The 57,671-nt window shown below is 28.1% G+C and carries 46 protein-coding genes, 1 pseudogene, 1 riboswitch and 1 other annotated feature (1 of these 49 only partly in view); of the genes and pseudogenes, 6 read left to right on the forward strand and 41 right to left on the reverse strand.

What is annotated here, in order from left to right; genetic code table 11:
- The 31 genes and pseudogenes from HCG76_RS06215 to thiD form a co-directional block, all read right to left on the reverse strand.
- On the reverse strand, nt 1–1,857 hold the 5' portion of the coding sequence (locus tag HCG76_RS06215) for a glycoside hydrolase family 3 C-terminal domain-containing protein (protein ID WP_221699401.1). The gene continues 270 nt to the left of window position 1, outside the view; only the first 1,857 of its 2,127 coding nucleotides appear in the window; its start codon is at nt 1,855–1,857; its stop codon lies off the left edge, out of view.
- Between the two features lie 55 nt (nt 1,858–1,912).
- A complete protein-coding gene (locus HCG76_RS06220) occupies nt 1,913–2,260 on the reverse strand; it encodes a PfkB family carbohydrate kinase (RefSeq protein ID WP_221699400.1) in 348 nt (115 codons plus the stop codon).
- Between the two features lie 144 nt (nt 2,261–2,404).
- Nucleotides 2,405–3,892, reverse strand: a complete 1,488-nt coding sequence (locus HCG76_RS06225) for an L-fucose/L-arabinose isomerase family protein (protein WP_221699399.1) — start codon at nt 3,890–3,892, stop codon at nt 2,405–2,407.
- A 101-nt stretch (nt 3,893–3,993) separates the two neighbouring features.
- Nucleotides 3,994–4,617, reverse strand: a complete 624-nt coding sequence (locus tag HCG76_RS06230; protein WP_221699398.1) for a DUF4867 family protein — start codon at nt 4,615–4,617, stop codon at nt 3,994–3,996.
- A 242-nt stretch (nt 4,618–4,859) separates the two neighbouring features.
- Nucleotides 4,860–6,845 carry a transketolase gene (gene tkt / locus HCG76_RS06235; RefSeq protein WP_221699397.1) on the reverse strand — a complete coding sequence of 662 codons (1,986 nt, stop codon included), beginning with the start codon at nt 6,843–6,845 and terminating at the stop codon, nt 4,860–4,862.
- Nucleotides 6,846–6,937: 92 nt separating this feature from the next.
- Complete coding sequence (gene fsa / locus HCG76_RS06240; protein ID WP_221699396.1) at nt 6,938–7,585, reverse strand: fructose-6-phosphate aldolase; 648 nt, start codon at nt 7,583–7,585, stop codon at nt 6,938–6,940.
- Between the two features lie 122 nt (nt 7,586–7,707).
- Entirely contained in the window at nt 7,708–8,850 is a 1,143-nt protein-coding gene (locus HCG76_RS06245) for an ROK family transcriptional regulator (protein WP_221699395.1), read from the reverse strand.
- A 37-nt stretch (nt 8,851–8,887) separates the two neighbouring features.
- Nucleotides 8,888–10,390 (reverse strand): xylulokinase, encoded by a 1,503-nt coding sequence (gene xylB, locus HCG76_RS06250; protein WP_221699394.1) that lies wholly within the window; start codon nt 10,388–10,390, stop codon nt 8,888–8,890.
- 221 nt (nt 10,391–10,611) lie between these two features.
- Nucleotides 10,612–11,274, reverse strand: coding sequence for a hypothetical protein (locus HCG76_RS18995; RefSeq protein WP_260458043.1), 663 nt, complete (start codon nt 11,272–11,274; stop codon nt 10,612–10,614).
- Between the two features lie 168 nt (nt 11,275–11,442).
- The gene (locus HCG76_RS19000; protein ID WP_260458042.1) at nt 11,443–11,802 is read right to left on the reverse strand and encodes a pentapeptide repeat-containing protein; all 360 of its coding nucleotides are present in this window, start codon (nt 11,800–11,802) and stop codon (nt 11,443–11,445) included.
- Nucleotides 11,803–11,945: 143 nt separating this feature from the next.
- Nucleotides 11,946–13,526, reverse strand: coding sequence for a response regulator transcription factor (locus HCG76_RS06260; protein WP_221699393.1), 1,581 nt, complete (start codon nt 13,524–13,526; stop codon nt 11,946–11,948).
- On the reverse strand, nt 13,527–15,281 hold the full coding sequence (locus tag HCG76_RS06265) for a sensor histidine kinase (protein WP_221699392.1): 1,755 nt from the start codon (nt 15,279–15,281) through the stop codon (nt 13,527–13,529).
- 83 nt (nt 15,282–15,364) lie between these two features.
- Complete coding sequence (locus HCG76_RS06270; RefSeq protein ID WP_221699391.1) at nt 15,365–16,909, reverse strand: glycoside hydrolase family 43 protein; 1,545 nt, start codon at nt 16,907–16,909, stop codon at nt 15,365–15,367.
- Nucleotides 16,910–17,008: 99 nt separating this feature from the next.
- Nucleotides 17,009–18,130, reverse strand: a complete 1,122-nt coding sequence (locus HCG76_RS06275) for a glycosyl hydrolase family 8 (RefSeq protein WP_221699443.1) — start codon at nt 18,128–18,130, stop codon at nt 17,009–17,011.
- Nucleotides 18,130–19,023 carry a carbohydrate ABC transporter permease gene (locus HCG76_RS06280; RefSeq protein WP_260458041.1) on the reverse strand — a complete coding sequence of 298 codons (894 nt, stop codon included), beginning with the start codon at nt 19,021–19,023 and terminating at the stop codon, nt 18,130–18,132. Before HCG76_RS06280 ends, HCG76_RS06275 begins: the two co-directional genes overlap by 1 nt.
- A gap of 18 nt (nt 19,024–19,041) precedes the next feature.
- Nucleotides 19,042–20,019, reverse strand: coding sequence for an ABC transporter permease (locus tag HCG76_RS06285; RefSeq protein ID WP_221699389.1), 978 nt, complete (start codon nt 20,017–20,019; stop codon nt 19,042–19,044).
- An 84-nt stretch (nt 20,020–20,103) separates the two neighbouring features.
- Entirely contained in the window at nt 20,104–21,786 is a 1,683-nt protein-coding gene (locus HCG76_RS06290) for an extracellular solute-binding protein (protein WP_221699388.1), read from the reverse strand.
- A gap of 222 nt (nt 21,787–22,008) precedes the next feature.
- Nucleotides 22,009–23,664: a sugar ABC transporter substrate-binding protein gene (locus tag HCG76_RS06295; RefSeq protein WP_221699387.1), complete on the reverse strand. Its 1,656-nt coding sequence runs from the start codon at nt 23,662–23,664 to the stop codon at nt 22,009–22,011.
- Between the two features lie 40 nt (nt 23,665–23,704).
- On the reverse strand, nt 23,705–27,370 hold the full coding sequence (locus HCG76_RS06300) for an endo-1,4-beta-xylanase (RefSeq protein ID WP_221699386.1): 3,666 nt from the start codon (nt 27,368–27,370) through the stop codon (nt 23,705–23,707).
- Between the two features lie 203 nt (nt 27,371–27,573).
- Nucleotides 27,574–28,392, reverse strand: coding sequence for an alpha/beta hydrolase (locus HCG76_RS06305; RefSeq protein ID WP_221699385.1), 819 nt, complete (start codon nt 28,390–28,392; stop codon nt 27,574–27,576).
- 73 nt (nt 28,393–28,465) lie between these two features.
- A complete protein-coding gene (locus tag HCG76_RS06310) occupies nt 28,466–30,004 on the reverse strand; it encodes a glycoside hydrolase family 43 protein (RefSeq protein ID WP_311776383.1) in 1,539 nt (512 codons plus the stop codon).
- A 39-nt stretch (nt 30,005–30,043) separates the two neighbouring features.
- Nucleotides 30,044–31,915 carry a sialate O-acetylesterase gene (locus HCG76_RS06315; RefSeq protein ID WP_221699384.1) on the reverse strand — a complete coding sequence of 624 codons (1,872 nt, stop codon included), beginning with the start codon at nt 31,913–31,915 and terminating at the stop codon, nt 30,044–30,046.
- A gap of 257 nt (nt 31,916–32,172) precedes the next feature.
- Nucleotides 32,173–35,664, reverse strand: coding sequence for an AAA family ATPase (locus HCG76_RS06320; protein ID WP_221699383.1), 3,492 nt, complete (start codon nt 35,662–35,664; stop codon nt 32,173–32,175).
- The gene (locus tag HCG76_RS06325; protein ID WP_221699382.1) at nt 35,651–36,874 is read right to left on the reverse strand and encodes an exonuclease SbcCD subunit D; all 1,224 of its coding nucleotides are present in this window, start codon (nt 36,872–36,874) and stop codon (nt 35,651–35,653) included. The genes HCG76_RS06320 and HCG76_RS06325 overlap by 14 nt, the downstream gene beginning before the upstream one ends.
- A 166-nt stretch (nt 36,875–37,040) precedes the next feature.
- On the reverse strand, nt 37,041–37,232 hold the full coding sequence (locus HCG76_RS06330; RefSeq protein ID WP_221699381.1) for a hypothetical protein: 192 nt from the start codon (nt 37,230–37,232) through the stop codon (nt 37,041–37,043).
- Between the two features lie 192 nt (nt 37,233–37,424).
- Nucleotides 37,425–37,928, reverse strand: coding sequence for an energy coupling factor transporter S component ThiW (gene thiW / locus HCG76_RS06335; RefSeq protein ID WP_221699380.1), 504 nt, complete (start codon nt 37,926–37,928; stop codon nt 37,425–37,427).
- 12 nt (nt 37,929–37,940) lie between these two features.
- A complete protein-coding gene (gene thiE / locus HCG76_RS06340) occupies nt 37,941–38,561 on the reverse strand; it encodes a thiamine phosphate synthase (RefSeq protein ID WP_221699379.1) in 621 nt (206 codons plus the stop codon).
- A gap of 11 nt (nt 38,562–38,572) precedes the next feature.
- Nucleotides 38,573–38,866, reverse strand: a pseudogene (locus HCG76_RS06345) (energy-coupled thiamine transporter ThiT); the annotation flags it as partial.
- A 43-nt stretch (nt 38,867–38,909) separates the two neighbouring features.
- Entirely contained in the window at nt 38,910–39,563 is a 654-nt protein-coding gene (gene tenA, locus HCG76_RS06350; RefSeq protein WP_221699377.1) for a thiaminase II, read from the reverse strand.
- Between the two features lies 1 nt (nt 39,564).
- Complete coding sequence (gene thiM, locus HCG76_RS06355; protein ID WP_221699376.1) at nt 39,565–40,374, reverse strand: hydroxyethylthiazole kinase; 810 nt, start codon at nt 40,372–40,374, stop codon at nt 39,565–39,567.
- A 126-nt stretch (nt 40,375–40,500) separates the two neighbouring features.
- On the reverse strand, nt 40,501–41,298 hold the full coding sequence (thiD, locus tag HCG76_RS06360; protein ID WP_221699375.1) for a bifunctional hydroxymethylpyrimidine kinase/phosphomethylpyrimidine kinase: 798 nt from the start codon (nt 41,296–41,298) through the stop codon (nt 40,501–40,503).
- A 156-nt stretch (nt 41,299–41,454) separates the two neighbouring features.
- Nucleotides 41,455–41,554: riboswitch (TPP riboswitch) on the reverse strand.
- A gap of 160 nt (nt 41,555–41,714) precedes the next feature.
- Here thiD and HCG76_RS06365 point away from each other — a divergent pair.
- Nucleotides 41,715–42,443, forward strand: coding sequence for an HAD family hydrolase (locus tag HCG76_RS06365; protein ID WP_221699374.1), 729 nt, complete (start codon nt 41,715–41,717; stop codon nt 42,441–42,443).
- 66 nt (nt 42,444–42,509) lie between these two features.
- Here HCG76_RS06365 and HCG76_RS06370 read toward each other — a convergent pair whose 3' ends face one another.
- Nucleotides 42,510–43,469, reverse strand: a complete 960-nt coding sequence (locus tag HCG76_RS06370; protein ID WP_221699373.1) for a DUF2232 domain-containing protein — start codon at nt 43,467–43,469, stop codon at nt 42,510–42,512.
- Nucleotides 43,470–43,814: 345 nt separating this feature from the next.
- On the opposite strand from HCG76_RS06370, the gene HCG76_RS06375 reads away from it, so the two are divergent.
- Both HCG76_RS06375 and HCG76_RS06380 read left to right on the forward strand, forming a co-directional pair.
- Nucleotides 43,815–44,564 carry a 3'-5' exonuclease gene (locus tag HCG76_RS06375; protein WP_221699372.1) on the forward strand — a complete coding sequence of 250 codons (750 nt, stop codon included), beginning with the start codon at nt 43,815–43,817 and terminating at the stop codon, nt 44,562–44,564.
- A 248-nt stretch (nt 44,565–44,812) separates the two neighbouring features.
- Nucleotides 44,813–45,532: an NERD domain-containing protein gene (locus tag HCG76_RS06380; RefSeq protein ID WP_260458048.1), complete on the forward strand. Its 720-nt coding sequence runs from the start codon at nt 44,813–44,815 to the stop codon at nt 45,530–45,532.
- A gap of 68 nt (nt 45,533–45,600) precedes the next feature.
- Here the strand turns inward: HCG76_RS06380 and HCG76_RS06385 are convergent, their stop codons facing one another.
- From HCG76_RS06385 to HCG76_RS06395, 3 genes are all read right to left on the reverse strand, one after another.
- A complete protein-coding gene (locus HCG76_RS06385) occupies nt 45,601–45,753 on the reverse strand; it encodes a hypothetical protein (protein ID WP_221699370.1) in 153 nt (50 codons plus the stop codon).
- A 23-nt stretch (nt 45,754–45,776) separates the two neighbouring features.
- A complete protein-coding gene (locus HCG76_RS06390) occupies nt 45,777–47,549 on the reverse strand; it encodes a M3 family oligoendopeptidase (RefSeq protein WP_221699369.1) in 1,773 nt (590 codons plus the stop codon).
- Between the two features lie 136 nt (nt 47,550–47,685).
- Nucleotides 47,686–48,393, reverse strand: a complete 708-nt coding sequence (locus tag HCG76_RS06395; RefSeq protein ID WP_221699368.1) for a hypothetical protein — start codon at nt 48,391–48,393, stop codon at nt 47,686–47,688.
- A gap of 220 nt (nt 48,394–48,613) precedes the next feature.
- Nucleotides 48,614–48,891: a binding site (T-box leader), on the forward strand.
- Nucleotides 48,892–48,936: 45 nt separating this feature from the next.
- On the opposite strand from HCG76_RS06395, the gene asnA reads away from it, so the two are divergent.
- From asnA to speE, 3 genes are all read left to right on the forward strand, one after another.
- On the forward strand, nt 48,937–49,962 hold the full coding sequence (asnA, locus tag HCG76_RS06400; RefSeq protein WP_221699367.1) for an aspartate--ammonia ligase: 1,026 nt from the start codon (nt 48,937–48,939) through the stop codon (nt 49,960–49,962).
- Nucleotides 49,963–50,270: 308 nt separating this feature from the next.
- A complete protein-coding gene (gene speD, locus HCG76_RS06405; RefSeq protein WP_311776384.1) occupies nt 50,271–50,684 on the forward strand; it encodes an adenosylmethionine decarboxylase in 414 nt (137 codons plus the stop codon).
- Nucleotides 50,685–50,694: 10 nt separating this feature from the next.
- Nucleotides 50,695–51,537 carry a polyamine aminopropyltransferase gene (speE, locus tag HCG76_RS06410; RefSeq protein ID WP_221699442.1) on the forward strand — a complete coding sequence of 281 codons (843 nt, stop codon included), beginning with the start codon at nt 50,695–50,697 and terminating at the stop codon, nt 51,535–51,537.
- 125 nt (nt 51,538–51,662) lie between these two features.
- On the opposite strand, the gene mnmA is transcribed toward speE, so the two are convergent.
- The 6 genes from mnmA to HCG76_RS06440 all read right to left on the reverse strand — a co-directional run bounded on the left by mnmA (nt 51,663) and on the right by HCG76_RS06440 (nt 57,603).
- The gene (mnmA, locus tag HCG76_RS06415; RefSeq protein WP_370778079.1) at nt 51,663–52,748 is read right to left on the reverse strand and encodes a tRNA 2-thiouridine(34) synthase MnmA; all 1,086 of its coding nucleotides are present in this window, start codon (nt 52,746–52,748) and stop codon (nt 51,663–51,665) included.
- 20 nt (nt 52,749–52,768) lie between these two features.
- Entirely contained in the window at nt 52,769–53,212 is a 444-nt protein-coding gene (gene nifU / locus HCG76_RS06420; protein ID WP_221699364.1) for a Fe-S cluster assembly scaffold protein NifU, read from the reverse strand.
- A gap of 2 nt (nt 53,213–53,214) precedes the next feature.
- Nucleotides 53,215–54,399: a cysteine desulfurase NifS gene (gene nifS, locus HCG76_RS06425; protein ID WP_221699363.1), complete on the reverse strand. Its 1,185-nt coding sequence runs from the start codon at nt 54,397–54,399 to the stop codon at nt 53,215–53,217.
- A 3-nt stretch (nt 54,400–54,402) separates the two neighbouring features.
- On the reverse strand, nt 54,403–54,852 hold the full coding sequence (locus HCG76_RS06430) for an RrF2 family transcriptional regulator (protein WP_195988608.1): 450 nt from the start codon (nt 54,850–54,852) through the stop codon (nt 54,403–54,405).
- A 178-nt stretch (nt 54,853–55,030) separates the two neighbouring features.
- Nucleotides 55,031–56,305, reverse strand: coding sequence for an L-cysteine desulfidase family protein (locus HCG76_RS06435; RefSeq protein WP_221699362.1), 1,275 nt, complete (start codon nt 56,303–56,305; stop codon nt 55,031–55,033).
- Between the two features lie 32 nt (nt 56,306–56,337).
- Nucleotides 56,338–57,603: a replication-associated recombination protein A gene (locus HCG76_RS06440; RefSeq protein WP_221699361.1), complete on the reverse strand. Its 1,266-nt coding sequence runs from the start codon at nt 57,601–57,603 to the stop codon at nt 56,338–56,340.
- Nucleotides 57,604–57,671: the final 68 nt, after the last annotated feature.

Genomic DNA, 57,671 nt, shown 5'->3' on the forward strand with positions numbered 1-57,671 from the left:
TTCTTCAATATCATAATTCCCTGTATTTTTAATATCAATCTCTATATTAATATTATATTTATCTTGATTATTTTTTACTTTTAAACTACTTAGTTCTACATTTGAATATGTTAATCCATACCCAAAAGAATATAAACTTTCATCCTTCATATATCTATAAGTTCTATTTTCCATTGAGTAATCTTCAAAATCTGGTAAATTTTTAGTATCCTTATAAAATGTAACTGGAAGCTTTCCACTTGGTGATACTTTTCCAAATAATATTTCTGATACTGCTTGCCCTCCATGACTTCCTGGATACCAAGCATTTAAAATTGCTGCACATCTATCATCTACATTATTAAAAGTTAATGCACTTCCTGTCCCTAAAACTACAATAACTGGTGTTCCTGTAGCAATTATACTTTCTAGTAATTCTTGTTGCTTTCCAGGTAAATTTAAATCACTCTTATCTCCAGCAGCTTCACTATTCCCAGTATCACCTTGTTCCCCCTCAATAGTTGAATCTAACCCTAAACACATTATTGCTACATCAGCTTTTTTAGCTACAGAAATAGCTTCTGATAATCTATCATTAGGTAATGATAATCCACCAACCTTTTCCTTATATAAATGGCATCCTTCAGAGTAATAAACCCTAATATCTTCACCTACTTCAGCATGTATACCTTCTAAGATAGTAGTGTACTTTGATGCTGTACCATGATAATTACCATTGAGCATTATTTTACTATCTGCATTAGGCCCAATAACTGCAATAGATTTAAGTTTTGATTTATCTAAAGGTAATATACCATTATTCTTTAATAAAACCATAGATTTTCTTGCAGCTTCTAATGATAATTGATTATTTTCTTTTGAATCATTTGACTCATAAGGTATTTCATCATATTCACAATCATCATCAAACATACCAAGCCTTATTCTAGTTGCCATTAATCTCTCAGCTGCTATAGTTATATCCTCTTCAGTTACTAACCCTTCTTTATAAGCTAACATCATTTGTAAATAAACATTACCACAGTTTAAATCACATCCATTTTTTATTGCAAGTGCTGCTGATTGCGTTGCAGTACTAGTTACTTTATGATTCATATGAAAATCTACAATTGCCCAACAATCTGAAACAACATGTCCTTTAAAACCCCATTTTCCTCTTAAAATATCAACTAATAATGTTTTACTTCCACAGCAAGGCTCTCCATTAGTTCTATTATATGCTCCCATTACAGACTCTACATCTGCTTCCTTTATGCATGCTTCAAATGCTGGTAAATATGTTTCATATAAATCTTTATTATTAGTAACAGCATTAAATTCATGCCTTACACCTTCTGGCCCACTATGCACTGCAAAATGCTTTGCGCATGCAGCAGTTTTTAGATATTTACCATCGCCCTGTAACCCTTTAACAAAAGCAACTCCTAATCTTGATGTTAAATATGGATCCTCCCCATATGTTTCTTGACCTCTTCCCCATCTTGGATCTCTAAATATATTTACATTTGGCGACCAAAGAGTTATTCCTTTATAAATATCTCTATCATCATTTTTTGAAAACTCATTATACTTTGCACGAGCTTCAGTTGAAACGACATCTGCAACCTTTTCTAAGAACTCATCATCAAATATTGCTGCAAGTCCAATTGCCTGTGGAAAAACAGTTGCTGTGCCAGCTCTTGCAACTCCATGTAACCCCTCATTCCACCAATTATATCTAGGAATATTTAACCTTTCATTAGCTGGTGCATTATATGTTAATTGTTCTGCTTTTTCTAATAATGTCATTTTTCCAACTATTTCTTTTGCTCTTTCCAAAGCCTCTTCATGTGTAATTTTCACTTTTCTATTTATCATACTTATTCTCCTTACCTTTATCAAATATACCTTAATTATTTATTTATATAAAATATTAACGATTTATTAATCCATCATTTTTACTTTTCATAATATTTGTTACATCTATTTCAGATGCTATATTAAAATCACCTTTAATAGTATGTTTTATAGCTGATGCTGCAACCGCAAACTCTAAAGAATTTTCTAAACAATACTTTCTCAATATTCCATGCAAAAATCCCGCTGCAAAAGAATCACCACTTCCAACCCTATCTATAATATGAATATTATACTTATTACTTCTATAAAATTTATCTTTATTACAAACTATAGCAGAATATATATTATCTGAAGCACCATTACATTCCCTTTTACTAGTAATTAAATATTTGAATTTATATTTATTTAATACTCTTCTCATGTTCTCTTCACTAATACATATGTCATAACTACCATTAATAAAATCACTTTTTCCATCTGAATAGCCTAAAACCTTTGCTGCATCCCTTGCATTTCCGATATAATAGAGTTTTCTATTATATAGGTTGTTTCTAATTATAAAATATTATTTAAATGGATTTTCAGTCTTATAAAGCATTCCTTTTGGTTGGTTAAACCCAACTTCTTTAACTCCTAAATAGTTAAATACATTTGTTATAGCTTTTCCAAAGTGTCCAAATGCAACTGCTCCATGGTGTGGATATCTTCCTTCTATTAATACATGTCTATAGAATCTTCCCATTTCTGGAATAGCAAATATACCAATTGATCCAAATGATCTTGTTGCGACTGGTAATACTTCACCTTCTGCAACATATGCAGTTAATTCAGCATCTGCATTACTTTGTAATCTAAAGAATGTGATTTCACCTGGAGCGATATCTCCTTCTAAAGTACCTCTAGTTATATTTGGTTCTTGATTTGGCTCTAAAGCTCTAGCCATAATCATTTGATTCTTCATATTTTTAAATGATAACTTACATGCTGGAGTATTTCCACAATGGAATCCCATAAATGTATCTTTTAGTGTATAATTGAATTTATCTTTTATTTCTTCTTCATACATATCTCTTGGTACGCTATTGTTAATATCTAATAATGTAACAGCATCTTTACTTACACAAGTTCCAATATATTCACTTAATGCTCCGTAAATATCAACTTCACATGATACTGGAATTCCTCTTGATACTAATCTACTATTTACATAGCATGGTACAAATCCAAATTGAGTTTGGAATGATGGCCAGCACTTGTTAGCGAATACAACATATTCTCTAGATCCTTTATGAGCTTCCATCCAGTCTAATAATGTTAATTCATATTGAGCTAATTTAGGTAAGATACCTGGCATTTTATTACCTTCTCCAAGTTCTTTTTCCATATCAGCTATAACTTCAGGAATTCTTGGATCATTTGCATGTTCATTAAATGCTGCAAATAAATCTAATTCTGAGTTTTCTTCTATTTCAACACCTAAGTTATATAATTGTTTAATTGGTGCATTACATGCTAAGAAGTCTTGTGGTCTTGGTCCAAAAGATATAACCTTTAAGTTTTGTAACCCTAAAAGTGTAGTAGCAACCGGTTCAAATTCCTTAATCATTTCTGCAACTTCTTCATAAGTTCCTACTGGATATTCTGGAATATATGCTTTAATGTTTCTTAACGCTAAGTTATAACTAGCATTAAGCATTCCACAGTAAGCATCTCCTCTTCCTCCAACTAAGTTGTTTCCTGTTTCTTCAGCTGCAGCTACAAACATAACTGGTCCACCAAATTCTTTAGCAAGTAAAGTTTCTGCTGTTTCTGGTCCAAAGTTTCCAAGATAAACTACTAAAGCATTTACTCCTGCTTCTTTAACTTGAGCTAAAGCTTGTCTCATATGAACTTCACTTTCAACAGTTGTTGGACATTCATATATATCTCCATAAGTTTCTTTATAAGCTTTTACTACAGCTTGTCTACGTCCTGTAGATAACTCCATTGGGAAACAGTCTCTACTAACTGCAACAATTCCTAATTTTACGTCTGGTATATTTTTGAAATTCATAATAATTCTCCTCAACTTTCCTTTTATTTTTTCTAATAATTTATTTTTAATTTTTATTACTTAACTTTTTACTTATATCAAAAGCATATTAATTTCTTAATTTACTTTATTGAAATATTTTCACCCTTAAGACCAATAAATGCTCCTTGTTCTTCAAGATCTGTTTCTGGATGTCCTATAAGCCATTTATTTTTTGCAAATAATAATGCATCTTCACCTTGTTTTTCTATATTTACTTCCAATGCTGTATTAGTATTTTTATGTAGTATTACTACACATTTAAATCCATTATTATTAGCATTGCATGGTGCATAATGTAATGTAGTTCCATAAACTTCTATTGCTGTTCCTGCTGGTACAAAAATAGCCTCAATTTTTGAAGTATCATAAGAGTAATCGTCTTCAATATCTTGTTCCAAACCTAATAATAAAATTAAATCAGTAACAGCTATATTAATTTCACTAGTTCTATGATACTCAACTGCATTTAGCATATAATTATTGCCATTGCAATAACCTATTTGAATATCAAGGCCTCCAAATTCTCTATTTTTAAATTCTTTAGCCACATCTAAATTTTCTAATTCTTTTATAGAAGGTTCATATATTACCCCTTCTGGTAATGGTGTTGCTTCCATTTTATTTAAAAGCTCTTTAACATCATAATTCTTAAGTACTCTACCATACTTTTTAAACTCTATATCATTGACATTTTTTATAACCACTCAATTCATCTCCTTAATATATAAGTACAAGCTCCTTTATCTTTCTAAAATTAAACAGCAATTAATTTTAATGCTAAGTGTAAATTGAATTTAACAACTTTAGTGTGTTCGTAAAGAAGAAAATTTTAATAAGAAATACCATGTCCAATTAAAATCCTTATGTGTTCTCTTTGGTTTCTAAATCAAATATTTAGAATTTCATGACAAGAAGCTTGTATTTAATAAATTAATAGCTATATTAATTAGCTAAATAATTTCATTGTTTCATTAACAACATTTTCAACTGTAAATCCAAACTGTTCAAATAAAGTTGCTGCATTTCCTGATGCACCAAATGTATCTAGCGAAACTACTTTTCCATCTAATCCCACATATTGATACCAACCAAATGAAGTTAATGCTTCAACTGCAACTCTCTTTCTAACACTATTTGGAAGTACGCTTTCTTTATAAGCTTCATCTTGAGCATTAAATATTTCAAATGATGGAATACTTACTACTCTTGCATCTATACCTTTAACTGCTAATTCATCTGCTGCCTTAAATATAAGTTCAACTTCTGATCCTGAAGCCATTAATATTACATCTGGAGTTTCTTTCTTAGAATCTTTAAGAATGTATCCTCCTTTTAATGCTCTCTTTGCACATCCATCATATAGTGGTAACTTTTGCCTAGTTAATACTAATGAAGTTGGAGTTGTACCATTAGTTACTGCATAATACCAAGCTGCTGCAGTTTCTTTTGAATCTGCTGGTCTAAATACAGTCATATTTGGCATACTTCTAAGTGCTGCTAATTGCTCTATTGGTTGATGAGTTGGACCATCTTCCCCTACTCCAATACTATCATGAGTTAATACATAAGCTATTGGTAAATTCATTAATGAAGATAATCTCATTGCCCCTTTCATGTAATCACTAAATACAAAGAATGTTGCACAGAATACCTTTAATCCTCCATGAGCATACATACCATTTGCTATAGCAGCCATTGCATGTTCTCTTACTCCAAAGTGAAGGTTTCTTCCACTTCTATCTTCTGCTGAAAAATCACCTTTTCCAGACATATAAGTTTTATTAGAAGGAGCTAAATCAGCTGATCCTCCAATAAAGTTTGGAATCAATTCTGCTAATCTATTTATCATAATTCCTGAAGATTCTCTTGTAGCCATTTCTTTATCAAAACTCCAAAAATCTTCATTATTTAATAAAGCCTCACTATCGATTTCTCCTGACATCCACTTAGAATATTCTGCTGCTAATTCAGGATATTCATTTTGATATGCTTCAAATAAACTATTCCAAAAATTTTCTTTTTCTACTCCTGCATTAATGTAATTATCCATGTTAGAATATACTTCTGCTGGAACGTATAACTCTTCTTGCTTCCATCCTAAGTTTTCCTTCATTGCTTTTACATTTTCAGCTCCTAAAGGTTCTCCGTGTGCAGATGCTTTTCCTTGCTTTGCAGGACATCCAAATCCAATTTGATTTTTAACTATTATCATTGATGGCTTTGTAGTCTCGCTCTTAGCTTCTTCAATTGCTTTTTCAATTGCTTCAATATCATTTCCATCATTTACTTTAATTACTTGCCAGTTATATGCTTCATATCTTTTTGCTACATCTTCTCTAAATGCTATATCAGTATCCCCTTCAATAGATATATTATTTGAATCATATAAAACTATAAGCTTTCCTAACCCTAAAGTTCCTGCTAATGAAGAAGCTTCTCCTGAAATTCCTTCCATTAAACATCCATCACCAACTATAGAGTAAGTATAGTGATTAACTACTTCATATCCTGGTTTATTAAACTTTTCTGCTAAATGGCTTTCTGCAATTGCCATACCAACTGCATTACATATACCTTGTCCTAAAGGTCCAGTTGTTATCTCAACACCTTTAGTATGACCATATTCAGGATGTCCTGGTGTTAAACTTCCTACTTGTCTAAAATTCTTAATATCTTCAACAGTTATTCCATATCCAAATAAATGTAATAAAGAATACTCAAGCATTGATCCATGACCTGCTGATAATATAAATCTATCTCTGTTATCCCAATTAGGATTCTTTCCATTATGATTCATTTTACTCCATAATGTATATGCCATAGTTGCTGCTCCAAGTGGTAATCCCGGATGACCTGATTTTGATTTTTCTATTGCATCTGCTGAAAGTACTCTTATTGCATTTATACTTAATTTATCTAGTTCTCTACTCATCTTTAACCCCTTTTGATTATTTAAATTTATTTCTAATTTACTGTACCTAAAGGTTACAGCAAACTAGAAACTTATTTTATTTCTTATTTATACTATTTACCAAAAGCTGAAGCCCAATCTGCCTTAAACTTTTCAAGACCTGCATCTGTTAATGGATGCTTAACCATTTGCATTACTAAAGCATGTGGTACTGTTGCAATATGTGCACCTGCTCTAGCTGCTTCTATAACATGAATTGGATGTCTTACACTTGCAGCTATTATTTCTGTTGTTATTCCATGAACATCAAATATTTCAGCAATTGTTCTAACAAGTTCCATACCATCCATAGATATATCATCTACTCTTCCTAAAAACGGACTAACATAAGTTGCCCCTGCATTTGCTGCTAATAATGCTTGGTTAGCAGAGAATATTAATGTAACATTTGTCTTAATCCCTTCACTAGCCAATACTTTAACAGCCTTAAGACCTTCAACTGTCATTGGAATTTTAACTATCATATTTGGATGAATAGCAGCAATTTCTCTACCTTCTTTTATCATTCCTGCTGCATCTTCACTTACAACCTCACCACTAATAGGTCCATCTACTATTTCTGTTATTTCTTTTATAACTTCATTAAAGTCTCTACCTTCCTTAGCTATTAATGATGGGTTTGTAGTTACTCCACAAATAACTCCCATTTCATTAGCTTCTTTAATATGCTCTACATTTGCAGTATCTAAAAATAACTTCATTTTAAACTCCCCTTTATATTATAAATATTATTTAACAACTTTTTAAAATTAGTTTTAAAAGTTTTTTTATAAAAAGGCAGTTATAATTTCTGCCCTTTTAATTGTAGATTTTAGTTACTATATTAATTCAAAAACTCTTCTAATGGAACCATTGCTGCGCCTAAAAGATATGATTCTTTAAATTCTGTAACATCTATCTTACAATTTTCTTCATTTGTAAATAAATTGTCTTTATATACAACACTTCTTAAGAAGTCTATATTTTCTTTTAATAAACTATTTATATCTCCACCTAAAACTACACTTCTTGGATCTAATAGCATTGTTAAATTAGCTATTCCTATACCAAGCATTTTACAATACTTCTCCAAAACATCTTTTGTAGTTTTATTTCCCTTTTCAAATACTTCTATAAACTCTTCTATATCATCTACTTTTTTGCTACTCAAATTATTGAATTCTTCTAATAATGCATTAGTTGAAGTATATGATTCTAAACAACCATTAGAACCACACTTGCACTTCTTGCCCTCAATAGCAATTTTAATATGCCCCATTTCTCCTGCTGCATTATTACTTCCTCTATAAATCTTTCCATCTATTATTATTCCTAATCCTAATCCCTCAGTTATAGAAACATATAAAAGATTATTTAAAACATCCTTCTTATTTAGAAATTCATAATATGCTGAAAGATTAGCTTCATTATCTATATATATATGAGTATTAAATTCCTCAAAGTTTTCCTTTAAATTATAATTTTCTGCTCCTAATAGATAACAATTTTTTATTATTCCTTCTTCTGAATCTACTGTACCAGGAATTGAAATACCAATTCCTAATAATCTATCAATAGAAATATCATTTCGACTTAATATTTCTTTAATATTCTCTTTAGCAATAGCTACTATATTTTCAAATCCTTCATTATTATGTCTTATCCTAACAGCTTCTATAACTTCTTTTTTTAAATTTATTATAGATAATTTCACATGACGAGGGGTTAACGCTATTCCTAAAGCAAATCTACAGTTTTCATTGATTTTTAATGCCATTGCTTTTCTTCCACCAGTAGATTCTAAAGACCTAACATCACTAACAATCCCCTCTTTTTTAAGTTCTGTTATATTAGTTGAAACTGTAGTAATACTTATATCTAAACTTCTTGAAATATCTAATTTAGTTATTTCATTTTTTTCTAATAATAACTTAATTATTTTTTTTCTATTTGTTTCTTTAATTTTGCTATGATTTACTTCTATCAAATATGTCTTCCCCTCTCGAATGTCACCATCCAAGAACTTAAATATCTTTTAATCTTGGATAAAGTGAATTATATACTTTATATATCTTATCATAAAGGGCAATATTATCACAATTTGGATTTACAACATCTTGACCTTTTATAATTTTTTCACATGCCTCTTCAACAGATTCATATATTCCAACACCTACACCTGCTAATATAGCAACTCCCAATGCTGGTCCCTCTGATGCTTTTATTGTGCTTAATTTATAATTAAATATATCTGCTAAAATTTGTCTCCAAACTTCACTTTCTGCTCCACCACCACTAACTCTTACATCAGTAATTTCAACTTTCATATCCTCTATAATATCTAAACAGTTCTTTAAACTAAAGCTAACACCTTCTAAAATACTTCTAACAAAATCAGCATGCTTATTTATTAATGATACTCCGACAAATCCACCTTTTACATTTGGATCTATATGAGGAGTTCTTTCTCCCATAAGATATGGCATATAAATTACTCCATTTGCTCCTGGTTTTGAACCTGCAGCTTCTTTTGATAAATAATCATATATATTCATATTTTTTTCTTTAGCTTCATCAATTTCTTTTCTACAGAAGTTTTCCTTAAACCACTTTAAAGAAAGTCCTGCACCTTGAGTTACTCCCATAACATGCCACTTATTAGGAACTGCATGACATAAAGTATGAACTCTACCCTCTTTATCAAATCTAGGAGTATCTGTTGAAGCAAATACAACTCCTGAAGAACCTATAACAGTTGAAATTATTCCTTCACTTACTATTCCACTTCCTACTGCACCAGCAGCTTGATCTCCTGCTCCACCAGCTACTCCAGTACCAGCTACTAATCCAGTAATCTTTGCAACCTCTTCAGTAACATGTCCACTTATAACTATTGACTCATAAACATCTGCTAATATATTTTTATCTATTTCTAATGCTTGAAGTAATTCATCACTCCAATTTCTACTGTTTATATCTAACATTTGCATACCACTTGCATCTGAAACCTCAGTAGCAAATACACCTGTTAATTTAAATCTTATATAATCCTTTGGTAAAAGAACTTTATATATATTCTTATAATTTTCTGGTTCATTATCTCTTACCCATAATAGCTTTGAAAGAGTAAATCCTGTTAATGCTGGATTACCTGTTATTTCAATTAACTTTTCCGTACCTAAAACTTCTGTCATGTATTCACATTGTTTTTCAGTTCTTTGATCACACCAAATAATTGAATTTCTTATAACATTACAATCCTTGTCCACTAATACAAGTCCATGCATTTGTCCACTTAAACCTATACCTTTTATATCAGAAGCATTAACTTTGCTATTTTTAACTACATCTTTAATTCCATTAAGGCAAGCTTGCCACCAATCCTCTGGATTTTGTTCTGCCCATCCTACTTGTGGTTGAAATAAATCATAACCATAAGTTGCAGTTTCAATTGTATTTCCTAATTCATCAAACAAAGCTGTCTTTGTTCCTGATGTACCAATATCTAAACCTAATAAGTATCTCATAAACCCCTCCGAATTACTCATAAATTCTTTTTATTTCTATATTTTTAAAACTATTATTAAATCACTTTTTAAATGTTATTTCATAAGTTATTATAATACCATTTCTATACTTTTGCAACTACTTTTAAAAAGTTTTTGTATACATTTTCAATAAAAAATAAAAATAAGTCAAATTACTTTTATTAATTTTCATATAACAAAAGTAATTTACCTTTCAAAATTTATCTTACCAATTTCCTTACTACAGTTCCTGTTCCTATTCCCATCATAATAACACCAAATACTATTTCAAAACTTGCAATAATCTCTGATAAATTTATAGGAATACTTTCATTTGCTCCTACTCCACTAAATAAATTTATACTTAATATAATTCCCTCTTTTAAACAATCAAAAATCTCTCTATAATTGTATATATTATATTTCATTAAAGAGATTACAGTATTAGTATCATCAATCTCAATTCCAAAAATGGAATATAAAATTCCAAATATAATCATCATTATTAAAGAAAATACTATAGAGTTAATTGGTCTTTCACCATACCCACATGTAGCCCAATAAAAATATGATGATAACTTAGGAACAAAATCTAAAACATTTCTTTCAATTTTTTTTGCTAAATAATAATACTCACCAAAATTATTATTCAAGGAATTTTCCTTAAATTTATCAGCTATAGTTTCATATGTCATATAAATGCCCTCATATTCATCCCTATTCTTTTCTCTTAATTTTATTTGATCAAAGAAGGTTTTTTGATCAAATTTTGTTTTCATTTTATCAGTAAAATCTAAATCTATTATATATGTATCTATTATTTTAGCCCCACTTAAATCACAATCTTCAATTCTAATCCTTTTAAACTCTGAATTAATAACCATTAGACTACTCATATCACTTAAATTAAAAAAACTATTATGAATTAAGCATTTATCAAATATTAAATAACTTAATATACATCCATCAAACTTTGCATAAATATTGCACTTATAAAATTCACATGAAAAATTATCAAATCTATTAAGTGAAGGTTTCTTCTCACTTTCTTCTTAAAAAAAAGTACAGTTTTCAAATAGTACTCCCCCACTTTCAAAATTACATTCATAAAACTTACACCCTATAAAACTACATTCTTTAAATTTAATATTACCAAATGTACAATTAGTTAATATTGAACAAATAATATCACTATTAGCAATTTCTATAAAATCATCTTCACCTAATATTTTACCTCCACCAAAATGCTTAAGATTAAATTCCTTATAACTATATTCTTTATCAAGATTATATGTATTAGGTAAATATCTACTTTTTAATAACTCATCAAATAACTTTTTATTATTACTTTGTCTATTTTGCAGCTGATTTTTTGCTTTATATTTTTCTTCTTTAAAATTTATATAGCCCATAATATCAACTCTCTTATAATATTATGGGCTATGTTTTATTACTTTATTCTTATATATCCTTTAATATTCAATAATCGTTTAATCATATATATTCAATCTTATTTTAAATTTAGCATAAATATTTTACTTATCTAAAATATATTCTAATCTCTAAATTTTTTTCTATATTGCAACGGAGTAATTCCTTTTACTTGAACAAATTTACTTATAAAATAATCTGTATTATTATATCCAACATCTTCTGCAATCTTATAAATTTTTTCATTACTTCTCTTTAACATAAGCGATGCCTTTTCAATCCTATAATCATTTAAATGGTCTTTAAAAGATTTATTATAATTCTTTTTAAATAGCTGCCCCAAATATGCAGTATTTAAATAATATTTTTCACTAAGGTACTTTAAAGTTAGTGGCTTCATGTAATTTTCATTAACCTCTTTATCAATTAAAGCTAATATACTATGCATTGAACTATTTCTTAAATCTCTTAAATATGTAGAAACCTCCACACAAAACCTTTTTAAATCACTAGCATTTCCAGTTGTTATAATCTTATTAAACAATTCAGCATTTATATATTCTAATACTTTATCTTTATTTGTACTTGAATTTAACTCCTTAATAATATTTATTAAATTACATAATAAATAATCAATATATATCTTAATAATTTTCAAATTATTAGTATCTTTATTAAAAGCCCTATAAAACATATCAATATAATTTTCTATTTTAACTACATCGCCATCTTCTATTGACTTTATTAATTTGTTTATATTTTCATTAATTAAATTGTAATTTATACTTTTTTTGTTATCTATATCATCATAATAAAATATATTTTTTTTATTAGTATTATTCTGTAAAATCTTAATCATATATAAAGAGTTATATGATATACCAATTTCATTTAGTGTTTCTACTTTCTTTCCAATAAGTAATCTACATTGGTATTCATTAGAGCTATTTAATCGCATCTTTAATTTTTCTATATACTGTTGTTCATTTAATCCTAACTCATCAGATAAGACACTACTAAATATTAATCCAACTCCCTCAAGTTTATCTTCCTTTATAATGTCATAAATTATATTATAAAAATTATTATTGCCTAACCAATCCTTTAAATTATCATAAACCTTTCTTTTATCTTCTGTTCTGCATTTCTCACTATTTTCATTTGAATAAATTTCTATGTTAATATACCTTAGATAATTTTTATATTTAAGATAACATTGTATATATTTTAAATCTTCATCATTATATTCATCACAAATTATCCTATTTAAATGTCTTTCATAAATCACTTTATTATTTTCTCTTTTTATATAATCCGATTCTCTTTCCTTTTCGTATTCATCTTTAAATGATATTAGTATATTAGTCAATTCTTCTCTTTCTATTGGCTTCAAAATATATTCTTTAACACCATACTTTATTGCTTTCTTTGCATATTCAAATTCATAATAACCACTAAGCATAATACATTTAATTTTTTTATTCCATTTTTGATAAATGTTTTTTACTAAATCTAATCCATCCATTTCAGGCATTTTTATATCACTAATTATTAAATCTACTTTATTTTTTTCTATAAACTTGATAGCTTCCTTGCCATTTGACGCTTCTCCTATTATGTTATATCCATAATAATTCCAATTAATTAATATTTTTAAACCTTGTCTAATAAATGGCTCATCATCAACTATTAAAACATTAATCATCTATAAACACCTCATATTCTCAATAACTCTTAATTTTATCTTTATTGTAGTACCGTAGTTTTGATTACTTTCAATGTTAAAATCCATTGTATTATTACTATACTTTTGTAATCTCATATATGCGTTTAATACCCCTAGCCCTCTACCACCATTAATCAATTCAAAGTTACAATTATTTATTTTATGTTGTATTTCATTTAACTTTTCAACAGATATTCCTTTCCCATTATCAGCAATACATATATATAAATAATCATCCTCTATAATTATATCTATACCTACCTGCACATTGTATGTTACACCTTCCATTCCATGAATACACGAATTTTCAACAAATGTTAATATAGATAACTTTGGAATTCTAATATTATTACATTCAGATGAAATTTTCATATTAAAATCTAATCTATCTCCAAATCTATACTTTTGTATAGCTAAATAATTATTAACAAATCCTATTTCATCTGAAATCTTAATATTATCTTCACCCCAATTAATAGTTTGCCTTAATAGCTTGGCCAAATTTTCTATTATAAATGCAGTTTCCTCTTCCTCCTTAATTAGGCTTCTCATTCTAATACTTTCTAAAGTATTAAACATAAAATGTGGGTTTATTTGACTTTGAAGAGCTTTAAGCTCTGCTCTATTTTTAGCTAATTCTAATTCCTTTTGTTCAATATCTTTCTTTAAAATTACATCTATAAGCTCCTCAATTTTTGCTACCATTAAATTGAAGTTATTCATTACAGATCCTATTTCATCTTTACCAACCTCAACACCTATAGTATCAAACTCGCCATTCTTAACCTTTTTTAAATGTATAGTTAATAATGATAATCTATTAGTTATAGAATATGAAACTAATAAAATTACAATGGTTGGAATTACTAAATTTAAAATTAGTAAACAGATAATAATACCTTTAAATTTACTATTATTAAATATTCTATTGTAAATATCTTTTTCTGCAGTTACTACTATATTACATATTCCATTATAACCATATATTTCATACTCCTGTTGCAATAATATATCCTTTGGAATTATTTTGTCCAAAGTATTGCTATTATTGGTATTACTATTTAATTCATTATTTGAAAATAATATATATTTATCATTACATATATAAATATCTATTCCAAAATTACTATATTCAACAATTATATCTTGCAAAATAGAGTTATAGTTTATATCTATCTTTAGTATTTTTTCATTATCATTTGAAAAATAATCTAACTTTTTTATAAGTGAAATACTAATATTCCCATTCTTATCATAACTTGATGAAATATTAATATTTCTATCACTTTTTTTAAATTCTTTATACCACTCATTTTCTTTAATTTTTGAAGTTAATTTAACCATATCACTACTATTTAAAATAGTATCATTGTCAGTATATATGGTAATACTATATTCATTTTGTGAATTATAGTAATACCTTAAAATATTATTATCTAACATATACATATACTGATCATAAAATTCTATTGGATTTTCATATTGTGTAGATATAAAGTTATCTAAAACCTTCGATCTATATAATTGATTTGAAACCGATATCGAGTCTTGCATTACTCTATCTAAATTGTAAACAACTCTTTCAATAATTGTCTTCAATTCAGCCTCTTGCTCTTTAATAATATTATTAGTTATATTAGTATATATAATATAATTACTTGTTAGCATAGGAATTAATACAGCAAAGAAAAAAATACTAAAAAGCTTAGTTTTTATACTATAGTTATTTATCACATAAATTCCCCTTTTATAAAATACATATATATCTTCTATATATTCTTGATATATATGTATATTCTTGATATATATGTATATTATTACATATTTCTATATTCAAAGTAAAGGAAATCTGAGTAATTTTCACCTTTTATATTTTTAGTATATGCAAATAATCCTATAGTACATCCAACAAATCCACCAGCAATATCTGTACTTAAAGTTGTAGCATTTACATTACTAATTAATTCTTTATAATTCTCTCCATCTATTGAATAATAAAATGCTAAATTTTGACAATTTCCAACTATTTTTAATCTTAATAAATTTGCTTCAACCTCAGCATCAGCAACAATAGTATCTAAGCCATTAATTGTATTTATCAACCTTATTTTTAAAATTTCTGATTCCTTTGTATAAATAAACCTCATATTATGTTTGTTATCTTGAACAATTGCTAGCCCTGCACTATCACCATCATCTATTGGTAAAAATTCCATAGATGTTGCTGCTAAAAAATTGTAATCTTCTTGTCTAACACATACATATGCCGGATTATCTAATTCATCTAACCCTATATTTTTTAAATATAATCTCAAATATCCAGGTCTCTTTGTTAGTGAATATAATTCATCACTAGGATTTCTCAAAACTAAAAATTTATCACTTAACTTATTACTATCAAAATGATAACATGTTTCCTTTGCCTCAACTTTATATTCCTTCATACCTAAGTCATCATAATCTGATAGCATACCTTTTCCTTCATTAACAATAGGCCAATCATTCTCCCACTTAACCTTTGCAATAAACGTTTCTCTACCAATATTACAATAACCTTCACAATATCTACTACCCAACATAACTATAAACCACTTATCATCCCTGGTTCTAACTAAATCACCATGTCCAACATTCTTTACTTTATAATCTCTTCCTAAATGCCTATGGGTAAGTATTGGATTACATGGATTTCCTTCATATTCTCCAAATATATTTTTACTTCTTGCTATGGATATAGAATGCTCATTTGCTGTTCCACCTTCTGCAATCATTAAGTAATAATAATCATTTCTTTTATAAATGTGTGGTCCCTCTGGCCATATTACTCCATTTAGTGCACCTTTCCACAGTCTTCTACTATTTCCTATTAACTTATAACTTTCTAAATCAATTTCTTGTAGCCAAATCTCCCAATCACCATTGTATTTACAACCATCACTATTAGGCCTTGTTCCTACATAATATGCTTTTCCATCATCATCAAAAAACAAACTCGGATCTATTCCCTCAGCACCTTCAATATAATATGGATCTGACCATGGTCCTTCTGGCACATTAGCTGTAACAATAAATGTTCCTCCTCTTGATATATTAGTTGTTATAACATAATACTTTCCATTATTATATCTAATTGTTGGTGCAAAAATCCCCTCTGAATGTTTTGTATTAGTTAAATTGAGTTGTGATTCTCTTGTCAGTACATTTCCTATCTGACTCCAATTAATTAAGTCCTTACTTTTAAATATAGGTACTCCTGGAAAATAAGAAAATGTTGAATTAACCAAATAATAATTATCATCTACCGTACATATAGATGGATCTGGATAAAAACCTTTTAAAATTGGATTAACTAGTTTAGTCATATTTATTTCTCCTTAAATAATTATTAATTCATATAACTTTATCTTTACAAACTACTTAAGATAAGCCAATATTTTTTATACTGACTTATCTTACATACTCTACCACACTCTGTAATTACCGCTTAATGCTAGTAGAGCAAATATATAAAGACAATTATCATAGTATCTTCTTGTCCCTGTTCTTAAAGATGTATTCCAAAACTTTTCAATACACGCTTTAGAATATTTCCCATTATTAACTATCGATCCCATTGCATTAGTTGCTATAATAGCTATAGGATGAAGGGCTTTTTCATTTATTATAGTTCCATCTATTTCATATATTAAATCATCTTTTCCCTTAACTGTCTCATTGAAAAATACTTGTATTTTATTTATACATTCACATTCCCAAGGTTCTTTTTCAAACCAATAATAATCTAATGCTAAATTTCCAATAACTCTGTATGAATCACTATAGTATCTTTGACGATTATCCTTACAGTAAGGTTCACCATTATAATACGAATATTCTGGAGCTAAACCAGTAACATGATTGCAAGCCATCTTCAAATATTCTCTGCTATTATTGGCTGCCTCTCTCCAAAACTCTCTATCATCTTCATTAGCCCAAAGTGCAAACAATTCATAAAAATGTGGCAAATGATATGATGGATCTGTAATCTCTAAATTAGGTACAAACTTTATAAGCTTATTTTCTGGATTCCACATTGGTTTTCCTTCACCATCTTCACCTTTATGAATACATTCATGTAATATATCTTTTGCTTCTTTGGAATAGTTAAAAATTCCTTCTCCATCTCCCCATCTATGTGATGCAAAAAATAATGCTAAAGCAAAATATTCTTCCCCATCTGGAGCTGGTCCATCTGAATTTTTAACTCCATCTGTTGATACAGACCAAGCAAAATACCCCTTATTTATACCACTTTCCATCCACATATACTTTTTAGCCCATTTCCATAATTTATTAAACTCTTGTTTCATATCTCTTTGTACACACATCATCATTGCATATGACATACCTTCTGTCCTAACATCATTATTACCTGTATCAACAAAATATGCCATATCATTACCACATTCATGATATAACCTTTCACAATCTGTTCCATAAAATATAGTATTATATACATCATCTAGTCTATTTTCTATTTCTTCAATTGAATATCCGTATTCATTAAGTATGTTTCTATATTTTTTGTCCTCATATTTCCTCATCACTCTTTAACTCCTCCAATAGTAAGTCCAGATACAAAGTATCTTTGTAAGAATGGATATAAACATATAATAGGTACTGCAGTTACAATAGTTATAGCTGCACGAATAGATGTTGGCGTTACAATACTACCTGCATTTTTCATGACTTCTGCGCTTGCACCTTGTGTAGTAGTTGATGATAATAATTTCATAAGTTCATATTGCAATGTTGTTAATGAATTATCTGCTGAACAATAAAGCATAGAATCAAACCAAGAGTTCCATTGTCCAACAGCAACAAATAATGCAACTGTTGCAAGTACTGGTTTACAAAGTGGAAGAATTATTTGAATAAATATTCTAAAATCTCCAGCCCCATCGATCTTTGCAGATTCAATAAGACTATATGGTATACCATTAATAAATGTTCGTATTACTATCATGTTAAAAGCGCTAATTAATCCAGGTATAATATAAACCCAAAAATTATTTAAAAGGTGTAATTCCTTTATTAAAATATATGTTGGAATCATTCCACCACTTACATACATTGTTAACACATAAATAAATGATAATTGCTTCTTATACATAAATTCTTTTCTACTTAAAACATAAGCTAACATCGCTGTTAAAAATACTGATAATACTGTGCCTATTAATGTTCTAGCTACAGATATAAACGCTGCTTGTCCTAAATTTTGATTTGCAAAAACAGTTTTATAATTTTGAAGAGTAAATATTCTTGGCCATAAATGTATTCCCCCCCTTACTGAATCAATACCATCATTAAAAGATACTGCCAAAGTATTTATAATCGGATATAAAGTAATAATAACAAATATAATTAGAAAAATTGCTATAATTGTATCAAATACTATATCTTTAGTGCTTCTTTTACGTCTTCTAATTTCCATTTTAACCATCTCCTTATGCTAGAATAAACTTTCTTGACCAGCTGATTTTGCAGCTTTATTTGCAATAAAAATTAATATAATGCTAATTACACTCTTAAATATTCCTGCCGCAGTAGCTAGAGAATAGTTATTCAATCCAATACCATATTTTAATACAAAAATATCTATTGTTTGAGAAACATCTTGAATTAAACCATTACCTAATAAATACTGTATTTCAAAACCAGCATTTAAAATATTACCTATATTTATAATTAGTAAGATAAATATTGTAGGCTTTATACCTGGTAAAGTTACGTGCCATATCTTTTGTAATCTGCCTGCTCCATCAATTTCTGCTGCTTCATATAAGTCTGGATTAATAGATGTCATTGCTGCCAAATAAATAATACTTCCCCATCCTACTTCTTTCCAAACATTAGTTGCACCTACAATTCCCCAAAAATATTTTGGATCTGCAAAAAAGTTTATAGGATTGTCTACTAAATTCATATTTTGCAATATTTCATTTACAACTCCTGTAGATGGTGATAAAACTTCAGCAACAATTCCTGTTACTACTATCCAAGATAAGAAGTGTGGTAAGTATGATACTGTTTGTACAAACTTTTTTGCATGTCTATTCCTTACCTCATTAAGTATTAATGCTAATCCAATAGAGCAAATAAAACCAAGTGATAAATTTATTAAGCTCATAGCTAAAGTATTTCTAAGTACCTTCAAAAACACATCGTCTGAAAATAAAAATTTAAATTGATCAAGTCCAACCCATATTTGTTCAAATATACTCTTACCTGGTTTGTAATTTTGAAATGCCATTACCCATCCTGCAAGAGGCGCATAACAAAATATAGCTACATAAATAATAAAAGGAATAGCCATCAGAATAAGTGTTTTTTGTCTTTTCATTATTTCCCATGTACCTTTTTTATTTGTATTTACATCTATTTTTTTCTCTACATTACTTATTTTTTTAGTTTTGAATTTAATCTCCATACTAATACTCCTATATTCAAATATAGGGTATCTTTCGATACCCTATATTTGAATATAGGGTATCTTTCGATACCATTTATTATTTTAATTTTCGAATTCTTCTACTCTTCTCTTAACTTCATCTGTTAAAGCTTTTTCATACGCTTCTATATTAGCCTTTGTAGTTAATTCATTCATATACTTATCCCAAGAAGCTTCAAATTCACCATCTTTAGCCATAATAACTTTAGGTAACCATTGTCTTTTTATATCATCCATTTTTTGCATTGCTATTCCAGCCTCTGAATCTGCAGATAAAAGGTTAGTGAATGAATATATTGGATACCATGGTCCTACATCTTCAAATGTTTCTCCTAAAAAATCTGGGAATTTTTCATATCCATATGCATCTAATATTTTCTTATCTATATCACTTAAAGTTGCATAATACTCTTTTGGTTGATCTCCAGGTTCAATAGCATTAATATTATCTTTTAATGTTCCTGTAAAATGCGGTAAATATGCATAATCACACATATTTTTAAGTTTCCATTCTTCATTCTTTGGATTGGCTCTTTGTTCTTCAGTTCTGTAGAATACTCCATCTTCTCCTACTTCGTAGTCAACACCTTCTTCTCCCCAAGATCTTAATTTAATAATTTCTTCATCTAATAAATCATTTAAAAATTGTAATGCTCCATCAACATCTTTACAACTTACAGAAACTCCAATACCATTTGAAACATTTAATGCTGTTACTGCTCTATATTTAGGTTGTACACTTTCATCAACAACTAAACCTAACGGAACCCAAGTTCTTTCATCTAATCCTTGTTGTATTAATGCTGTTTCAGCTGATTGGAACTGCCAGTGTTGGTCTACCATACCAAGTACTGTTCCAGTTGAAAGCTTTGCTATATATTGATCATATGAATTAGTAAACGATTCCGGATCTAATATACCTTTATTATACATTTCATTTAATTTCTTATAATATTCCTTAGCTTCTGGAATAGTATTATAATTTTTTGCTTCTAACGTTTCTGGATCTACTATTGCAGAACCATCATTAGGATATCCAGCTATGAATTGTGGTGGATTTTCTAGACAGAAATATCTCCAGTCATGTGTTAATATTTCAAAACCTATAGTTGGATTGCCGTTTATAGTTGGATTTGCTTCTTTATATCTTTCAATCAAATCAAAATATTGATCTAAAGTTTTTATTTCAGGATAATTATCCCATTCTAATACTGCCTTTTGTATCCAAAATGCCTCATCATTAAAATTAGTTGCTGTATCTTCACCTTGTCTTACTCCAAATTGCGGTATTATATAAATATGACCATCTTCAGATCTAACTTTATCCCATTCTTTTTCACTTAAATAATTCTTAAGATTAGGATATTTATCTAAATGTTCATCTAAAGGTATTAATGCACCAGCATCAATAAGATTTTGTGTTGCATCTCCACCATCTATAAAATCTGGATATTCCCCTCCTGCTATCATAACTCCAATTCTTTCTTGAGATGTTTGTCCTGTTAACCATTGTTCATCTACTTTTGCACCTATCTTTTCTGCAATTACATTTTTAATCCTATTATCATCTGGTAATTCCTTTCCTGGTACTGCATAAAAAGCTGTATATGTTTTTATGCCATCTTCATTCACTTGTTCTGTTCCTACATTTTCATTTGCTTTTGAACCGCCACCACAGCCAGTTAAAACTGACATAGACATTATTCCAGCAATAATAGTCGATATCACTACTTTTGATTTTCTCATTTTCTCTCCCCCATTCTCCTCTTATATGGTTTTAATAACCAACCATTGATTAAATTATACGTTTACATGCCCCCTCTCTCAACATAATAAATTATATAAAAAATACCATAAATTATATAATATAACTTTTATTTTTATATATATAAATAAAAGTTATATTATACTTTCACAATACAATAAAGGGTTATATAAATTTTAATATCTATATAACCCTCTATATATTTATTTGCTATATTCTTCTACTCTTCTTTTAACTTCATTAGTAAGAGCCTCTTCATATATATATATATCCACATTATTTCTCAATTCATAAATATAATCATTCCAATTAGATTCAAATTGATCAATTCTTCCCATTATAATTTTAGGAAGAAATTTACGTTTAATTTCTGTCATCTTTTCCTTTGCAATTCCAGCTGCTGAATCTGTAAACAAGTTATTGGAATATGAATATATTGGATACCATTCTGATATCTTATCATTTACTTTAGGTATAAATTCATTAAATGTTTCATATCCATATGCCTCTAATAGCTCTCTATCATTTGATCCTAAGTTTTCATAAAACTCCCTTGACTGCTCCCAAGGCACAACAGCATTTATTCCATCATCTAACATACCTTTGTACATAGGTAAGTATTGATAATAACACATATTATTTAATACCCACTTATTATCTAATGAATTTTCTCTTTGCTCCTCTGTTCTATAAAACTCACCATTATCATCTACCATATAATCAATACCTTCTTCTCCCCAATTTCTCAAAATAAGAATTTCAGGATCTAATAAATCATTTATAACTTTCATGGCTCCATCTATATCTTCACAGCTCTTTGTTATCCCTATTCCTCTACTAGAATTTACTACCATATAATTATAATAATTAGGAGTTACAGATTCATCTATTGTTAATGCTAGCGGTATCCATCTTCTATTATTAAGACCTTTTTGTAACAATTCAATATCAGAACTTTCAAACTGCCAATATTGATCTACCATCCCTAGAACTGCTCCAGTTGATAATTTCTCTAAATACTGATTATACGAAAGTGTAAAAGTTTCTGATTCTATTAACCCCTTGTTATAAACTTCATTTAGCTTTTTAAAATACATTTTTGCTTCTGGAATATCACTATATATTTTTGCTTCTAATGTATCTGGATTTACTATAGCACCTCCATCATTAGGATAGCCTGCTAAAAACTGAGGAGGATTTTCTAAACAAAACATCCTCCAATCATAAGTTAAAATTTGAAATCCAATAGTTTCTTCACCATTAATAGTTGGATGTGCATCTTTATACCTTTCTATTAAATCAAAATATTCATCAAGTGTTTTAATATTCGGATAGTTGTCCCATTTTAATACTTCTTTTTGTATCCAAAAAGCTTCTCCCTTATGGATTGTACTCTTATCTTCACCTTTAACAATCCCAAACTGCGGAATTATATAAATATGCCCATCTTTATCAGTTAATTTTCTCCAATCACTTTCTGATAAATAACTCTTTATATTAGGATATTTGTCAATATAATCTTCTAATGGTACTAGCGCATTTGCATCTATTAGTGCCTGTGTAGCATCTCCGCCATCTATAAAATCTGGGTACTTTCCTAACTCAATCATACTTTGAATTTTTTCTTCTGGAGTTTTATTATTTAACCACTCTTCATTTATTTCTGCTCCTATTTTTTGTGTTATAGCATTTTTTATTCTATTTCTATCTGTAATTTTATCTCCTGGAACTGCATAAAATGCTGTAAATCTTTTAATATCTTTATTAATATTATTTATTTTTCTATATATATTAACTACAATAACCAAAATAAGAATGCTTATTGTAGCATATATTATTTTTTGTTTAAATGATTTCATAACAAACTCCCAATTTTACTTTTTAACGTTTTCCCCTTTTTTACTTAATAATTTTATTATACCTCAATTTACTTCCAATAAAAATAGCTATAATAGCTATAATTACCATATAAATAACATTTTCATTACCTGTTTGTGGCAACTTATTGCTATTGTTATTATCTCCATTATTACTTACAATATTTTTATTAGTAACAATGACTTTTATTTCTTTTATTGCACTTGCACCCTTACTGTCTTCTACAGAATATATTACTTTATACTCTCCTATCCTTTTTGTATTTACAGTATTTTTAACAACCTTTACTTTATCAGTTATATTTCCATCTTCTTTATCTTTAGCTATAACTATATCATACGGATTAAATTCATCACCTAAATTTAATACTATATCATCAGCTATTATTATTGGAATATTATTTTCCTCATCAGGAGCTTCAACATCTACATTTTTACTCATTATGAGATTTCCATACTCAGAACTTCTTTGCCATCCCATTCCTGACATATCACACCAGTTAGCTACAGTTACTCTCTTACCTGTAGCATCTGCATCATTAACTTGTACATCAAATCCTATTAATGAATTCTCCTTATTCTCACCAACATAAATTGCTGCTTCAATTATATATCCACCTTCAACTATTTTAGTAGCTGAATTAAAATTATCCACATTACAATTTCCATTAAAGCTAGCTTCATTTTTATAGTTTATTCTATATTGAGCATCATCTTCATCATACAATGGAGTTTTAGCATTATTTAAATCAACAAATAATTCAACTGAATCTTTTTCATGATCATATTCATTATCTGAATTTAATACATCATCAACAACTTCTGCTAATACATATAAATACTTCCCACTCCATAAAGTTCTAACTTCTGCTATTGCTCCATCTTTTCCTACTGAAAAATTATTTACATTTATAACTTCAGCCTTATCCCATGCATCATCGATTTCACCATCAATTTCAGGATTACCTTCTATTGCATTTGCAATTTTAGCTGTAGACATAAATATAATTTCTCCAAAATCTTTTTCTGTTATTTCTCCACCATTTACATCATTCCATACAGAAACTGATTTTAAATTATCATTATCATAATTATTGATTCTAACTTCAAAGCTTATAGTATCCTCAATTTCTATACTTTTATCTCCTACTGGAACTGTTGCTGTTGCAGTATATCCACTACCATCTACCTTTTCATTTACACTATTACGCTTTATTGTTATAGCTTCAGCACTGCCAACATAAAATTCAATACTATCATTTTCATTTAAAGATGTGTCAGTTATATCCGCATTTATATAAATATTTTCTTCATCCCAAATTACTCTTACATTAGCTTTTGCTCCATCATTACCTTCAATTATTTTATTTACATCAATACTATTTGATAACTTCCAAGCTAAATCATTAACTTTTTCTACTTTTTTCGCTTCAATACTCTTAGTTTTAATTTCAAGACTATTTGGATCTACTAAAGCCCAGTAAGCTGGTTTTGCTTTAAAGTTTCTATCAAATAATAATGGAGCATTTTTTCGTCCTTCAACAGGAAAATTATCAAGCCATGAATCATTATCAGTAACTCCCCAAACTAAAGTCATATCAATATTTCCTTTAGCTGTTTGCTCTTTAAATAAATCAAATAATTCTTGATATCTATAAGCTTGTTGTAATAATACTTCAGATGTTATTGGCATTTCTTTATCGCTATCACTCTTGTATATAGATAAATCTAATTCTGTAATTTGTACTGTAAAATCTGGATTATACTTTTTCAATTCTGAAAATCTCTCTATAGTAGCTTCAATACTCTTTATATCTGGATTATACATAGATATATGTGTTTGTAATCCCACTCCATCTACAGGTACTCCAGCTATAAGAAGTCTTTCTATTAAATTATATAATGCATCTTGCTTTCTACCAGCGCTTTCAGCTCCATACTCATTTATTATTAACTTAGCATTAGGGTCCGCTAATCTTGCTGCTCTAAATGCTGCTTCTATATAATCATCATCATCACCATCACCATCTAAATCACCAATTATTCTTGCCCATTTAGAGTTTTCATTATCTCTTCTTAATCCATTTTCAGACACACCATCTGCCATTACTTCATTAACAACATCCCATGCATATATTTTTCCTGCATAACGACTTGCTACTGTAGTTATGTGCTCTGTCATTCTTTCAAGTAAATCTTCACTTGAAACTTCTTTACTACTATCTTCTGAATCCTTAAAGAACCAGCTTGGCATTTGACTATGCCAAACTAAGGCATGACCTCTCATAAGCTTATTATTATCATATGCATAATTTACAAGAGTATCTGCGTCATCCCAATAATACACATCTTCACTTGGTCTCATTGGCTCAACTTTCATTACATTTTCTGCAACTATTGCATTAAAATGCTTATTAATTAGTGCTTCATACTCACTACCTTCTTCTAATTGGTCTGGTCTTACAGCTGTACCTATAACAAAATTTTGCCCTAAAGACTCAGTTAAAGCTTCATGTAATGACTTAATATCCGGTTCATGCTTATCATCTGATTTTGCAACCTTAACAAACTTTACTTCATCAATATAGAAATCCATTAAATCATAATCAGTACTTTCTGGATCACTATCAGCAATTTCTTTATATGAAGTTTCCATATAAAATGAATAACTATTTAAATCTTCAGAATTTGGAATTGTATATTCACCTTCTATTAGTGTCCATTCACCTTTTTTAACATTCTTTTCCCCAATAGTCGCATACTGAGCATCTTTATCTATAAATTCATTTGAAAATTGAACTTTAAATGTTTTTCTATCTGGTCCATCATTATATTTAACCCAAGAAGAAATCCTATATGTTTCTCCTTTTTCAAGGTAATTTGTCATATTAATTATTGGACCATCAAAAGTTTCACTTCTATTTGAAACTTTTAAAGAATAGTTACCTTCATAAGCTTCTTCATTTACTGCTTCCACTGTAGAATTTATTCTTCCAGTAAAATCATAATTCTCACCTTCAAAGTTAAATTTCACTTCATCAGTGGCTTGTTCATTATCTTCTGATTCTACATTACTTTTTTCAGAAACTGAAAAATCATCAATTACATATGCTAAATTTGCATTGTTAGATTCTATTTTTATATTTAATGCAATAAGCTCTTTATCTTTACTTGCATCCTCTAACTTATATGTTCCATTTAATGCAACAGCCTCGGTTAAATTTATTTTAGCATCAACTATATTTTTTCCTTCTAACCATCCACCTTCATAATTATCATAATACTCTTTTTTTTCACCTGTTATATTACCATTTTTGTCCAATAAATTATATTGTCTATAAATCGTTACATTAACTGAATTTTCACCTTCATCTTTAGCTCTAATTTTAAATGAAATATCGTATGTCTTTCCTTCCTTTAATAATTCTTTCAAGTCCAATGTTGCACCATTACAACCTTGTGTTCTTTCATAACATTCTAAACTATAGTCACCACTTATAGGGTTATCAGCAGTAATCTCTACCTTTCCCTCTCCACTATTGTACCATTTTCCATTACTACCATCTTCAAAGTCATAAAATACAACTTCTTTACTAATCTCACCAGCCTCTACAGCTATTGATGATAATGGATTTAATATAACTAATCCACTAAGCAATAAACTCATAATTTTTTTTTTATTTTTCATAAAATCCCCCCTTGTATACATTTACATATTTAATGTTACTATTTTTGTATTATTTTTAAATACGCTAAATTATATATTTTCTTTAAATAATTATTGTTTATAAACTTCACTATTATAAATTTGTTCTGTTTTTCTTAATTCTATTTAGAAAAAATAAATATAAAAAATTAAGTGAAGTTTCTCAAGAAAACTTCACTTAATTTTTAATAGTCTTTAAATATTCTTTTTAAAAAGTTATATAAACCATGATTCCAAACTGTAAAATCATGTCCACCCTCTATTTCATAATAAATATGATTAACATTATTTTTAACTAACGTATTATGTTGTCTTATTGACTCATTCATTACAATACTATCATCTTTACCTTTTACAATCATAATTAAAGTTTTAAGGTCCTGCGGTATTTTAAAGTTTTCCTCAGTAAATAATCCCTCTTCAAAAACACCATTATTCAAGTATTTAAATATACCAAACGCTGGACAAAAAGCACCAATATATCCAAAAATTTTATATAATGTAAATCCAATATATAAAGCTTCTCTTCCTCCCATAGATAATCCAGCAATTGCAGTATTTTCCCTTCCTAATTTAACTGAATAATTCTTCTCTACATACGGAATTAAGTCATTTAATAAGTCATTAATAAAGTTATCAAATGCTTTAAAATGCTCTAATGTAAATATATCACCTGGATTTGCTGAATCATCTTGCCTAGCACGCACATTTGGAAAAATAATTATCATTTCGCTTGCATTTTTTGTTGCCATTAAATTTCCAATAATATACTGTGCTCCTCCATTTAACCATTCATTTTCATCTCCACCAATCCCATGTAAAAGATATAAAACAGGGTATTTTTTATTCTCATTATAATTAGCAGGTAGCCATATATTAAACTTTCTTTTTGTTTTTATATTTTTTGAATAGTATTCAACTTTACTTATCGTTCCATAATCAACACTTTCTATTAACTTATCGTACCCAATAGGAGGTACATATTGATTAACTTCACTTTTCATCCATTAATACCTCTCTTTAACTTTATATCAGCCTTAATGATACTAAAATTAGTAACCTACTTCTAAATAATAATTAAATATTTTGTTCTATTCTAAAATAATCAAAATCAACATATCCTCCTATTTCTTTTGTTGCATAATTAAACAATCCAAAACGATATCCAACAAAATGTGGTATTGTATATTCTAATTTTAGTTTATTTCCAATCTTATTCCATACATCCCCACTTAAGCTATAATAAAAATATGCACTATCTGATAAATTTTCATAGTCAAAATCTATTTTAAAATACACTTTATTTTGACTTATAGGAATATTACCCATTTCTTTATCACATCCAGAACTACCACTAATCATAACGATATATTTAATGCCATTTTCCATCTTAATACCAACAAATCCATACTTTTGTTGAAATGCTGCTAATCCTGCATAGTCACCATTTTTCATATTACTTACATCAATTTTAATACTCCCTGAACATTTAGGCCCAACTGTTCTTTGAGTAAGTATATTAACTGCATCCAAAATATTGATACTCTTTCTTCCATTCCTTAATCTTAAACATCCTGGCTGTTCAGTTAAAGACCAATTATTATTATCTGGATTATGATTCCATTGCCATACTAATTTTAGTTCATTTTTATTTTCATCAAATTCATCTGAATCAACAAAACTATACTTAATTTTTTCACTAATAATTCCAGTATCATATACATCATCAAATATAGGCCAATCTTCTTTCCATATAATAGGTATAACATATGGTATTCTACCTACAGCTCCATGGTCTTCAAATAACATTCCATACCATTTTCCTTCAGGTGTATCAATAATTCCACCTTGTGCTATACCTCCAACAATACTTTGCTTTAATACTATTCTGCCCTCATAGGGACCTTCTAACTTATCAGATCTATGAACTATTTCTGTTCTAATCCCACCTTTTGGCCATACAATATTAAATATATAATAATTCCCATTAATTTTTTGTATATGAGAACCTTCCGCAACAAGACCATCTCCAATATCCCCAACAACTTTAGTAGCATTTTCAATAATAACCTTATTAAATCCATCTTTTTTAATTGCCGTTACGTCTGAAGTTAATTCTGTTGCCCATATCTCTCCTCCACCATATATAAGGTATACACGTCCATCATCGTCAAACAATAATGATGCATCTCTGTAAACTCCCTTTAAGTCATAACGTTTCCATGGTCCATTTTCTATATCATCTGTCTGATAAATATATGTTGTATTAGTGTCATATGCTCCAAAAGATACATAGTACTTTCCATTATTATATCTAAGGGTACTTGCCCATGAGCCTTGACCATATGCACTTTCTCCATTTTTTAGAGTTTGTTTATCACTATCATCAAGTATGTCATAAACGTAGTTAACTATATTCCAATTTACTAAATCATATGATTTCATAATTGGTACACCTGGACTCATATGCATTGTAGTACTAACCATATAATAAATATCATTTACTCTTATTACATCTGGATCTGGAACATCTGACCATATAACAGGGTTTTTAACTGTATAAACCTGATAATCACTTTTATTTGTATCGTTTAAAGTAAATTCATCTTCATACACAAGCTTAACCTCCACTCTTCATTGATTTTATTTTAATTTTTACAGATAATTTATTTCAGTTGTAAAAGGAGATATCGGTAACCCTTCTCTATTATATAAATTTATATCATGAGGTGAGTTTTTCCATGCGTATCTTACATTAACTGGATTACTAACTTTATTACTCCAAACTTCTATTAAATTTCCTTTTATTTGGGCATTAGCCTTATAAAAACGTCCATATTCATCACTAATTTCGAAATTATTTAAATTACCTTTTATACTTATTAATCCACTTTCACTATTAGAAAAATGAATAACTATCTTATTTCCTTCTATATTCATTTTTTTATACATAGGTGTTACTGAAATATTTTTTTCATTATATACTTTATCTTGAGCTAATAAAGCTAATCTTCTTCCAACTTCTTTCTTATTAAGTGGGTGAAGATCATTATATTCACCAATATCAACTGAAACTGCCATTCCAGTATTTTTTATTCTTAATCCCCTTCTTTGTGCTTCTCTTAACTTCGCCCAATTATCTAATAATGGACTATCTTCTGGTGCTAAATAGTTTGCAAGCTGTACATATAAAAATGGTAAATATTCATTATTCCAATTTTCTCTCCATCTATTTATTAACGTTTCAAATAACTCTTCATAATCATTAGGGTAACCTGTATTAGATTCACCTTGATACCACAACACACCTGCTATAGCATACTTCCTTAATGGATGAATTATTGAATTATAAAAGCCTATAGGTTTAAATTGAAAGAAAGTTCTATCATAATTAAAATCCATTCTATGTCCTATTTTATATTTCCATCCCCCTGATAAATCTATCTCTTCATTTTCAAATGCCAATTTATACTGCTTATCTTTTATAAATCCGCCTATTCCTGTATTACTCATAACACGTATTGTTATTATATTTCTTCCCACTTTAAGTATCTCATTATCTACTTTGTAAATTCTAGGAGGATACCTATACTCTGTTTTCCCAACCAAAACACCATTTACATATACTTCATCACTATCTATGATACTCCCTAAATAAAGTTTAGCATTATAACTAGCTGCTTCATCTGATAAAAATATCTCTTTTCTAAACCAAACAGATCCATTAACTTTATCTAAACATGTATCCTTCCACATTCCTGGTATAACAAATTCACCCCAATCACTATCATCAAACTCTTCTAAGTTCCACAAATTTATTAAACCTTCATCATTTAAATTTAACTCTTCATACCAATTATTAATTCTATTATCATCTTGTTCTTGAACTCTAGATACATACTCAGAATCCTTACATTTTCTAATTATTTCTTCAAATCTATTAAACTTCTTCAAATCCGCTTCATTTATCCATGATTCAATAGGAGTTCCTCCAACCGCTGTAGCAATTATTCCTATTGGAACTTTATATTTCTCATATATTTCTTTTGCAAAAAAATAACCAACAGCAGTAAACTCAAGCGAATTATCTTGATTTAAAACTTTCCAGCTCCCCTCATCCAAATCATCTTTTGGACCATTAAAAACATAGTTTTTACTTGCACAAAATTGTCGTATATTACTATTATTGTAATTTAAAATTTCATCTTCATATAATTCCATAACTCTTTCTATTGGTAACTCCATATTAGATTGTCCACTACATAGCCATACATCCCCAATTAAAATATCTTTAATTGTTATCTCTTCCGCTCCTTTTATAACCATTTCATATGGACCACCAGCTTCTAGCTTATTTAATAAAATGCTCCATTTTCCTTTATCATTAGAAACTGTTTCATATTTTTCACCTAAAAACCAAACTTCTATTTTAGAATTTTCTACTGTAGTTCCAAATATTTTTGTTTTATCTCCTCGTTGAAGAACCATTCCGTCACTAAATATACTAGATAACTTATTCTTTTCCATACTCATAACACCTCTATTATTCCCGTCCAAATCAATCTATATTAAAGTTTAGTAACCTTTCATATACTACTAATCACCTAATATCTTACATCTTTAAATTTTAATTTTATACCTACTTTTTATATATTTTCCTTTGATTATTTTACATTTATTATTTATACATGTTTAAGTTTAATCAATATAAAAAACAGTAGATTAATTATACATAAATCAATCTACTGTTACTTTTCTTCTAACATTTTATTTATACTATTTTATTAACTTCTTTCAATCTTAACCTTACTTCCACCAAGTCCTGCTTCTGCTGGAGTAATTAAAAGCTTAACAGGAACTCTATTCTTAATAGATTCAACATGACTTATTATTCCTACCTTTAATTTATCATTATGAATTCTTTCAAGCGAGCTCATAACAACCTCTAAAAGATTATCATCTAAAGTACCAAACCCTTCATCTAAGAAGAATAATTCAAGTGGAGCAGTTCCCTTAAGTTGAATTTCTGCTGATAATGCAAGTGCTAAAGCAAGTGATGCTAAGAAGGTTTCTCCCCCTGAAAGTGTAGAAGCATCTCTTTCAGCTCCACCATTTTTATAATCTCTAATTATAAATCTTCCATCCTCATCTACTTCTAACCCATAGTTTCCATTAGTTATTTCCTTTAACTTTTTACTAGCTTCTAGCGAAACATATTTAAGTCTAGTAGCTGCAACAAACTCAACAAACTTCTTCCCCTTAAATAATTTATCTAAATCATTTAATAATGCAAGCTTATGATCTAATTTTTCTTTTTGCTTTAATAAATCCTTAAGTTCTAGAATCTTTTCTTTTATTATTTTAAGCTCTTCTTCAACCTTAATTTTTATTTCATTTAATTCTTTAACCTTAAGTTCTTTTTCTTCTTTTTCCTTTTGTATAAGAATCCACTCTTCTTCAAGTAACTTTCTATCTCCAATCTTTTTAGTTATACTTTCTATTGCACCTTTAAGTTGCGATAGATTCTCCTTATACTTATCAATTTCACTCTTTAATTCTTTTATTTTCTCTTTATCTAATAAATTTATTTTTACTTCATCAATATTTAAAAATTCTTCTTCTTTTAATATTATCTCTAACTTTTCTTTCTCTTCTTCTTTTCTATTGTAAAGCTCTTTTATTTTTGAAGTAATACTAATTAATTTAGAATTACATTCTTCATAAATTTTATTAGCCTCTTCTTTTTGTTTTTCAGCTATAACATAATTATCTTCAATTTCTTTTATTTCCTTTTGTATATTTATTAAACTTTCTTCAATATTATTTATATCATCAACTTTACTTTTTAATTTATTTAAGTTTTCTTCTCTAACTTTATTTTTCTCTTTTAATACAGTGCTAATTTTTGCTAATTCTTCATTAGTTTCAGCTAAATTCTTAGTAGCATTTTCTTTGTCTGCATTTAACACTTCTATTCTATCTCTGTATTTTTTAATTGTTTTTTCTATTTCTTCTCTTTCTTTTTCAACCTTATTTATTTCTTCATTTTTAGAAATAAAATCTTGAACACTAGTTTTTTCCTTAAGAATATTCAAACTATCTTCAGCTTCTTTTAACTTATTATATTGATTTTTTCTTTCATCCTCTAAAGTTTTCACTTGATTTTCATAACTACCTATTTTAGTTTCTAACTCTGTAAACTTAAGCTTTGAATTATTACATTCATCTTTTAAAACCTTTATTATCTTTTCTAACTCTTCTTTTTTTGTATTATATTCATTAATTTTCACTCTTAAATCATTAATTTTAAGCTGTATACTTTTTACTATCTCTTCATTAAAATCTTCACCTAAAGCTTTAATTACTTCTTTTTCTTCATCTAATTTATTTTTTGAAATCTCAAGCTTAGCTTCCATATCTTTTATATTATTAGATAAAGTATCTAATATTTTTTCTTTTAATTCTATACTTTCTTCAAGGCTAGTAATATCCTTTATTTCTACATGCTTTATATTTTCCTTATGATGTTCAGTAGATCCACAAACTGGACAAACATCTCCATACATTAATTCTTCTCTTAATTTATGAGCTAAATTTTCTCTTTCTATTTCAAGTACATCTACTTTTATCCTTTTAATTTCATTATCTAATTTATTAAACTCTTCTTTTTTAGGCTTTAATTCAATACTTAATTCTTCTATTAGCTTTATATTTTTCTTAATTTCTTCATTAGATCTATTATATATATCTAACTGTCCCTTTAATTCTGAATATTTTTCTTGCATATCAAATAAATCATTTTGATTTCCTGGGCAATTTTTAATTAAACTCTCTAAATTATTTTCATTTTCTTTTAACAAATAATTTTTTTTATCAAATTCAACTTTTAATATATTTTTTTCTTCTAATGATTTCTTTACTAATTCATTTATAGTATTTATTTTTGTTTCAATATCTTTTAGTAGCTTTAAATAATTGTTATAATCTCTAGTAAGTACTAATCCATCTTGAACATACTTTTTAAATTCACTATCTATATTTAAAGTATCTCTATATTCCTCTTTTTCTTTTAATAAATCATTTCCCCTTTTTAATCTCTCTTCAGAATCAACTAATTTCTCTTCATTTTCTTTTTTCTTTTTATTTAATTCATTTACATTATTATTAATTTCTTTTATTTCATTTTCTAAAAGATCTAAAGACTTTTTATCATTAATCGCATCTTTTATTTTCTCTTCTTGAACTTTATATTGTGATAATTTACTATCCCTTATTAATCTAGCATTATTCCATTGTTCTTCTATAATCTTCTTATTACTATTAAGTTCTTCACATTTAATTTTTAATTCTCTTAATTCTCTTTCTGTAAAGTTAATATTATTTAATGTATTTTCATAAGTACTTATATAAGGTTTAACTTTATTAGCTGCTTCTCCAAGTTTAACCTTTTCTTTAAAAGACTCTATTTCTATAGCCCTTTCCTTTAAAGCATTTTCCTTCTCTTTATAACCCCTAACTTCAAGCTGCATATCCCAAAGCTCTTGATTTTCTTTAAAGCTTTTATCTATATCCTTAAGTTCTTTAGCTACTTTATTTAAATTATCTATACTTAACTTTAACTCTTCTTCTTTTTCAGCTTTCTTTTCTTCACTTATATCTTCATAACCCATAAGTTGGCCTAATAAAACACTATTTTCAGTTTTCTCATGATTAATTTCTCTAGATAGTTTCCTTGATAAATTATCACCATATTGTTCTAAATTAAAAAGCCTCTCTAGCATTTCTCTTCGCGGCTTTCCCTCTAACTTTAGAAACTCTGAAAACTTTCCTTGTGGTAATACAACAGTTCTTGTAAAATCCTCTAAGCTTAATCCTATTACCTCTTTACACTTATCAGTAACTGCTTTAACCTTATCTGCTAAAACTTCTTCACCATTAGTTATATCAACTATTTTACACTTTCCCGATATTGGATTTCCTGATTTTTTATCTCTTTTAAATTCCCTTGTAACAAGATATCTTTTTATTTCTGCTCCTGATATTTGAAACTCAAAGCTAACATTTAACCTATCACAATTAGTATTTATATAATTTGAACTTTTTCTTGAAACATCTCCATATAGTGCTAATGTTATACCATCTAATATTGTAGACTTACCACTTCCTGTTGGGCCAAATATACCAAATAGCCCACGGTCAGTTAGCTTTTCAAAATCTATAGTTTGCTCTTCTATAAAGCTATTTAATCCCTTTATCTTAAGCTTAATTGGTCTCATCTTCATCCACCTCTTCATTTACTAATTTTAATAATAAGCTTACAACTTCATCATCAGCTTCTACATTTCTTTCCTTCTTATAAAACTCTCTAAATATTTCTTCGAAGGATTTTTCCTGGATACTTATAGCATCTTCCTCATTATCTTTACTATTTTGAAGCCTTGGTGTTATTTCTAAAATATCCTTTTTTATTTCCTTAATATTCTTTATTTCATCTTCTCTTATATATCTATCACATTTAATCTCTAAATAAATCCAACATTCTCTATCCTTATTTTCTTCACATCTTTCTATAGCATCATCAACACTTTCACATTTCCAAACTTCAATTGGTTTATAAACTTTTAATTCTACTTCTTGTATTTTACATTCTTCTTTAGGCTTTACATCAACAATAAAACATTTTTTATTAATATTTATTTCTTTTTTATTATAATGAAGTGGTGATCCTGAATATCTTGCTTTTTTATTTGTACCTGGTACAATCTGTGGTTTATGCACATGACCTAAAGCTATATATTGAGCTTCTTCTGGAAAACATGAACCATTAACTATATAGCTTCCACCAAGCTGAATACTTCTTTCTGATCCCCCTTCTTCACTTCCCATAGCAAATAAATGTGATACTGCTAAATTAATAGTATCTTCTCTATAATTTTTCTTAAGAGAATCAAATAGTGATTTTATTCTTTCTCCATAAGTTTTTAGCCTATCTTCATCACTATCCATTTCCCCATAAAGAACTTCATTTAATCTTTTTTCACTTGGATATGGTACTGTTAATATTATTGCCTTTTCATTATTAATTTCTATTTCAATAAACCCTTCACCTGAATTAATTACCTTATGTTGTCCATATTCACCACACTGTACAACAGTTTTAGGAGTACCAACCATTATTATTCCATGTTCCATTGCAAGTGGTCCCGCTGCAACTAATCTTTCTGGATTATCATGATTACCTGCTATAACTAATGTTAGTCTTTCTCCATTTTTAGATAGCTTTTTTAATGTATCATAAAACATTTTTTCAGCTCTTGCAGGTGGATTGCTTGAATCATAAACATCCCCTGCAATTACAACTAAATCAATATTATTTTCTTCAACTATATTTATAAAATCATTTAAAAATAATTCCTGTTCATCCATTCTGCTAACACCTTCTAAATTTTTACCTAAGTGCCAGTCTCCAGTATGTAGTATTCTCAAAATACAACCTCCTCTTAAACTTTACCTATTATTAATTATTCCTATTATTTAATTATACAATCAATCTTTACTACTAATCAAACCTACCTAAAGCTCAAAAAATAAAAAGGTCTGTATGAGGTTGAACTAAAACTTTCAATCTCATACAGACCTTTCTCACTCTAAGCTATTTTACTTCTTTACACCAGCTTGAAGAAATTCTTGAATTATTTATATATCCTAAGTAACTATGTCCAACTTGTACCTCTAAACCATCATATCTATCAATTTGGTCATCACTTAGTTTTTCTACTCTCTCATCACTTGCTAAATAAACATCCTTACTAAAAATATAATTCTTTCCTTTGCAAAATATCATAGCTATCACCTCATGTAAATCATTGTCATGTCATATTATACACCTTTTTACTTATATAACCATCTAAGTTGTAATTTTCAATTTTTTGAATAATTTTATTCATAAATTTTACCATTATTCAATTTACAGAAAATAAAAAATAATTGAAATTAAACTAATTTAACTTCAATTATTTTAATAAATTATAATATGTTATTTTACCAAAAACTCTCTAATCACTTTTATTTTTAATAATATATAAGCCATTATACTTCCTAAAATAGCACTTATTGAAAATGGAACAATATACACAAATAGTGCAACTTCTTTTCCTAATACAAATGCTGCTAATGGATAAGCAAGCATAGCTCCTATTATTCCAGTACCTATTACTTCCCCTATTACTGCAAATTCTATCTTTTTAAACTTTTTATATAATATACCTGCAAAAAATACACCTACCATACTTCCTGGAAAAGCTAATATACTTCCAGTTGCTAATATATTTCTTATAAGCGCTGAAATAAATGCACATGCAACACCATAAATTGGTCCTAAAGATACTCCAGCTATAACATTAACAAAATGTTGTATTGGTGATGCTTTTGCTCCTAATATTGGTATAGAAAATGTACCTAAAACTGTAGCTATAGCAATTAATATTCCACTTAACACTATCTTTTTGGTAGTATTTTCCCTTGCTTTTGTTATTTGCATATTTTAATCCCCTTAAAAATTATTTATCTTTTCAATCCATTTTTCACACTCTAATTTTATATCTACTGCTCCTAATATAGCAGATACAACGGCAAAGCCATCAATGTTACATTCCTTTAACTTTTCAATATTATTTAATGATAATCCCCCTATTGTAACTATGGGAAGCTTAACTTCTTTTTTTATAGCTTTTAATTGATCTATAGTTACAGACTTTGCATCTAACTTTGTAGTAGTTGTAAACATAGCTCCAACCCCAAGATAATCTGCTCCATTTTCCTTTGCAACCATAGCTTCCTTTATAGTCCTTGCAGAGACTCCTACTATTTTATCTTTTCCTATAAGCTTTCTAACTTCATTTGCAGGTATATCACTTTGTCCAACATGAACTCCATCAGCATCACAAAGCATTGCAATATCAACTCTATCATTTATTATAAATTTAACATTGTACTTTTTAGTCAGCTCTCTAAGCTTAATTGCTTTTTCTAAAAATTCTTTTCCACTAGCTTCCTTTTCTCTTAATTGAAGCATAGTAACTCCACCCTTTAAGGCTTCTTCTATACATTCATAGAAATTTCTATCTTTTAAAATATCTGAATCAGTTACTAAATATAATTTTAAACTATCCATTATTCTCCTCCTTAAGCTGAATTATTGTTAGATAAAGCTATCTTTCTAAATCTGTTTATGGGTAATAAACTCATTAATATTGTACTTAAAATCCCTTCTACTCCACCACTACTGTAATTATATATAAAAGAGTATAAATACACATTCATCCCTTGGGGTGCATATTGCCCAAAAAATACTACTCCTGATACAAATGAGGCAAAAACACATAACATAGTTGCAAATAAACATCCTAAAATTATTTTATATTTTTTATTATTGCCAAAAACACAGGCTAATCCTAATGCCATAGGTCCTAGTAAAAAATCTAATAAAAAAAAATAATCATTATATTATTCTCCCTTGATGCTATTTATTAGCCATATTCCAAAAATCCATTTCATAAAGACTTGATTTTATAAATATATCTATAAGCTGTTCCTCTTCTTCTTTACTTAAATCTTTACAAATATCGTCAATGTATATTTTCCAATCATCTACACATTTCTTAAAAGATTCTGTTGAATATTCTAATATCCAAGGAGCATAAAAATTATTATCTAAATTTTCTTTATAAGTGTCATAAAGATATTTTCCAATGTAATAATAACTCCATGTACAAGGCATTGTAGCCATAGCAATCTCTTTACAATCTCCCTTTAAAGCAATACCCAACATAAAGCTTGTATAGCCTGCAGTTGTTAATTTACATTTTTGTTTTTCTGTTTCTTCTGGAGAAAGCCCAAAACCTTTTAAATAGTCAATGTGAACTGCTGTCTCATCATTTACAATCCCTGAAATAGCATTATGATAAAATTTCATTTCCTTCATAGTTTTAGCCTTAACTATGCCCATAGCGAAGACTTTTCCATAATCCTTTAAATATAAATAATCCTGTATTAAATAATTTTTAAATTTTTCTTTATCTAAATTCCCTTCACCTATTCCTTTAACAAAGGGATGCTTTAAATATTCATTCCATAATTCTTCAACTTCTTTAAATAAAACTTCTGAAAATTTCATCTTAATTTATCCTCGCATATTCCTTTAATTTTTCTTTATTCATTTCATATACATTATTCATAAGCTTCTCCTTAAAGCTTCCTATAGCAATATTATTCTTATCTGCTAACTCACCTGCTAATGCCATAGTAATAACCCCCATTGCAACAGCTTCTACCTTTTTAAATATATTCTTTTCATCTTCCTTTAAGCAGTTATATGTTCCTAAGTAACTTCCAATTAAACTACCAGTCATACATCCTGTACCTGTAACACTTTTTAGCTTAGGTGTGCCATTTACTACTTTAATAACATTTTCTCCATCACTAATAAAATCAACTTTTCCAGTAGCTACAACTATACAACCTAATTTATTTGCTACTTTTTTCACTACTTCTGATATATCCTCTCCATCATCAAAGGAATCAACACCTTGTCCCCTTACATCTAATCCTCCAATAAACTTTATTTCTGCTATATTACCCTTTACCACATCAAACTTTATTTCATTTAAAAGCATGTTTACAAAGTTTATCCTTGTTTTAGTTGCAAATACCCCTACTGGATCTAAAATAACAGGTTTATTAAACTTATTAGCAGCCTTTCCTGCCTTGACAAATAAATTTAATCTACTTGAATTCATAGTTCCAATATTAATTACAACAGAACTTGCAACACTTACTATTTCTTCAACCTCCTCTTCAGAATAACTCATAAGTGGACTCGCTCCTAAAGCAAGGGTTATATTTGCACAATCATTTATTGTTACTTCATTTGTATAATGAAGAACTAATGGATTTATTTCTTTTACTTTATTAATTAATTCAAACATTTCTTTTTTCCCTTCTCTTAATCTTTTAATTTATCTGTTAGCTATTTATTATAGTAATAAACTTCTATCAACTTTATGCTAACAACATCATTGACTTAAATTACTTCTTATAAATTTTATATAAAACTAAGAGTTAAATTTATAAAAATGATTAACAGGTCCAACTCCCTTTCCCATATCAAAACTGTGTCTTATTGCCTCTGTTATATACTCTTTACTTAACGTAATAGCTTCCTTGATATCATATCCTAAAGCTAAATGTGAAGTTATTGCTGAAGATAATGTACATCCTGTTCCATGAGTATTTTTTCTATCTAATCTTTCTTGTTTATAAATTTCAAAAGTATCTTTACCTATTAATACATCAACTGCATCACCTTCAAGATGACCACCTTTCATTAACACATATTTAGGTCCTAATTCTAATATTTTTTCTCCCACTTCTCTCATATCATCAACATTATTTATTTTTATTCCTGTAATTTCTTCCGCTTCTGGCGTATTAGGAGTAATTATATATGCCATAGGTATTAATTCTTCTATTAAACTCTTTTTTGCTTCTGGTTTTAATAGCGAATATCCACTTTTAGATATCATAACTGGATCAACAACTAAATACTCTGGATTATACCTTCTTAAAGTTTTAACAATTGTATTAATTATTTCAGCATTAGATACCATTCCTATTTTTACAGCCTTTGGCTCTATATCTTCAAATACAACTTCTATTTGCTTTTCTATTATTTCTTTACTTAAATCTTCTACAAGAAATACTCCTTGTGTGTTTTGCGCTGTTATAGCAGTTATTACGCTCATTCCATAAGTACCAATTGCACTAAATGTTTTTAAATCTGCTTGTACACCTGCTCCACCTGAAGAATCTGATCCTGCTATTGTTAATGTTGGTATCTTATAATTTCTCATTTTATTTTCTCCTATTCTTAAACTGAAATTTTTTATAAAATAAAAAAACAGCTATCCCCCACTGGAGTATAGCTGTATGATTACAAACAATATATATCTATTTTTTTTGTTTTAATAATTGTAAAATTTTAACTTTATTAATTTAGAATTATTTATATATATATTAATAAGCTTTCCTACGCTGGTATTATCCAGATCAGGTATAAGGGTTAATAATAACTTATTTCTCAGCCTTATGGCACCCCTAGCATAATTTTATTTAATTTTTATATACTAATTATATTACTTTATGAATCTTTGTCAATATTTTAAATACACTTCTTATTTATCATTCTTATTTGCACTTTTTTAGCTTATTTATTATTATATATATTAATATCTACATATACTAATAAAAAAATAAGGAGGTTTTTTTAATGTCAAGAAGCGCTGCATTTTTTGATATAGACGGAACAATATATAGAGAAGGACTTATTACTGAAGTATTTAAAAAAATAATTAAATACGACTTAGTTGATGAAAATAAGTGGTTTAAAGAAGTAAAACCTGCTTATATTAATTGGGATAAAAGACAAGGTGATTATGATACTTACCTTTTAAAGATGGTGGATGTATATATAGAAGCTATTAAAGGGCTAGATAAATATCATATAGACTATATTGCAAAAAAAGTAATAGAACAAAAAGGTGATAGAGTTTATACATTTTCAAGAGAAAGAATTAAATGGCATAAGAATAATGGTGATATTGTCATTGCTATATCTGGTTCCCCTATAGAATTAGTTAGAGAAATGTCTTTAAAATATCATATGGATGACTATAGAGGCACAATTTATGAATTAGATAAAGACAATAGATATAATGGATATATTACTCCTATGTGGGATTCTGAAAGCAAAGAAAAAGCCATTAAAGAATTATGTGAAAAGTATGATATAGATTTAAGTAAAAGCTATGCTTATGGTGATACTGCTGGTGATTTTACAATGTTTAAATCTGTTGGAATACCTTATGCTATGAATCCAACAAAAGAACTTATAACAAAAATTATGGACGATGAAGAACTAAAAAAGAAGATTAATATTATAGTTGAAAGAAAAGATGTAACTTATAAGCTAGACGTAAACTCATTAAGTCTTTTGTAAAAATTATTAAAAAAATTAATTAGGAACTCATTATTAAGTTCCTAATTAATTTTTATTATACAATATCTATCTTTTTACTAAAATTTTATCTAACATATTAATTTGAATTTCTCTAATCTTCATAAAATAATTAATAGCTAAACTAGATATTACTAGTACTATAAACGTAAATTTAAAATTAACCAATAACATATAAAGTAGTAATAACCATATAATTTGTGTCATTCCTTGTGACTTGCATCTTAACGCCAATCCCTTTATAACAAAAGAAAATGAATCTTTTAATATAAAGTATATTACTACTACTCTTATTGCCATTACTACATTTTTAAAATATACAAAATTAAATTCAAAGCCAATGATATTTAACAATTCATATATAATCAAATATATTATGCCTATAAAGTATGTACTTTTACTACAGCATATATATGCTCCATATTTCTTAAAGTTACGAACAATCATATATTTTTCTTTAGTATTTTCATTTAATATGTTAAGCTTTTTCCCGATAAATAATGCTCCTACATACACAATCAATATAGTACTAATAGGTATTGTAGCAACAAATATACTAAATACAATAGACATATATTCTTCATTTAGAGGAAATAAACCTCTATAACTATCAAACTCTTTCATAAAACTATATCCTGTTAATTTAGAAAAATATATATCTATTAATATCATAACAAAACAACCTAAAATTGCTGAATAAAAAAAGTCATCAAAGATTGTTCCTTTCTTTCTTATAAAATATCCACATATTAATCCCATTACTATTCCTTGACTCATCCAAATAGCAGATGCTACATCTCCTAATGATAATGTAACAATAAGTAATGAAGTTACCGATGATAATAAAGTATATTTTCCATCTAACCTCATATATGTTAAGCAAATAAAAAGTGGAACAATCATATCTAGATATAATGTATATGCTATTCCTGTATAAATTGCCATCATGCTAGTTACAACAAACAATGCAGATAACATTGCTGCTTCTATTAATTTTCTTGTGTTCAAATTTAATCCACCACACTTATCTTTTTCAATAACTTATAAATTAAAAAGTTATTTCACATCTTGAGTTCTTTAATCAATTATACACCTTTATTATAAAGTTAAAAGCAAATTTTTATTTTACTTTTCTTTTGTTAAAGCTTTTTCTTTATAATAATTATTTAATCCATCAAAAGTTGGCTCAATCCCTAATTGTAAACATTCTTCAACATAAGCTTTTAAAACATAAATACTCATTATTTTTACACCTCTTTTTAAGACTTTTTTATTTATTTATGTTTTAATATATGTAATAAGAGTTATGTAAATTACTAAAAATAATAAAAAAGTTTAATTTGTAGGTGAGAAATGAATTATATAATTTTTGATTTAGAATATAATCAACAACATCCTGATGATATCAACACTTCAGAAGCTAAACCTCCATTATTATTTGAAATTATTCAAATTGGAGCAATAAAATTTACTAAAGATCTAAAAACACTTTCTACTTTTAATTCTTTAGTAAAACCAAATATACATGAAAAACTTCATCCTTATGTAGAAAACTTAACTAAAATTAATATTGAAGATTTAAATAGTTCAAAAAACTTTAAATCAGTTCATAAGGAATTTATCAATTTTATTGGTAAAGAGGAACATATACTAGTTGTATGGGGAAATTCTGATATAAAAGAACTAATTAGAAATATAGAGTTTTATAATCTTGATGTTTCTAAAATATCAAATAAATATATAGATATTCAAAATTACACTAGTAAATTATTTAAACTACCTAAGGGACAAAAAATTAGTTTAAAAAACGCTGTAGAAGCTCTTAATATACCTATTGAAGGGGATTTTCATGATGCCTTTTTTGATGCTCATTATACAGCTGAAATTTTTAAGTCAGTTTATTCAAAAAAGCTTTCTCCAAGTATATTTATTAAAAGTACTGAAAAGCGACCTAAAGTAAAAAAAGAAAAACTTGATTCAGAAGCTTTAATAAAAGAATTTGAAAAAATATATAATCGTAAAATGTCTAAAGAAGAAGTAAAAATGATTCGCTTAGCATATTTTATGGGAAAAACTAAACAATTCCTTTTAAAAGATGAATAATTTTCCAAAAAGTAGGTAATCTAATACTAAAGGAGGCTACGTCAATGTTGCTTGTTTTAGTAAATATTATATGGATAGTCCTAAAATTAATCTGTTATGGGCTATTTCTTTTAATAAATACAATAATAAAAACATTTATTTTTATTATAAAAAAAACATACTTAAGAATTCCGTTCTTAATCATTAGTATTGGTTACTTATTGCATATTAACTTTAATATTTTAGCAACTATATATTTTATTTATTTAATGCATATATGCGCAATAAAATTTAATATTTATAATAAAATTTATTTAGATTTAAACTATGTTTATAATAAAATTTATAACTCTCGTAAAGTGGCAAATTGTTTGAAATCACTAAAAAATGACGGGATTATATTAAATAATATTTATTTAGAAAATGATGATGATACTTCTTGTTCTATAGATGAATTAGTAATTACTACTGGTGGAATTTTTGCTATTAAAACTCTAAATTTTTCTTATGATGATTATACTCAATCTGATATACCTAAAGTACTTTCTTTAAATAGCTTTAATTCCTCAAATGATACAATAATAGATTTTAAAATAATAAATTCACTTTCTGAAGAATGTCTGAAATGCTATAACATTTTACAAGATATTTTATCTTGTGATATACCAATTACTAATATTATTGCTATTCCACAGAAAAACTGTGTTATAAAAGAAGATTCTTCATTAGAAACTCCAATTGTAATTGCTGATGATTTACCTTATTACATAAAAAATAGAATTAATAAAAATATTAATCTTTCACCATTACTAATAAAAGAAGACTTACTTGAAAATAAAACTTGGTTTTTCGATATATTTTTTTCTAGCTTTCAAACCTTTCTTAGTCATAATAAATTAGTAATATTATTTTTTTCTATATTCTTAGCTATATATTATATCTATATAACTTTTATATCTTATATATTTTTCAAAATAATTACATTATAGATAATATAAAAAAGTAACTAACTTTCTTATCATTAAGATATTTAAGTTAGTTACTTTTTATGTTTGAACTATCCTATCATTTCATATTCATCCATGTTAGTTTGCTTTACTATTTTATTATATACTTCCTTAATATCATCTGCATTGTTATCAAATGCTAATGCCTCTACTAATGAGTCTAAAACTAGCATTACTTCTTTTTTATCCAACTTTATCTCCATAAAAATATACTCCTCCTTTATGTTTATTTACTAAGTTCAATGAACTTCTCTATATCATCTTGTATAGTTTTTAATGAATTTCTCCAAAACTCTTTATTATGAATATCTATACCAACTTCTTTTGTTATATCTGCAATTTTATTTTTTCCTGTTATTGATAAAAGTTTTTCATACTCACTTGTAAAACTAGTACCCTTCTTTAAATATTCGGCATACAATCCCTTTGCAAATAATAATCCAAAGGCATATGGGAAGTTATAATAGTTATAATTTGCATCATAATAATGTGGCTTCCATGCCCACATATATGGATGTAAATATTCTGGATCTAATCCATCTCCATAAGCTTCTCTTTGTGCTTCTAGCATTAATTCCTTAATTTTCTCTACTGTTAATGCACTTTCTTTTCTTGCCTCAAATACTGATTTTTCAAATAAAAATCTTGAATATATATCTACTATTACTTGTGTACAATCACAAATTTCAGCTTCTAATATAGCTAATGCTTCATCTTTATTAGCTTCTTTTATAGCAGCCTTTTTTATTATAGTTTCACAGAATGTAGATGCAGTTTCTGCGATAGGCATTGGATACTCTGAATTTAATATTGCTTCATTTTTTAAGCATTCTCCATGAAATCCATGTCCAAGCTCATGTGCCATAGTTACTACATCACCAAAGCTACCACCATAATTTAATAAAACTCTGCTTTCTCCTATGAAGTGAAGTCCAGCACAAAATGCTCCCCCTACCTTACCTTCTCTAGGTACAACATCTATCCAGTCATTATCTATAGCTTTTTGAGCAAAATCACCTAAATTATCACTAAATGTTCTAAAGTTTTTAACAACAAATTTTGCTCCTTCGTCATATGTAAATTTCATATCAGCACTTGATATTGGAGCATATAAATCATAGAAAGGTAATCCATTTTTATGACCTAACATTTCTGCCTTTCTTCTTAAATATTTTCTAAAAGCAGGTAAACTCTCCTTCATAGCATCTAACATTGCATTAAGTGATTCTTCATCCATTCTTGAATCTAAAAGAGTTTTTTCTAAAGGTGATTTATACCCTCTAAAATCACAAACTGTTATTACTTCTCCCTTTATTCCATTAAGAGCTGCAGCAACTCCCTCTTCAACTTTTTTATATGATGCTATTTCAGCTTCATAGGCCCTTTTTCTTACCTCTTCACATTTATCTTCAGCCATATTTAATACTACTGTTAAAGGATATTCCTTTACTTCACCATCTTCGTTAATTTCAACTTTTAATGATGATATCAAGTTATCCTTAAGCTTACTCCATGCATTAGAACCAGTATTTTTCATATTGGCAATAATACTTTCTTCCTTATCACTTAATAAGTATTTACTTTGTTCCACAATATTTTTCAATACAAATTCGTGGGCCTTAAGTAATTCTGATTTTTCAATTATAGAGTCAATATCACTGATTTTACTTATATATCTTTCTAATTTAGTTGAAGCTTCAACAATATAAGTTAATTTTTTTTCAAAAATATCAGAGTATCTTAATGCTTCAGAATCTTTTGTATTTACGCTAATACTTAGTTCTATAAAAGCACCTATTTTACTAATTAACTCATTTAATTTTGAATATCTCTTTATATATTCCTCTAACTTTAATAATATGTTGCAATCATCTTCTACAATTTCATTTGCCCATTCATTAATTTCTTGAATTTTAGTTGTAAGTTTTTCCATATCCATTTTAAATTCATTGCTTTCAAAGGATGGATATAGCTCTTTTAAACTCCAATTTAAACTCATAATTTACTCCTCCTCTTATTTTGTTTATAAATTCTTTATTATAATTATATACTGTTAAAGAAAATAATTCCAACTAAATATAAAAAAGTAAAATAAATTGCAAAATCTACAATTTATTTTACTTTTATTTTAGTCTTTATTTTTTTATTCTAACTTGAAGTTTTTCTATCCAACCTTTATTATACTTTAATGAAATATAACCTATTATACTCATAATTAGAGCTCCAACCGCATCTACAAATAGATCTACCATAGTATCTGTTAAAGCCGCTCTTCCAATTAATTGTGTCCCATTTTCTAATGCAAATTTTTGCATATTAAGACCTAATAACCCATCAAAAGTAAATTCATAAAACTCCCAAACTACTCCTAATGTTACTGCAAAGCAAAATGAAAATAATGCTACAAATACAGGACTTAAATTCATTGGAACTTCTTCTGTTTTATTTAATAGAGTTACAATAGAAAATCCTAATGCTCCTATCATAGCACCACTAAATGTATGTAATATATTATCCCAATTTGGAACATTATAATAAAAGCTCTTTACCTCACCTAAATATATAGCGGAATATAAAAATATAGTATATAAAATTAGCATATTTGATGGTATTTGAATTTTTAACTTATGTTCAAGCATTCCTGGTAGTAGCATTGCCACTACTCCTAAAATACACTGTGATAGCATTAATGCATAATCACTTTTTATACGAATAAATGGCTCGTTAGGATCTGCTATTGTAGGCGCTTTATTAATTGCAAAAACTAAAAATGCAATTGTAGAAATTAATGTTATTATTACGAAATAACTTAAAATTTTCTGCCAATTAATTTTACTCTTCATCCTATCTCTCTCCTTCTTTTAAAATTAATAAATTTAATTGTATTAGTTCAAATTCTAATTTTATAATAAATATTCATAAAAGTAAAATAATATGTGAAGTTTATATCAAATATATTTTATTTTTTCATATATATTTTACAATTAATTAATTTTTTCTCTTTACAACTATATTTTTTTGGTTTATCATTAACACTAAGAAATATCTTAATAGTAAATTATTTAACCAGCTTTGAAGGAAAGAGTAATTTTAATGATATCTTTAAGCGAGTAAGGGATGGTGTAAGCCTTATAAGATTAGTTTTAATGAAAAACGTTCCTGAGCTTCTAACTGAACAAGTATAAATTTATATTTATGAAATTTTATACTTTACTAGGCTTAGACGGGACCCTACCGTTACAATGGGACAGTCTTAAATTTCATTTTAAATTTAGCACTGATTAAGTTGGCATTTTAATGCAAATTAGGTGGTACCGCGGAATATACCTTTCGTCCTATATTTTTAGGATGAAAGGTTTTTTTATTTTATTTAGGGGGTTATTATTATGACAAAAGAATTAAAATCTAAAGTTTTCGTACCAGAAAACTACAAATCAAACTTATCATTAATAGAAACTGAAATAGCAATCAAAAAAGTTAAAGATTTTTTTGAAACTAGACTTGCTAAAACTTTAAACTTAACAAGGGTTTCTGCTCCATTATTTTTAGAAAACTCTTCAGGATTAAATGATAATTTAAATGGTACAGAAAGGCCTGTAAGCTTTGATATGTTAGCAATTGATAATAGTAATATAGAAATAGTTCATTCATTAGCAAAATGGAAAAGATTCGCTCTACACAGATATAAATTTGAATCTGGAACTGGCTTATACACAGATATGAATGCTATAAGAAGAGATGAGGAGTTAGATAACCTTCATTCAATTTACGTAGATCAATGGGATTGGGAAAAGGTTATTAGTAAAGAGGAAAGAAATGTAGATACATTAAAAGATACAGTTAGAAAAATATTCTCAGTATTTAAAGCTACTGAAGATTTGGTTGCAACTGAATATCCAGATATAGAAAAAATTCTACCTGAAGATATTACTTTTATTACTTCTCAAGAATTAGAGGACATGTATCCTTCCCTTTCATCTAAGGAAAGAGAAAATGCTATATGTAAAGAACATAAAGCTGTATTTATAATAGGTATTGGTGATACATTAAAATCTGGTGAAAAACATGATGGAAGAAGTCCTGATTATGATGACTGGTCTTTAAATGGTGATATTTTATTCTATGACCCACTATTTGATTCAGCTATAGAGCTTTCTTCTATGGGAATTAGAGTTGATAAAGCTGCTTTAGAATATCAGTTAAAAAAATCTGGATGTGAAGATAGATCTACTCTACCATTCCACAAAGCATTATTAGAAGAAAAACTTCCTCTTACTATGGGTGGTGGAATTGGACAATCAAGAATTTGTATGTTCTTCCTAAGAAAAGCTCATATAGGAGAAGTTCAAGCTTCTATATGGGATGAATATACTCATGAAAAATGTGAAGAAGCACATATTGAATTATTATAAAATAATATAAATTATTAATATTTTAAACCACAATAATTAAGATAATTATTGTGGTTTTATTTTTTTTATTATATTAAAAATAATTTTTAATATAAATCTATATAAAAAACTCACCTAAGAAAATATTGACATTTAGTTATAAAAACTGTAAAATATCCTTGTATTAGTAATGATTAACCATAAATTTAGTATTACTAAACTTTTTAATATTTTTTATAGGAGGTTTTATGAACACCGCATTTTTATTAAGAAAATACTTATCCGTTGGATGGATGTAAATTAAATTTTTGGAGGTTTTTATTATGAATATTGAACAATTAGGAAGACACATTTTAGTGGAGTATTACAACTGTGACAAGGAATTACTAAAAGATCATGAGGCTATTGAAAAACATATGAAGCAAGCTGCTTTAGAGGCTAATGCAACTATAGTAACAAGCTGTTTTCATAAGTTTAACCCATGGGGAGTAAGTGGTGCAGTTATAATACAAGAATCACATCTTACAATACACACATGGCCAGAGTATGGTTATGCATCAGTAGATTTATTTACTTGTGGTGATAGCGTTAATCCTTGGAAAGGCTTTAAATATCTTGAAAATGCATTAAGCGCAGATAGAAGTGAATCTACAGAGGTCTCTAGAGGACTAGTTGATAAAATTAGAACCTTTGGTGATGGTGAATATAATAATTTAACAATAACTCATAAGATGGAGGTTTAAAGAGATGAATATGGAATTATGGTATACTGAAAATCAAACAGAAAATGTTAACTTTTCAATGAAAGTAAAAAATCATCTTTATTCTGCTCAAAGTGATTTTCAAAAAATAGACATAATAGATACCTACGAATTTGGTAGAGTATTAGTTATTGATAATTGGACTATGGTTACTGAAAAGGATGAGTTCATTTATCATGAAATGATAACACATGTGGCTTTAGCAACAAATCCGAATATAAAAAACGTTCTAGTAATTGGTGCTGGTGATGGTGGTACTGTTAGAGAACTTACTAGATATAATAATATTATGAAAATAGACATGGTAGAAATAGACAAGCTAGTTGTTGATGCTTCTATTGAACACTTACCATTTACATCATGTAAATTAAATGATCCTAGAGTTAACCTATACTTTGAAGACGGGATTAAATTTGTTAAAGATAAAAAAAACTTATATGATTTAATTATAGTTGATTCTACAGATCCTATTGGGCCTGGTGAAGGCCTATTTACAACCGAGTTTTATACTGATTGTTATAATGCATTAACTGATAAAGGTATATTGATTAATCAATGTGAAAGCCCTTACTATCCTAATAATGCATATGAAATGAAAAGATCTTATAAAAAACTTAATAATTTATTTGATATTTGCAAAGCATATCAATACCATATGCCAACATATCCATCAGGTCATATGATATTCTCTTTTGCTTCAAAAATATTAGATCCAATTAAAGATTTAAATAGTGATGCTTGGAATTCTTTAGGACTAGCTACAAAATATTATAATACAGACATACATAAAGGTTCATTTGCATTACCTAATTATGTTATAGAAATGCTTAAATAAGTAAGAGATAAAAGTGAAGGTTGAAACCCTCAGTGGCTTTAACCTTCACTCTTAACATTTCTCTCTTTTTCACTCTTAACTAAACAAAAAAGCCATAGTTATCTCTAACCATGACTTCTTATTTCTTATATTATACCAGCAATAATTCCTCCACCAACAACTTTGTTTCCTTGATAAAAAACAACTGATTGACCTTTTGTTATTGCTCTTTGTTTATCTTTAAAACTTACTTTAACTTTTCCATCCTTTAAAGGTGAAATAACTGCTTCAGCAGGTCTTCCTGAATATCTAACCTTGGCTTCTACTGTTATTGGTTCTTCTAGCTTATCAAATGGTATAAAGTTAACATCTTTAGCAACTAAATCAGTTTTAAATATATCCTCTTCTGGTCCTAATACAACTTCATTAGTTCTAGGATTAATATCTGTTACAAATACCGGTCTTCCAAGAGCTATTCCTAATCCCTTTCTTTGACCTATTGTGTAGTATACTATTCCCTTATGCTGACCTAGTACATTTCCATTCTTATCAACAAAGTTTCCTGGAACAACTTCTAATGGTCTAGCTTCACTTATGTATCTACCATGATTATTATCTGGTATAAAGCAAATTTCTTCACTATCCTTTTTATTATATACTGATAATCCAATTTCCTTAGCAATTTCTCTTATTCTATCCTTAGTGTATTCTCCACAAGGCATAAGAGTATGTGCCAATTGCTCTTGAGTAAAGTTATATAATGCATATGTTTGGTCTTTTCTATCATCATCTGAACGAATTAATAGATATCTTCCATTTTCATCTTGTTCAATTTTAGCATAGTGACCTGTTGCAACATAATCAGCGCCTATTCCTTGAGCTTTTCTTAATAACTCATCAAATTTTAAATACTTATTACATGCTATACATGGGTTTGGTGTTTTTCCATCTATATATTCTTGAACAAAATAATCAATAACTTTTTCTTTAAAGCTATCTCTAAAGTTCATTACATAAAAAGGAATACCAATTTTATTAGCAACTCTTCTTGCATCATCTACAGCTGAAAGTGAACAACATCCACCTTCTCTTTCTGTATAATCTTTATCTTCTTGCCATATTTGCATTGTAACACCAATAACATCATAGCCTTGTTCTTTTAAAAGGTAAGCAGCAACGGAGCTATCAACTCCGCCACTCATACCTATAACTACTTTTTTCTTCTTTTCCATCAAATCACACCTTAAGTTTTTTATTCGTGTCCGTGTACTGCATCATGTAATTCATCATGATCTGTTTCTTCGAATTCCCATCCTTCAGTGCTTAATCCAGCATTTTTTCTGTAGTCATTGATTGCTTTGTGTATAGCTTCTTCAGCTAATACTGAGCAGTGCATTTTTACTGGTGGAAGTCCATCTAAAGCTTCAGCAACAGCTTTATTTGATAATTCCCAAGCTTCTTCTAAAGTTTTTCCTTTAATCATTTCTGTAGCCATTGAAGATGAAGCTATAGCTGATCCACATCCGAAAGTTTGGAACTTAACATCTTTAACTATGTTATCTTCAACTTTTAAATAAACTCTCATTATATCTCCGCACTTAGCATTTCCAACTTCTCCAATACCGTTTGCGTCTTCAATTTCTCCTACATTTCTTGGGTTTCTAAAATGGTCCATAACTTTATCTGTATATATCATAATTATTTTTCTCCCTTCTTAACAAAGTCACTCCATAATGGTGACATATTTCTTATTCTTTGAATAATTGCAGGTAACACTTCTAAAACATAATCAACATCTTCTTCTGTTGATCCATCACCTAAAGTTAATCTTAATGATCCATGAGCTAATTCATGTGGCAATCCTATTGCTAAAAGTACGTGAGATGGGTCTAATGATCCTGATGTACATGCACTACCACTTGAAGCACAAATTCCTTCGAAATCTAATGATAATAATATTGATTCACCCTCTATATACGTAAATCTTACATTTGCATTACCAGGTAATCTCTTATCACCTCTTGGTCCATTTAAATATGAGTAAGGAACTCTTTCTAATATTCCATCTATAAGCTTATCTCTTAAAGCTGAAAGTCTTTCCATATGACCTTCAAGATCTTTAGTTGCTAACTCTATAGCTTTACCTAATCCAACAACAGCAGCAATATTTTCTGTTCCTGCTCTTCTAGATCTTTCTTGTCCTCCACCATGGATTAAGTTGTCTATTCTTACACCTTTTCTTATGTATAAAACACCTATTCCCTTAGGTCCATATATTTTATGACCTGCTAAAGATAAAAGGTCAATATTCATTTCTTTTACATCTACTGGAACATTTCCTACTGCTTGAACTGCATCTGTATGGAATAAAACTTTTCTTTCTCTACAAATTGCACCAATTTCTTTTATAGGTTGAATAGTTCCAATTTCATTATTAGCAAACATAATTGATACTAAAATAGTTTTATCTGTTATAGCATTTTTTAATTCTTCTAAATCAATAAATCCTTCTTCATTAACATCTAAGTATGTCACTTCGAATCCGTTCTTTTCTAAATATTCACAAGTATGAAGAACTGCATGATGTTCTATTTTAGTAGTAATTATATGATTACCTTTTTTTCTATGAGCTGAAGCAATACCTTTTATTGCCCAGTTATCTGCCTCAGATCCACCCCCTGTGAAGTAAACCTCGCTCATATCACAATTTAAAGCTGTAGCAACTTGCCCTCTTGCTTTATCTATTGCCATCTTTGTTTCTCTTGATATTCCATAGAAAGATGATGGATTTCCAAACTTTTCTGTGAAATAAGGCATCATTTCATCTAAAACTTCTGGCTTTACATAAGTAGTAGCCGCGTAATCCATATATACTGTTTTCATATATTATTCACTCCTCTGTAAAGTTAATGCTTCATTTTTTTCTTTAATTTTATTGTAGTCATCTACTATATCTTGTAACGTTATGCCTTCCATAACCTCATCTATACTATTTTTTATTTTTGTCCATAAAAGTCTAGTTGCACAACAATCTATATTATCACAAGCAACCCCTTCAATACAATCTGCAATCTCTATAGGACCTTCAAGTACATACATTATATCTGAAATCTTAATTTCTTTTGGTTCTCTTCCCAATATATATCCACCTTGAGCTCCTCTTATACTATTTATAAGTTTTGCTTTTCTAAGCGGCGAAAACAATTGTTCTAAATAATATTCAGATATTCCTTGTCTTTGCGAAATAGTTTTTATTGATAGGGGAGAATCTCCATAATGTATTGCAAGTTCAACCATGGCTTTTACTCCATATCTTCCTTTAGTTGATAATTTCACTTTCTCACCCCTTATTCAGACTTTTTTGCTCTGCTTTATATTTATATCATACTAACTTACTCTGCTTTTGTCAACCATGATTTACTCTACTTCTAGCTTAATTTTTAAAATTTTTTATGTAAACTTTTTAACTCATTGATTATACTTATTTTATATATTTAGAAAATATTTATATATATTATTCTTCAAGCATTATATCTAATATTTCTTTATCAGTTTCTTTCATTCCCTCTTTTCCTAGTCTACCTACTGCAGTTATTGTTTCTTCAATATTCTCTTTTAGTATTCCTGTTCTAGGACTATAACATTGTCCTTCCATTGCAAGATAATGACTCATCATACTTGCATCAACACTTGTAGCAATCTTTGCCGCACAAGATGCCTTTGCACCATCACATACTATACCAGAAATATTAGCTAAAGTATTTGTAACTGTCTTATTAATTTGCTCTAATGTTCCACCTTCTAAGTAGGTAATAGCAGCTCCACTAGCACATCCTGCACTTACTGCTCCACAAAATGCTGAAAGTCTTCCTATTCCTGTTTTTTGATGTATTGTCATAAGATTTGAGAATATTAATCCTCTATATAATCTTTCTTCCGATAATCCTTTTTCCTTTGCATATATTATTACTGGAATTGAAGTTGCCATACCTTGATTTCCACTCCCTGAGTTAGTCATAACTGGCAGAGAACTACCACTCATCCTAGCTTCAGAAGCTGCTGCTGCATAAACCTTAAGTTTAGTTACAATAGACTCTGGATAACACTTCATAAGCATTTTCCCTATTCCAACCCCATATTCGCCCTTTAAGCCTTCTTCTGCTATGGTTATGTTATATTCAATTTGCTTGTCTAATAACTCTTTTACATCATTAATATCTACACTATTTGCAAAATCAAATATGTCATTAACATTTAAAATGCTTCTATCAATAAATACACCTAAATATTTACTTGGATCTTGATTTCCCTCAAATAATATTTCTCCATTTTTAATTATTTTAGATATATTGTTATGTGCATATTTTATCTCTACTACAGCACTATCATCTTCTGAATATACTTCCATTATTATATGTAGCTGAATTTCTGTATCTAATCTTTCAACAAAGCAATATTCCTCTGTCATAAGGTTATTAGCTTCAATTATATGCTCTTCTTTAACTTCACTAATTACCTGTAACTCTTTATTTGGATCTCCTGCTAAAACACCAATTATAGCACTTGCCTTAATTCCTACTAAATCTCCAGTGTTAGGTACTGTTACACACATTGCATTCTTAACTATATTACCACTACATTTTGCTATAATTTTTTGTGGCTTCTTACCTAAGACTTCTCTTGCCTTAGCTGCTGCATATGCTATAGCAATGGGTTCTGTACATCCCATTGCCGGTACTAATTCTTCTTTTAAAATTTGTAAATAATCATTGTACTTATCTTGCTTCATTTTTTCTTCCCCCATGTTTTTAAATTATTTTTCTATCTTTTAATTCTATCCCAATAATCCTTTGTTACTTTTTCAAATTTATTATCTCCATACTCATAATAAACTTTATTCTTTATATTATCAGGTAAGTATTGTTGATTAACATAATGATTAGGATAACTATGTGGATATTTATATTCAACTCCTCTTCCCATTTTGCAAGCACCACTATAATGTGCATCCTTTAAATGGTTAGGTATATCCCCTATAGTCATATTTTCTAAATCATTTAATGCTGAATCTATTGCTAAATATGCTGAATTCGACTTTGGACTTGTAGCTAAAAGTATAGCTGCTTCTGCAAGTGGTATTCTAGCCTCAGGAAACCCTAATTCTCTAGCAGAGTCAACTAATGACTTAACTATTAAACTTGCTTGTGGATAAGCTAATCCAATATCTTCTGCTGCAATTACCTGAAGTCTTCTACATATTGAAATTAAATCTCCTGCTTTAACAAGCCTAGCTAAATAATGAATTGCTGCATCTGCATCACTTCCGCGTATTGATTTCTGAAAAGCACTAAGTATATCATAATGAGCATCTCCATCACTATCATATCCTATAACCTTACTTTGAGTTGAATCTCTTACTACATCTAAATCTATTAAAATAATACCTTCACTATTGGGTTTTGTAGAATTTAATGCAACCTCTAATCCATTTATAGCTTTTCTAACATCGCCATTGCAATATGATGCTAAATAATCAACTGCTTCAACTTTTACATCTAACTTTATCTCATTATAATCTTTACTTCTAATACTAATAGCTCTATATATTGCTTTTTTTACATCATCTTCACTAATTGGCTTAAATTCAAAAATTGTAGATCTTGATAATAACGCCTTAAATATGTAAAAATACGGATTTTCTGTAGTCGATGCAATAAGTGTTATTCTTCCATCCTCAATATATTCTAGTAAAGATTGTTGTTGCTTTTTATTAAAATTTTGAATTTCATCTAAATAAAGGAGTATTCCATTAACACCTAAAAAGGTATCTAATTCCTTAGTTATCTCTTGAATATCCTTTAAAGATGCATTCGTTGCATTAAGTTTATAAAATCTTTTCCCTGCCTTTTCTGCTATTATATTAGCAACAGTGGTTTTTCCAACACCAGGTGGCCCATAAAATATCATATTTGATATTCTTCCACTTTTAACTATCCTATCTAAAATTTTATTTTCTCCTAATATATGTTGTTGACCATAAACTTCACTTAACTGTTTAGGTCTTATTAAATCCGCTAATGGTTTCATTACTTCACCTCAAAGTATTTTACTAGTTATAAGTATAACATAATATTATAAATGTAATTACTACCTAT

The sequence above is a fragment of the Clostridium sp. K13 genome (assembly GCF_019734195.1).
Taxonomy (GTDB): domain Bacteria; phylum Bacillota; class Clostridia; order Clostridiales; family Clostridiaceae; genus Clostridium.

What these genes read in the sequence shown, in the direction of transcription:
- HCG76_RS06220 (WP_221699400.1), bottom strand. Translation starts at nt 2,260, where the DNA reads ATGAGAAGAGTATTAAATAAATATAAATTCAAATATTTAATTACTAGT.
- HCG76_RS06225 (WP_221699399.1), bottom strand. Translation starts at nt 3,892, where the DNA reads ATGAATTTCAAAAATATACCAGACGTAAAATTAGGAATTGTTGCAGTT.
- tkt (WP_221699397.1), bottom strand. Translation starts at nt 6,845, where the DNA reads ATGAGTAGAGAACTAGATAAATTAAGTATAAATGCAATAAGAGTACTT.
- fsa (WP_221699396.1), bottom strand. Translation starts at nt 7,585, where the DNA reads ATGAAGTTATTTTTAGATACTGCAAATGTAGAGCATATTAAAGAAGCT.
- xylB (WP_221699394.1), bottom strand. Translation starts at nt 10,390, where the DNA reads ATGAGATACTTATTAGGTTTAGATATTGGTACATCAGGAACAAAGACA.
- HCG76_RS18995 (WP_260458043.1), bottom strand. Translation starts at nt 11,274, where the DNA reads ATGGTTATTAATTCAGAGTTTAAAAGGATTAGAATTGAAGATTGTGAT.
- HCG76_RS19000 (WP_260458042.1), bottom strand. Translation starts at nt 11,802, where the DNA reads ATGGGCTATATAAATTTTAAAGAAGAAAAATATAAAGCAAAAAATCAG.
- HCG76_RS06260 (WP_221699393.1), bottom strand. Translation starts at nt 13,526, where the DNA reads ATGATTAATGTTTTAATAGTTGATGATGAGCCATTTATTAGACAAGGT.
- HCG76_RS06270 (WP_221699391.1), bottom strand. Translation starts at nt 16,909, where the DNA reads ATGACTAAACTAGTTAATCCAATTTTAAAAGGTTTTTATCCAGATCCA.
- HCG76_RS06275 (WP_221699443.1), bottom strand. Translation starts at nt 18,130, where the DNA reads ATGAGGAAATATGAGGACAAAAAATATAGAAACATACTTAATGAATAC.
- HCG76_RS06280 (WP_260458041.1), bottom strand. Translation starts at nt 19,023, where the DNA reads ATGGAAATTAGAAGACGTAAAAGAAGCACTAAAGATATAGTATTTGAT.
- HCG76_RS06285 (WP_221699389.1), bottom strand. Translation starts at nt 20,019, where the DNA reads ATGGAGATTAAATTCAAAACTAAAAAAATAAGTAATGTAGAGAAAAAA.
- HCG76_RS06290 (WP_221699388.1), bottom strand. Translation starts at nt 21,786, where the DNA reads ATGAGAAAATCAAAAGTAGTGATATCGACTATTATTGCTGGAATAATG.
- HCG76_RS06295 (WP_221699387.1), bottom strand. Translation starts at nt 23,664, where the DNA reads ATGAAATCATTTAAACAAAAAATAATATATGCTACAATAAGCATTCTT.
- HCG76_RS06300 (WP_221699386.1), bottom strand. Translation starts at nt 27,370, where the DNA reads ATGAAAAATAAAAAAAAAATTATGAGTTTATTGCTTAGTGGATTAGTT.
- HCG76_RS06305 (WP_221699385.1), bottom strand. Translation starts at nt 28,392, where the DNA reads ATGAAAAGTGAAGTTAATCAATATGTACCTCCTATTGGGTACGATAAG.
- HCG76_RS06315 (WP_221699384.1), bottom strand. Translation starts at nt 31,915, where the DNA reads ATGGAAAAGAATAAGTTATCTAGTATATTTAGTGACGGAATGGTTCTT.
- HCG76_RS06320 (WP_221699383.1), bottom strand. Translation starts at nt 35,664, where the DNA reads ATGAGACCAATTAAGCTTAAGATAAAGGGATTAAATAGCTTTATAGAA.
- HCG76_RS06330 (WP_221699381.1), bottom strand. Translation starts at nt 37,232, where the DNA reads ATGATATTTTGCAAAGGAAAGAATTATATTTTTAGTAAGGATGTTTAT.
- thiW (WP_221699380.1), bottom strand. Translation starts at nt 37,928, where the DNA reads ATGCAAATAACAAAAGCAAGGGAAAATACTACCAAAAAGATAGTGTTA.
- thiE (WP_221699379.1), bottom strand. Translation starts at nt 38,561, where the DNA reads ATGGATAGTTTAAAATTATATTTAGTAACTGATTCAGATATTTTAAAA.
- tenA (WP_221699377.1), bottom strand. Translation starts at nt 39,563, where the DNA reads ATGAAATTTTCAGAAGTTTTATTTAAAGAAGTTGAAGAATTATGGAAT.
- thiM (WP_221699376.1), bottom strand. Translation starts at nt 40,374, where the DNA reads ATGTTTGAATTAATTAATAAAGTAAAAGAAATAAATCCATTAGTTCTT.
- thiD (WP_221699375.1), bottom strand. Translation starts at nt 41,298, where the DNA reads ATGAGAAATTATAAGATACCAACATTAACAATAGCAGGATCAGATTCT.
- HCG76_RS06365 (WP_221699374.1), top strand. Translation starts at nt 41,715, where the DNA reads ATGTCAAGAAGCGCTGCATTTTTTGATATAGACGGAACAATATATAGA.
- HCG76_RS06375 (WP_221699372.1), top strand. Translation starts at nt 43,815, where the DNA reads ATGAATTATATAATTTTTGATTTAGAATATAATCAACAACATCCTGAT.
- HCG76_RS06380 (WP_260458048.1), top strand. Translation starts at nt 44,813, where the DNA reads ATGCATATATGCGCAATAAAATTTAATATTTATAATAAAATTTATTTA.
- HCG76_RS06385 (WP_221699370.1), bottom strand. Translation starts at nt 45,753, where the DNA reads ATGGAGATAAAGTTGGATAAAAAAGAAGTAATGCTAGTTTTAGACTCA.
- HCG76_RS06390 (WP_221699369.1), bottom strand. Translation starts at nt 47,549, where the DNA reads ATGAGTTTAAATTGGAGTTTAAAAGAGCTATATCCATCCTTTGAAAGC.
- HCG76_RS06395 (WP_221699368.1), bottom strand. Translation starts at nt 48,393, where the DNA reads ATGAAGAGTAAAATTAATTGGCAGAAAATTTTAAGTTATTTCGTAATA.
- asnA (WP_221699367.1), top strand. Translation starts at nt 48,937, where the DNA reads ATGACAAAAGAATTAAAATCTAAAGTTTTCGTACCAGAAAACTACAAA.
- speE (WP_221699442.1), top strand. Translation starts at nt 50,695, where the DNA reads ATGGAATTATGGTATACTGAAAATCAAACAGAAAATGTTAACTTTTCA.
- mnmA (WP_370778079.1), bottom strand. Translation starts at nt 52,748, where the DNA reads ATGGAAAAGAAGAAAAAAGTAGTTATAGGTATGAGTGGCGGAGTTGAT.
- nifU (WP_221699364.1), bottom strand. Translation starts at nt 53,212, where the DNA reads ATGATATATACAGATAAAGTTATGGACCATTTTAGAAACCCAAGAAAT.
- nifS (WP_221699363.1), bottom strand. Translation starts at nt 54,399, where the DNA reads ATGAAAACAGTATATATGGATTACGCGGCTACTACTTATGTAAAGCCA.
- HCG76_RS06435 (WP_221699362.1), bottom strand. Translation starts at nt 56,305, where the DNA reads ATGAAGCAAGATAAGTACAATGATTATTTACAAATTTTAAAAGAAGAA.
- HCG76_RS06440 (WP_221699361.1), bottom strand. Translation starts at nt 57,603, where the DNA reads ATGAAACCATTAGCGGATTTAATAAGACCTAAACAGTTAAGTGAAGTT.